The organism is Serratia sp. CY84636 (assembly GCF_052166245.1).
In the GTDB taxonomy this organism is placed as follows: domain Bacteria; phylum Pseudomonadota; class Gammaproteobacteria; order Enterobacterales; family Enterobacteriaceae; genus Serratia; species Serratia nevei.
The window spans coordinates 1,066,244-1,122,993 of the sequence record NZ_JBJNOX010000002.1 but is presented as its reverse complement, the minus strand read 5'-3'; the positions used below and the strand labels follow the sequence as shown (position 1 = coordinate 1,122,993).

General features: G+C 56.7%; 52 protein-coding genes, 2 tRNA genes and 1 other RNA gene (2 of these 55 running past the window's edge). 27 read left to right on the top strand and 28 right to left on the bottom strand.

The annotated features are described in order from the left end of the window. From ACJ8QI_RS09820 to nhaB, 3 genes are all read right to left on the bottom strand, one after another. Positions 1–707: the 5' portion of an aspartyl/asparaginyl beta-hydroxylase domain-containing protein gene (locus ACJ8QI_RS09820; RefSeq protein WP_060423885.1), read on the bottom strand. 55 nt of this gene lie to the left of the window's left edge; 707 of the gene's 762 nt are visible here — the first part of the coding sequence; it begins with the start codon at positions 705–707; its stop codon lies beyond the left edge, outside the window. Between the two features lie 657 nt (positions 708–1,364). Continuing rightward, complete coding sequence (gene dsbB / locus ACJ8QI_RS09815) at positions 1,365–1,895, bottom strand: disulfide bond formation protein DsbB (RefSeq protein ID WP_033643335.1); 531 nt, start codon at positions 1,893–1,895, stop codon at positions 1,365–1,367. 120 nt (positions 1,896–2,015) lie between these two features. Continuing rightward, positions 2,016–3,581, bottom strand: a complete 1,566-nt coding sequence (gene nhaB / locus ACJ8QI_RS09810; protein WP_442532429.1) for a sodium/proton antiporter NhaB — start codon at positions 3,579–3,581, stop codon at positions 2,016–2,018. Between the two features lie 243 nt (positions 3,582–3,824). Between nhaB and fadR the strand changes: the two genes are divergently transcribed. Continuing rightward, on the top strand, positions 3,825–4,544 hold the full coding sequence (gene fadR, locus ACJ8QI_RS09805) for a fatty acid metabolism transcriptional regulator FadR (protein WP_025303107.1): 720 nt from the start codon (positions 3,825–3,827) through the stop codon (positions 4,542–4,544). 57 nt (positions 4,545–4,601) lie between these two features. Here the strand turns inward: fadR and ACJ8QI_RS09800 are convergent, their stop codons facing one another. Next, the gene (locus tag ACJ8QI_RS09800; protein WP_004932268.1) at positions 4,602–6,137 is read right to left on the bottom strand and encodes a SpoVR family protein; all 1,536 of its coding nucleotides are present in this window, start codon (positions 6,135–6,137) and stop codon (positions 4,602–4,604) included. 311 nt (positions 6,138–6,448) lie between these two features. Here ACJ8QI_RS09800 and zinT point away from each other — a divergent pair, with 311 nt between their 5' ends. Continuing rightward, positions 6,449–7,099, top strand: coding sequence for a metal-binding protein ZinT (gene zinT / locus ACJ8QI_RS09795; RefSeq protein WP_033634825.1), 651 nt, complete (start codon positions 6,449–6,451; stop codon positions 7,097–7,099). Between the two features lie 44 nt (positions 7,100–7,143). On the opposite strand, the gene ACJ8QI_RS09790 is transcribed toward zinT, so the two are convergent. Continuing rightward, entirely contained in the window at positions 7,144–7,461 is a 318-nt protein-coding gene (locus tag ACJ8QI_RS09790; RefSeq protein WP_084827699.1) for an antibiotic biosynthesis monooxygenase family protein, read from the bottom strand. Positions 7,462–8,002: 541 nt separating this feature from the next. On the opposite strand from ACJ8QI_RS09790, the gene ACJ8QI_RS09785 reads away from it, so the two are divergent. After that, on the top strand, positions 8,003–9,307 hold the full coding sequence (locus ACJ8QI_RS09785; RefSeq protein ID WP_084827700.1) for a D-amino acid dehydrogenase: 1,305 nt from the start codon (positions 8,003–8,005) through the stop codon (positions 9,305–9,307). A 76-nt stretch (positions 9,308–9,383) separates the two neighbouring features. Continuing rightward, on the top strand, positions 9,384–10,457 hold the full coding sequence (dadX, locus tag ACJ8QI_RS09780; RefSeq protein WP_060423863.1) for a catabolic alanine racemase DadX: 1,074 nt from the start codon (positions 9,384–9,386) through the stop codon (positions 10,455–10,457). Between the two features lie 8 nt (positions 10,458–10,465). Here the strand turns inward: dadX and ACJ8QI_RS09775 are convergent, their stop codons facing one another. From ACJ8QI_RS09775 to ACJ8QI_RS09765, 3 genes are all read right to left on the bottom strand, one after another. After that, the gene (locus ACJ8QI_RS09775; protein WP_060439791.1) at positions 10,466–11,659 is read right to left on the bottom strand and encodes a multidrug effflux MFS transporter; all 1,194 of its coding nucleotides are present in this window, start codon (positions 11,657–11,659) and stop codon (positions 10,466–10,468) included. Positions 11,660–11,736: 77 nt separating this feature from the next. After that, on the bottom strand, positions 11,737–12,297 hold the full coding sequence (locus ACJ8QI_RS09770) for a 3'-5' exonuclease (protein ID WP_060423857.1): 561 nt from the start codon (positions 12,295–12,297) through the stop codon (positions 11,737–11,739). Between the two features lie 306 nt (positions 12,298–12,603). Beyond that, the gene (locus ACJ8QI_RS09765; RefSeq protein ID WP_060423854.1) at positions 12,604–13,086 is read right to left on the bottom strand and encodes a hypothetical protein; all 483 of its coding nucleotides are present in this window, start codon (positions 13,084–13,086) and stop codon (positions 12,604–12,606) included. A 225-nt stretch (positions 13,087–13,311) separates the two neighbouring features. Here ACJ8QI_RS09765 and ACJ8QI_RS09760 point away from each other — a divergent pair, with 225 nt between their 5' ends. Beyond that, on the top strand, positions 13,312–13,605 hold the full coding sequence (locus tag ACJ8QI_RS09760; protein WP_087762700.1) for a hypothetical protein: 294 nt from the start codon (positions 13,312–13,314) through the stop codon (positions 13,603–13,605). 273 nt (positions 13,606–13,878) lie between these two features. Here ACJ8QI_RS09760 and ACJ8QI_RS09755 read toward each other — a convergent pair whose 3' ends face one another. After that, a complete protein-coding gene (locus tag ACJ8QI_RS09755; protein ID WP_033634815.1) occupies positions 13,879–14,055 on the bottom strand; it encodes a GhoT/OrtT family toxin in 177 nt (58 codons plus the stop codon). A gap of 320 nt (positions 14,056–14,375) precedes the next feature. On the opposite strand from ACJ8QI_RS09755, the gene ACJ8QI_RS09750 reads away from it, so the two are divergent. Continuing rightward, on the top strand, positions 14,376–14,768 hold the full coding sequence (locus tag ACJ8QI_RS09750; RefSeq protein WP_442532428.1) for a hypothetical protein: 393 nt from the start codon (positions 14,376–14,378) through the stop codon (positions 14,766–14,768). Positions 14,769–14,873: 105 nt separating this feature from the next. Continuing rightward, complete coding sequence (locus ACJ8QI_RS09745) at positions 14,874–15,563, top strand: alpha/beta hydrolase (RefSeq protein WP_442532427.1); 690 nt, start codon at positions 14,874–14,876, stop codon at positions 15,561–15,563. A 191-nt stretch (positions 15,564–15,754) separates the two neighbouring features. Here ACJ8QI_RS09745 and ACJ8QI_RS09740 read toward each other — a convergent pair whose 3' ends face one another. The 3 genes from ACJ8QI_RS09740 to yeaG all read right to left on the bottom strand — a co-directional run bounded on the left by ACJ8QI_RS09740 (position 15,755) and on the right by yeaG (position 19,658). Next, complete coding sequence (locus ACJ8QI_RS09740) at positions 15,755–15,985, bottom strand: hypothetical protein (protein WP_060423848.1); 231 nt, start codon at positions 15,983–15,985, stop codon at positions 15,755–15,757. A 338-nt stretch (positions 15,986–16,323) separates the two neighbouring features. After that, positions 16,324–17,592, bottom strand: a complete 1,269-nt coding sequence (locus tag ACJ8QI_RS09735) for a YeaH/YhbH family protein (protein ID WP_060423846.1) — start codon at positions 17,590–17,592, stop codon at positions 16,324–16,326. A gap of 131 nt (positions 17,593–17,723) precedes the next feature. Then, positions 17,724–19,658 carry a protein kinase YeaG gene (gene yeaG, locus ACJ8QI_RS09730; protein ID WP_004932230.1) on the bottom strand — a complete coding sequence of 645 codons (1,935 nt, stop codon included), beginning with the start codon at positions 19,656–19,658 and terminating at the stop codon, positions 17,724–17,726. A gap of 426 nt (positions 19,659–20,084) precedes the next feature. On the opposite strand from yeaG, the gene ACJ8QI_RS09725 reads away from it, so the two are divergent. Then, on the top strand, positions 20,085–20,849 hold the full coding sequence (locus tag ACJ8QI_RS09725) for a MipA/OmpV family protein (RefSeq protein WP_015378103.1): 765 nt from the start codon (positions 20,085–20,087) through the stop codon (positions 20,847–20,849). Between the two features lie 94 nt (positions 20,850–20,943). On the opposite strand, the gene ACJ8QI_RS09720 is transcribed toward ACJ8QI_RS09725, so the two are convergent. Together ACJ8QI_RS09720 and gapA are read right to left on the bottom strand one after the other, a co-directional pair. Then, a complete protein-coding gene (locus ACJ8QI_RS09720) occupies positions 20,944–21,819 on the bottom strand; it encodes a D-hexose-6-phosphate mutarotase (RefSeq protein WP_442532426.1) in 876 nt (291 codons plus the stop codon). Between the two features lie 84 nt (positions 21,820–21,903). After that, positions 21,904–22,899 (bottom strand): glyceraldehyde-3-phosphate dehydrogenase, encoded by a 996-nt coding sequence (gapA, locus tag ACJ8QI_RS09715; protein WP_004932222.1) that lies wholly within the window; start codon positions 22,897–22,899, stop codon positions 21,904–21,906. A 348-nt stretch (positions 22,900–23,247) separates the two neighbouring features. On the opposite strand from gapA, the gene msrB reads away from it, so the two are divergent. Together msrB and ACJ8QI_RS09705 are read left to right on the top strand one after the other, a co-directional pair. Beyond that, the gene (msrB, locus tag ACJ8QI_RS09710; protein ID WP_004932219.1) at positions 23,248–23,661 is read left to right on the top strand and encodes a peptide-methionine (R)-S-oxide reductase MsrB; all 414 of its coding nucleotides are present in this window, start codon (positions 23,248–23,250) and stop codon (positions 23,659–23,661) included. 63 nt (positions 23,662–23,724) lie between these two features. Further along, positions 23,725–23,997, top strand: a complete 273-nt coding sequence (locus ACJ8QI_RS09705) for a YeaC family protein (protein WP_033634809.1) — start codon at positions 23,725–23,727, stop codon at positions 23,995–23,997. Positions 23,998–24,039: 42 nt separating this feature from the next. Here ACJ8QI_RS09705 and ACJ8QI_RS09700 read toward each other — a convergent pair whose 3' ends face one another. The 4 genes from ACJ8QI_RS09700 to sppA all read right to left on the bottom strand — a co-directional run bounded on the left by ACJ8QI_RS09700 (position 24,040) and on the right by sppA (position 29,171). Continuing rightward, positions 24,040–25,317, bottom strand: coding sequence for a glycoside hydrolase family 18 protein (locus ACJ8QI_RS09700; protein WP_442532425.1), 1,278 nt, complete (start codon positions 25,315–25,317; stop codon positions 24,040–24,042). Positions 25,318–25,549: 232 nt separating this feature from the next. After that, positions 25,550–26,182: a bifunctional nicotinamidase/pyrazinamidase gene (gene pncA / locus ACJ8QI_RS09695; RefSeq protein WP_087762702.1), complete on the bottom strand. Its 633-nt coding sequence runs from the start codon at positions 26,180–26,182 to the stop codon at positions 25,550–25,552. A gap of 22 nt (positions 26,183–26,204) precedes the next feature. After that, positions 26,205–27,221 (bottom strand): asparaginase, encoded by a 1,017-nt coding sequence (ansA, locus tag ACJ8QI_RS09690; RefSeq protein ID WP_047730911.1) that lies wholly within the window; start codon positions 27,219–27,221, stop codon positions 26,205–26,207. A 93-nt stretch (positions 27,222–27,314) separates the two neighbouring features. Next, positions 27,315–29,171, bottom strand: coding sequence for a signal peptide peptidase SppA (sppA, locus tag ACJ8QI_RS09685; protein ID WP_103101069.1), 1,857 nt, complete (start codon positions 29,169–29,171; stop codon positions 27,315–27,317). Between the two features lie 160 nt (positions 29,172–29,331). Here sppA and ACJ8QI_RS09680 point away from each other — a divergent pair, with 160 nt between their 5' ends. The 5 genes from ACJ8QI_RS09680 to ACJ8QI_RS09660 all read left to right on the top strand — a co-directional run bounded on the left by ACJ8QI_RS09680 (position 29,332) and on the right by ACJ8QI_RS09660 (position 34,420). Further along, the gene (locus ACJ8QI_RS09680; RefSeq protein WP_060423835.1) at positions 29,332–29,883 is read left to right on the top strand and encodes an NAD(P)H nitroreductase; all 552 of its coding nucleotides are present in this window, start codon (positions 29,332–29,334) and stop codon (positions 29,881–29,883) included. A gap of 157 nt (positions 29,884–30,040) precedes the next feature. Further along, positions 30,041–31,084, top strand: a complete 1,044-nt coding sequence (gene selD / locus ACJ8QI_RS09675; protein ID WP_060423833.1) for a selenide, water dikinase SelD — start codon at positions 30,041–30,043, stop codon at positions 31,082–31,084. An 8-nt stretch (positions 31,085–31,092) separates the two neighbouring features. Then, entirely contained in the window at positions 31,093–32,202 is a 1,110-nt protein-coding gene (mnmH, locus tag ACJ8QI_RS09670) for a tRNA 2-selenouridine(34) synthase MnmH (RefSeq protein ID WP_102985028.1), read from the top strand. Next, entirely contained in the window at positions 32,202–34,127 is a 1,926-nt protein-coding gene (locus ACJ8QI_RS09665; RefSeq protein ID WP_060423830.1) for a DNA topoisomerase III, read from the top strand. Before mnmH ends, ACJ8QI_RS09665 begins: the two co-directional genes overlap by 1 nt. Then, a complete protein-coding gene (locus tag ACJ8QI_RS09660) occupies positions 34,124–34,420 on the top strand; it encodes a YnjH family protein (RefSeq protein ID WP_049271911.1) in 297 nt (98 codons plus the stop codon). Before ACJ8QI_RS09665 ends, ACJ8QI_RS09660 begins: the two co-directional genes overlap by 4 nt. A gap of 21 nt (positions 34,421–34,441) precedes the next feature. On the opposite strand, the gene ACJ8QI_RS09655 is transcribed toward ACJ8QI_RS09660, so the two are convergent. The 8 genes from ACJ8QI_RS09655 to ACJ8QI_RS09620 form a co-directional block, all read right to left on the bottom strand. Further along, on the bottom strand, positions 34,442–34,843 hold the full coding sequence (locus tag ACJ8QI_RS09655) for a pyrimidine (deoxy)nucleoside triphosphate diphosphatase (RefSeq protein WP_060423827.1): 402 nt from the start codon (positions 34,841–34,843) through the stop codon (positions 34,442–34,444). 44 nt (positions 34,844–34,887) lie between these two features. Beyond that, positions 34,888–35,694, bottom strand: a complete 807-nt coding sequence (gene xthA, locus ACJ8QI_RS09650) for an exodeoxyribonuclease III (protein ID WP_038877231.1) — start codon at positions 35,692–35,694, stop codon at positions 34,888–34,890. A gap of 101 nt (positions 35,695–35,795) precedes the next feature. Then, complete coding sequence (locus ACJ8QI_RS09645) at positions 35,796–36,368, bottom strand: TIGR00730 family Rossman fold protein (protein WP_033647601.1); 573 nt, start codon at positions 36,366–36,368, stop codon at positions 35,796–35,798. Positions 36,369–36,564: 196 nt separating this feature from the next. Further along, positions 36,565–36,692, bottom strand: a non-coding RNA gene (locus ACJ8QI_RS09640) — RtT sRNA. Between the two features lie 47 nt (positions 36,693–36,739). Further along, a tRNA-Tyr gene (locus ACJ8QI_RS09635) sits at positions 36,740–36,824 on the bottom strand. A 96-nt stretch (positions 36,825–36,920) separates the two neighbouring features. Beyond that, a tRNA-Tyr gene (locus ACJ8QI_RS09630) sits at positions 36,921–37,005 on the bottom strand. A gap of 176 nt (positions 37,006–37,181) precedes the next feature. Then, positions 37,182–38,030, bottom strand: a complete 849-nt coding sequence (purU, locus tag ACJ8QI_RS09625; protein ID WP_047730553.1) for a formyltetrahydrofolate deformylase — start codon at positions 38,028–38,030, stop codon at positions 37,182–37,184. 68 nt (positions 38,031–38,098) lie between these two features. Next, positions 38,099–38,563: a YchJ family protein gene (locus ACJ8QI_RS09620; RefSeq protein ID WP_038877235.1), complete on the bottom strand. Its 465-nt coding sequence runs from the start codon at positions 38,561–38,563 to the stop codon at positions 38,099–38,101. 118 nt (positions 38,564–38,681) lie between these two features. Between ACJ8QI_RS09620 and rssA the strand changes: the two genes are divergently transcribed. The 5 genes from rssA (at position 38,682) to ACJ8QI_RS09595 (ending at position 44,239) form a co-directional block, all read left to right on the top strand. Then, positions 38,682–39,584 carry a patatin-like phospholipase RssA gene (gene rssA, locus ACJ8QI_RS09615; RefSeq protein ID WP_047730554.1) on the top strand — a complete coding sequence of 301 codons (903 nt, stop codon included), beginning with the start codon at positions 38,682–38,684 and terminating at the stop codon, positions 39,582–39,584. Between the two features lie 103 nt (positions 39,585–39,687). Next, positions 39,688–40,701, top strand: a complete 1,014-nt coding sequence (gene rssB / locus ACJ8QI_RS09610; protein ID WP_442532424.1) for a two-component system response regulator RssB — start codon at positions 39,688–39,690, stop codon at positions 40,699–40,701. Positions 40,702–40,914: 213 nt separating this feature from the next. Further along, on the top strand, positions 40,915–41,832 hold the full coding sequence (galU, locus tag ACJ8QI_RS09605) for a UTP--glucose-1-phosphate uridylyltransferase GalU (RefSeq protein ID WP_060423820.1): 918 nt from the start codon (positions 40,915–40,917) through the stop codon (positions 41,830–41,832). A 43-nt stretch (positions 41,833–41,875) separates the two neighbouring features. Then, positions 41,876–43,219: a UDP-glucose dehydrogenase family protein gene (locus tag ACJ8QI_RS09600; protein WP_102984570.1), complete on the top strand. Its 1,344-nt coding sequence runs from the start codon at positions 41,876–41,878 to the stop codon at positions 43,217–43,219. Positions 43,220–43,228: 9 nt separating this feature from the next. Beyond that, on the top strand, positions 43,229–44,239 hold the full coding sequence (locus ACJ8QI_RS09595) for an NAD-dependent epimerase (protein ID WP_060423814.1): 1,011 nt from the start codon (positions 43,229–43,231) through the stop codon (positions 44,237–44,239). Positions 44,240–44,422: 183 nt separating this feature from the next. Here ACJ8QI_RS09595 and hns read toward each other — a convergent pair whose 3' ends face one another. Then, a complete protein-coding gene (gene hns, locus ACJ8QI_RS09590; RefSeq protein ID WP_004932170.1) occupies positions 44,423–44,830 on the bottom strand; it encodes a histone-like nucleoid-structuring protein H-NS in 408 nt (135 codons plus the stop codon). A 703-nt stretch (positions 44,831–45,533) separates the two neighbouring features. On the opposite strand from hns, the gene ACJ8QI_RS09585 reads away from it, so the two are divergent. Then, the gene (locus ACJ8QI_RS09585; protein WP_060423810.1) at positions 45,534–46,118 is read left to right on the top strand and encodes a thymidine kinase; all 585 of its coding nucleotides are present in this window, start codon (positions 45,534–45,536) and stop codon (positions 46,116–46,118) included. Between the two features lie 119 nt (positions 46,119–46,237). Here the strand turns inward: ACJ8QI_RS09585 and adhE are convergent, their stop codons facing one another. Further along, positions 46,238–48,910: a bifunctional acetaldehyde-CoA/alcohol dehydrogenase gene (gene adhE, locus ACJ8QI_RS09580; RefSeq protein WP_060439800.1), complete on the bottom strand. Its 2,673-nt coding sequence runs from the start codon at positions 48,908–48,910 to the stop codon at positions 46,238–46,240. Between the two features lie 531 nt (positions 48,911–49,441). On the opposite strand from adhE, the gene ACJ8QI_RS09575 reads away from it, so the two are divergent. From ACJ8QI_RS09575 to ACJ8QI_RS09550, 6 genes are all read left to right on the top strand, one after another. Then, positions 49,442–50,086, top strand: coding sequence for a YchE family NAAT transporter (locus ACJ8QI_RS09575; RefSeq protein WP_015378089.1), 645 nt, complete (start codon positions 49,442–49,444; stop codon positions 50,084–50,086). A 696-nt stretch (positions 50,087–50,782) separates the two neighbouring features. Beyond that, entirely contained in the window at positions 50,783–52,420 is a 1,638-nt protein-coding gene (locus ACJ8QI_RS09570) for an ABC transporter substrate-binding protein (RefSeq protein ID WP_049269962.1), read from the top strand. Between the two features lie 148 nt (positions 52,421–52,568). After that, positions 52,569–54,206: an oligopeptide ABC transporter substrate-binding protein OppA gene (oppA, locus tag ACJ8QI_RS09565; protein WP_049199093.1), complete on the top strand. Its 1,638-nt coding sequence runs from the start codon at positions 52,569–52,571 to the stop codon at positions 54,204–54,206. A gap of 83 nt (positions 54,207–54,289) precedes the next feature. After that, positions 54,290–55,210 carry an oligopeptide ABC transporter permease OppB gene (oppB, locus tag ACJ8QI_RS09560; RefSeq protein ID WP_004932150.1) on the top strand — a complete coding sequence of 307 codons (921 nt, stop codon included), beginning with the start codon at positions 54,290–54,292 and terminating at the stop codon, positions 55,208–55,210. Positions 55,211–55,224: 14 nt separating this feature from the next. Continuing rightward, positions 55,225–56,133 (top strand): oligopeptide ABC transporter permease OppC, encoded by a 909-nt coding sequence (gene oppC, locus ACJ8QI_RS09555; RefSeq protein WP_060439802.1) that lies wholly within the window; start codon positions 55,225–55,227, stop codon positions 56,131–56,133. Between the two features lie 11 nt (positions 56,134–56,144). Beyond that, a protein-coding gene (locus tag ACJ8QI_RS09550; protein WP_033634782.1) for an ABC transporter ATP-binding protein crosses the window boundary here: on the top strand, positions 56,145–56,750 show its 5' portion. Its footprint extends 411 nt past the window's final position; only the first 606 of its 1,017 coding nucleotides appear in the window; its start codon is at positions 56,145–56,147; its stop codon lies off the right edge, out of view.

Genomic DNA, 56,750 nt, shown 5'->3' with positions numbered 1-56,750 from the left:
ACATACGGGCTGGCTTTGATCAGACTGAACAGCAGTTTATTCACCGCCGTACCCACCTTGTCCATCGGCCGGTCGATATCGAGAAACAGCACCGCACGCAGCTCGTCGGTGTCGTTGCGGACCTCGTGCTCGTAGGAATCATCAAACAGAATCACTTTGCCCTCATCCCAGTGCAGGATCTGATCGTCAACGCGGATCCACAGCTTTTCCCGATCCTTTGGCACGATCAACCCCAGGTGCGCACGCACCACGGCACGGGTCGGGCCCTTGTGGGGCACGATGTGATAGTGCGGTTTAAGAATCGAAAACATCGCGGTGCGCATGCCGGGGATCTCGCTGACCGCCTGTGCGGTGCGCGGGCAAATGGCGCAGTTATCATCAACCCGCTGCCCGTAGACAAACAGCCCGAAGGTTTTCCAGTTATCCCCTTTAGAGATGCGTTTCTGATCCGGCGATATTTGGTGGAACGCGGGAATATCTTCCGGATGCTCCAGCAGCCGATCCAACTCCTCCCGAATTGCCGGCCAATGGGCTTCCAGCGTGGCCACCCAGTTAAATTCATGATTACCGATCTGCGGCGTAGTCGAGATTAGCGAATGACGGGTCTGAAATTCGCCGTTCCAGCGCAGGAATCTTTTCCCGGCTTTAAGCAGCAGGCGGCGCAGGAGGGGGCGCTGAGATGCAGGGGGCAATGCGGTATCCGGCATAGAATCGTGTCCTTGATGTCATTGACGTTATGCAGTCAGCCAGAGACAGGGCCTGGCTCACCGAAAGAAAGGGTGAAAATCACAACGTCATTTAGCATAAGGAAAGCATCGCGAATGATTTTAATCATTAGTGCGCGAACGGTGAGCGGGCCTTGAGATAAAGGGGAAGGAAGGAAAAAAGCCCCTGCAAAGATGAGGGGCAAGACACACAACAACACCAGGGAAATCGGTAATACTCACTTTGCCGATACTATAAGGATTTTATGGGCAAACTTCACCAAAATATTGTGCTCTGAATGTGACAAAGACGCAGTGGTTCATAAGTAACGGTAATTTATTGCTGTCCTAAGGCCGAAAGGAAAGCGCTGGCGCCGCCCGTAGTTGCCCGCCAACATCGCAGAAGTTTAATGTTATGTAAATTACGCGCTTAACCGAGCCGGAATGCTTCTTTTTAAACGATAAGTTGGGTAATTTGGCCGCTCTCCCGCATGTTCGAGAGTATAACAATGAAAATGATCCGTCTGTTTGCCGTGGCTGGAGCGCTGATTGTGCTCGTTTATTTCCTTACACATACCTGAAATGGGGTTATCTCTGAATTTGACCGCAATACCCTAAAAAAACGGCGCCTTTCGGCGCCGTTTTTTGTTTGTCTGCCGATCAGCGGCCGAACAGGTCGCGGCGACGTGGGCGAACAAATTGTGCGATCAGCACAATCAGCGCCACCAGCAGATAGGCGCCGAAGATGCCGACCAGCCACTGTGGCATTTCCAGCGTCAGGAACTGCCATTGGCGCACGGAGCAGTCGCCGGAAGCGTGGAACACCGCCGGCAGCCATTTGTCCAGCGGCAGCCACGAAGGGAAGCTGACGAAGAAATCGCAGGTATTGAACGGCGAAGGGTGCAACTGGATCATGGTGTGCTTCCACGCCAGCTGTACGCCTTCCCAGGCGCTGTAGATCCACAGCAAGATCGCCACATAGCGCAGTGGGGTTTTCGGCGCGATGGCGCCCACCAGCGAGGCGCCGAGGATGCCGAACAGCGCGCAACGCTCGTAAATGCACATGACGCAGGGCTGCAGCAGCATAACGTGCTGGAAATAGAGCGCGACCAGTTCCAACACCAACGCTGTCAGGGCCATCAGCAGCCAGGCGCCGCGTCCTTGTGAACAGCGGTTAAAGAATTGCAACATATCTAGATTCTTCCATGCAGTAAGCAATTGAACCGGCAGTGTAAACCAATTCCTTCTCGCTGCCAGCCACCTGGGCCGGATTCAGCGTAAAAATAGTCGGTTCACCCTGCCGGCGCCGCCTTAGTGGCCGACGGCGTCGATGGGCGGCAGCGCCAGCCAATGCCACTGCGTCAGCAGCTCGGTCGCCGGCTCCAGCGTGAACTGGACGCACAGCAGACCGACCACCGTCAGCACCACCGTATAAGGCAGGGCCATCCACACCATGCGGCCATACGACAGACGCACCAGCGGCGCCAATGCCGACGTCAGCAGGAACAGGAACGCGGCCTGGCCGTTAGGGGTGGCGACCGAAGGCAGGTTGGTGCCGGTATTGATGGCAACCGCCAGCAGCTCAAACTGCTTCAGCGCGATGGTGCCGGTCTCCAGCGCCGTGCGCGCCTCGTTAATGTAAACCGTGCCGACGAACACGTTGTCGGAAACCGACGACAGCAGGCCGTTGAACAGGTAGAACAGCGAAAGCTGAGAGGCGGGGTCGGCGCGCAGCACAAACTGGATCACCGGGCTGAACAGGTGCTGCTCGATGATCACCGCGACCACGGTGAAAAACACCGTCAGCAGGGCGGTGAACGGCAGCGCTTCTTGGAACGCTTTGCCGATGGCGTGTTCGTCGTTCACGCCGCACAGGGAAGTGGCGAGGATGATCACCGACAGGCCGATCAGCCCAACTTCCGCCAGATGGAAGGCCAGCGCCAGCACCAGCCAAACGCCGATCAGCGCCTGCATCACCAGCTTGAGGCGTTCTTGCCTGCTGCGGCCAGCGGTGGCTTTGCGATCATACTCTTTCAGCACGTCGCGCACCGCCGGCGGCAACTGCACGCCATAGCCAAACAGGCGAAAACGCTCTACCAGCCAACAGACCAGCAGGCCGCACACCAACACCGGCAGCGTGACCGGCGCCATACGCAGGAAGAAATCGATAAAACCCCAGCCCGCGCTTTTGGCGATGATCAGGTTTTGCGGCTCGCCCACCATGGTCATGACCCCGCCGAGCGCGGTGCCGACGCCGGCGTGCATCAGCAGGCTGCGTAGAAAGGCGCGAAATTGTTCCAGCGTTTGCTTGCGCTCTTCACCGGTGAAATCGCTGTCATCGCCGATGTCGCCATCGGGGCGATTCGACGTCACGTTGTGATAGATGGAATAAAAACCGGTGGCCACGCTAATCACTACCGCCACGACCGTCAGCGCGTCGAGGAAGGCGGAAAGGAAGGCGGCGGCCAGGCAGAACGCCAGCGAGAGCAGCGTTTTTGACTGGATGTTGAGCAGCAGCTTGGTGAACACGAACAGCAGCAGCTGCTTCATAAAGTAGATGCCGGCCACCATAAAGACCAGCAGCAGCAAGACTTCCAGGTTATGTTCGATTTCCTGCGAGACCTGCGCCGGGCTGGTCATGCCGATGGCCACCGCCTCCAGCGCCAGCAGGCCGCCCGGCAGCAGCGGGTAGCATTTCAATGCCATTGCCAGGGTAAAGATGAACTCGACCACCAGCAGCCAACCCGCGACAAACGGGCTGGCGAAGAAGAACACCAAGGGGTTGATCGCCAGGAAAATGAGAATAGTCAGTTTGTACCAGTCGGGAGATTGCCCCAGAAAATTTTTGAGCAGGGCGCTGCGCAGGGTTGTTTCCATTGTCCTTTATGCATCCTTAAATCAGTCGTAGCACGTACCCTAACAATGCGGCGGGGGCGGGCGCAACCGGAGCTTGTTTTACGGCGGCAAATTTCTGCCGGCCGGTGTTTTTGCGCGTTTTTTGCCACTTTATGCACACTTTCGTTTATTGTTTTTCGCTCACGCTATGTCATGTCAGCACGATCTGGTATGATGAGCTGATTACTTTTACTGATTTTATCGTCGCAACGGAACGTCAAACACATGGTCATAAAGGCGCAGAGTCCTGCCGGTTTCGCGGAAGAGTACATTATTGAGAGTATTTGGAATAATCGCTTCCCCCCTGGCTCTATTTTGCCCGCGGAGCGTGAGCTTTCGGAGTTGATTGGCGTCACGCGCACCACGTTACGTGAAGTGTTGCAACGTCTGGCCCGCGATGGCTGGTTGACCATTCAGCATGGCAAACCGACCAAAGTGAACAATTTCTGGGAAACGTCCGGCCTCAATATCCTTGAGACCGTGGCCCGTCTCGATCACAAGAGCGTCCCGCAGCTGATCGACAACCTGCTGTCGGTGCGCACCAATATCGCGTCGATCTTTATTCGCGCCGCGGTGCGCAATCATCCGGAACAGGCCCAGGAAGTGCTGGCGAAGGCCGCCGAGGTAGAAGATCAGGCGGACGCTTTCAATCTGCTCGATTACGAGATCTTCCGCGGCCTGGCGTTCGCTTCCGGCAACCCGATCTACGGCCTGATTTTCAACGGCCTGAAAGGGCTGTACACCCGCGTGGGCCGTTACTACTTCTCCAACCCGGAAGCGCGCAAACTGGCGCTGACCTTCTACAGCAAGCTGTCCACGCTGTGCCATGAGAAGCTGTACGACCAGGTGATGGATACCGTGCGCAACTACGGTAAAGACAGCGGGGCGATTTGGCAGAGCATGCAGGGCACCATGCCGAGCGATCTGACCGAAGCGCGTCGCTAATCGCGTATTCATGAAATAAGAAAGGGCGCCATTTGGCGCCCTTTGTCGTTGTGGCGGTTACAGCGGCGTTGGCCGCGGCGGGCAACGATCGAGCAACTCCACGCTGCCATCTTCGTTTTGCTGCTCGAGGATCACGTCGAAGCCCCACAGGCGATGCAGGTGTTTCAACACGTCGCGGCGGCTCTTATCCAGCGGTGCGCGTTCCTGCGGGATGTAACGCAACGTCAGCGAGCGGTCGCCGCGCAGGTCCACGTTCCAGATCTGAATGTTCGGCTCATGGTTGCTCAGGTTGTATTGCGCCGACAGCTCCTGGCGGATCGCCCGGTAACCGGCTTCGTTATGGATCGCGGCAATCTCCAGATAGTTGTTGCGATCGTCGTCCAGCACGGTGAACAACCGGAAATCGCGCATCACTTTGGGCGACAGGAACTGACTGATAAAGCTCTCGTCCTTGAAGTCGCGCATGGCGAAGTGCAAGGTGTCCAGCCAGTCTTTGCCGGCGATGTCCGGGAACCAGTAGCGGTCTTCTTCGGTTGGCGACTGGCAAATGCGCTTGATGTCCTGGAACATGGCGAAGCCCAGCGCATATGGGTTGATGCCGTTATAGTACGGGCTGTTATACGGCGGCTGATACACCACGTTGGTGTGGCTGTGCAAAAACTCCAGCATAAACCGCTCGGTCACCCGACCCTCGTCGTACAGATGGTTGAGGATGGTGTAGTGCCAGAAAGTGGCCCAGCCCTCGTTCATCACCTGAGTCTGCTTTTGCGGGTAAAAATACTGGCTGACCTTGCGCACGATGCGCAGCACCTCACGCTGCCAGGGTTCCAACAGCGGCGCATTCTTCTCGATGAAATAGAGGATATTTTCCTGCGGCTCGCTCGGATACCGGCGCGCCTGCTCCGGCGACTCTTCGCGTTCGACGCGCGGCAGGGTCTTCCACAGTGTGTTCACCTGGCTTTGCAGATACTCTTCGCGGCTTTTCTGGCGCGCTTTCTCTTCTACCAGGGAGATTTTCTGCGGGCGTTTGTATCTGTCGACGCCGTAGTTCATCAGCGCGTGGCAGGAGTCCAGCAACCGCTCCACTTCATCGACGCCGTAGCGCTCTTCGCATTGGCTGATGTAGTGGCGGGCGAACAGCAGATAATCGACGATGGAGCTGGCGTCGGTCCAGCTGCGGAACAGATAGTTATTCTTGAAGAACGAGTTGTGGCCATAGCAGGCGTGCGCCATCACCAGCGCCTGCATGGTGATGGTGTTCTCCTCCATCAGGTAGGCGATGCAGGGATTGGAGTTGATGACGATTTCATAGGCCAGCCCTTGCTGGCCCTGTTTGTAGCGCTGTTCGGTTTCGATGAACTTCTTGCCGAAGGACCAATGGGTATAGTTGATCGGCATGCCGACGCTCGAATAAGCGTCCATCATCTGCTCGGAGGTGATCACCTCGATCTGATGGGGGTAGGTGTCGAGCCGGTAATGCTTGGCGACGCGGTCGATCTGCTCCAAATACACCTGCAGCAGCTCGAACGTCCAGTCCGGTCCATCGCTCAGACGTTTATCATCCTTAACCTTTTCATGTGTTGAAGTAGTCATCAGCGCACCCTCATTATTCACGGGTCTTGCTCAAACGGCAGGCCCTGTAACAAGCATAGTTCAAGTCATAATTAACCGTTGCAAATCAGTGAAATAAAAATGTCGGTACGCAGGGGAGCGAACGGCAGTCAATCCAGCGCCCGCCGGCGCCGCGTCCGTCCCGGCAGAAGGCGGCGCAGCGCCGCGCTTCCTCTTCGAGTATAACCCTGCGGCTGGGGGGCGCAATACATTGCTGCTGCGCGATAGGGATTGAAAATTGTTATGTTATATTGTAACTTTTCATTTTCTCAATGACGGACAAGGAGCATCTTTTGGCGAGGCATTTTGGCAAACTGGCGGTGGCGCTGGCAGCGTTGTTTATCGGTGGGCAGGCGCTTGCCCACGGGCATCATTCACATGGCAAGCCGCTGACGGAAGTGGAAAAAAAGGCGGAAGCGGGCATATTCGACGATAAAGACGTCAAAGATCGCGACCTGGCGGATTGGGAGGGCGTGTGGCAATCCGTGTATCCTTATCTGCTCAATGGGGATCTCGATCCGGTGTTCAAGAAGAAGGCGGAGCAGGATAAGAGCAAGACCTTCGAAGAAGTGAAGGCCTATTACCGCAAAGGGTACGCCACCGATGTGGATACCATCGGCATTGAGAACGGCGTCATGGAGTTTCATCGCGGCGACCAATCCAGCGCCTGTCAGTATAAGTACGCCGGGCATAAGATCCTGACGTATGTCTCTGGTAAAAAGGGCGTGCGTTATCTGTTCGAATGCCAGGATGCCGGCAGCCTGGCGCCGAAATTCGTGCAGTTCAGCGATCACATTATCGGCCCGCGCAAATCGGCGCATTTCCATATCTTTATGGGTAATACGTCGCAGGAGGCGTTGCTGAAAGAGATGGACAACTGGCCGACCTATTATCCCTTCCAGCTGCAGACTAAAGAAGTCGTGGACGAGATGCTGCATCATTGATGCCGCTCCCCCGCAACCACAAGCCCGCTTGCGTGGGCTTGTGCTCAGCCAAACGGTCTGATTTGCAGGTAATCGTCCGTCACTGCCATTTCAAATAACGTTTCATCCGCCAATAACGTCGCGCGCATTCGTTCCCGGGCGTGACGATAGCGCTCATCCAACTGAATATCACCGGCGCTTTCCCATGCAGCGCGGCTTGGCCACTGCGCGTAGCCAATAAACTGCCCGCCCATATCACGGTGCAGGCGGGAGCCGAGGCTGCCGCGCTGCAGATAAATGCCTTGGGTTAATTCAAGCCAAGCCTGGCGAAAGGCTTGTTCGTGTCCGGGTTTGACTGAGAAGCGGTAGAGGGCGATGAACATAAGGGATTCTCCGGAAGAGCGACAATATGAACTTTAGGAGCTGCTTCTGGCTTTAACGTTCATATCGTGCTGCAGCACTCAACCTAAACGGGCGGGGCTGAGGTAATCGGTCGTTTTATTCCGGTAGTAAAATAAGGTTAATTTTTCGCTGAAATTTTACGCGATTTTTCTGCTGCGAGGAGAAACGCCTCTCTTTGTCTGTTGTTTTGGTTTTTTTAATTTTATTGGTTTTTTATTCTGATTATGTGATGAGTGGTATTTTTATATTCTGTTAAATCATTGTTACTTATCACGCCTTTTTTTCTTGCTATCATTGCTAGCATTGCTATCGAATCAGCGGTGCTTTGACGCCGTATCCCCCCTTAAACCGCATCTTATCGCTATTTTCAGGTGGCTATTGCAAATGCAGAACCCATCGACGATAAATTAATTGTGAATATTGTCACGTTTGATGATGAAGTTGTTGGACGGATTTTTTCACTGAGTTAATTTCCTGTGAGCAGAAGATTATGCTTTGTGAAGCCTTGAGCTGGAGTCAGCGATGCGAGTGGTAATTTTAGGTAGTGGAGTGGTGGGCGTAGCCAGTGCCTGGTATTTGGCGAAGGCGGGGCATGAGGTGACGGTGATCGATCGTCAGCCAGGTCCTGCACTGGAAACCAGCGCGGCGAACGCCGGGCAGATTTCACCGGGCTATGCCGCTCCCTGGGCGGCGCCGGGCGTGCCGTTGAAGGCCATCAAGTGGATGTTCCAACGCCATGCGCCGTTGGCGATCCGTCTCGACGGCAGCAGCTTCCAGCTCAACTGGATGTGGCAGATGCTGAAAAACTGCAACACCGAACACTACATGACCAACAAAGGCCGCATGGTGCGCCTGGCAGAATATAGCCGCGACTGTATCAAGGCGCTGCGGCAGGAAACCGGCATCCAGTACGAAGGCCGCCAGGGCGGCACGCTGCAGCTGTTCCGCACCCAACAACAGTTCGAAAACGCAGCGAAAGACATTGCGGTATTGGAAGATGCCGGGGTGCCTTACAAGCTGCTGGAGGCCAGCCAGCTCGCCAGCGTTGAGCCGGCGCTGGCCCAGGTGGCGCACAAGCTGACCGGTGGTCTGCAGCTGCCGAACGACGAGACCGGCGATTGCCAGCTGTTTACGCAACAGCTGGCGAAGATGGCAGAGCAGGCGGGCGTGACTTTTCTGTTCAACCGCAGCGTCGATCGTCTGCTGGTGGAGGGCGACAAGATCGCCGGCGTGCAGTGTGGCGAGGAAGTGTTCAAGGCCGATAGCTACGTGGTGGCGTTCGGCTCCTACTCCACGGCGCTGCTGCGCGGCCTGGTGTCGATACCGGTTTACCCGCTGAAGGGCTATTCGTTGACCATTCCTATCACCGACGAAGCGGCGGCGCCGTTCTCTACGGTATTGGATGAGACGTATAAAATCGCCATCACGCGCTTCGACCAGCGTATTCGCGTTGGCGGCATGGCGGAGATCGTCGGTTTCAACACGCAGCTGGAGCAAAAACGGCGCGAAACGCTGGAGATGGTGGTACGCGATCTCTACCCGAACGGCGGCAGAGTGGAGGACGCGACGTTCTGGACCGGCCTGCGGCCGATGACGCCGGACGGCACGCCAATTGTCGGCCGCACTTCGCTGAAGAACCTGTATCTCAATACCGGGCATGGCACGTTGGGCTGGACGATGGCCTGCGGTTCCGGGCAGCTGTTGTCCGACCTGATGTCCGGTATTACGCCGGCGATCCCTTCCGATGATCTGGCGGTGGCGCGTTACAGCGCCGGGTTTCGCCAGCAACACGCGATTCCGCTGAACGACGTGCATCCCGCACGTTAATCGTCGACGCTGTCATAGACTTTCCCGGCCACGCGCAGGCGCGCGTGGCCGCTGTATGCTGCCCCAAGGAGAACCGATGCCCCGTCCCATAACCGCCACGATGCATCTCGGCGCGATTGAAAATAACCTGCAGGTGGTGCGCCGTTTCGCCCCCGGCGCCAAAGTGTGGGCGGTGGTCAAAGCCAACGCCTATGGCCACGGTATCAAACACGTTTGGCGCAGCATGGCGCAAACCGACGGCTTCGCCATGCTGGATCTGGCCGAAGCGGTGCTGTTGCGCGAATCGGGTTGGCAAGGGCCGATTCTACTGCTGGAAGGTTTCTTCCAGCCGCAGGATCTGGCGTTGCTCGATCGTTATCGCCTGACGACGGCGGTGCACAGCGACTGGCAGCTGGCGGCGATCGCCGACGCCACGCTGAGCGCGCCGCTCAATGTTTATCTGAAAGTGAACAGCGGCATGAATCGGTTGGGGTTTGCACCTGAGCGGCTGCGCGAGGTGTGGCAAAGGGCGCAGGCGGTTGCCAATATCGCCGAACTGACGCTGATGAGCCATTTCGCTACCGCCGACGGCCCGGAAGGCGTAACCCAGCAGATGGCCACTATCGAGACGGCGGCTACCGATATACCGCTGCCGCGCTGCCTGGCCAACTCGGCCGCTACGCTGTGGCACCCTTCGACCCATGGCAGCTGGGTCCGCCCTGGGATCATTCTGTATGGCGCTTCGCCGAGCGGTTGCTGGAATGATGTTGCGGCGACGGGGCTGCAGCCGGCGATGACGCTGAGCAGCGAGATCATCGGCATTCAACAGCTGAAGTCTGGCGATCGCGTGGGGTACGGCGGCCGTTACAGCGCCGCCGGCGCGCAGCGTATCGGCGTGGTGGCCTGCGGCTATGCCGACGGCTATCCGCGCCATGCGCCGACCGGTACGCCGGTATGGGTGGATGGTGTGCTGACGCGCACGCTGGGAACGGTATCGATGGACATGCTGGCGGTGGATCTGACGCCCTGTCCGCAAGTCGAACTGGGCGCCGAAGTGGAGCTGTGGGGGAAACGCCTGCCGGTGGACGAGGTGGCCACGGCGGCAGGGACGTTAGGCTATGAGCTGCTGTCGGCCTTAGCGGCGCGGGTGCCGGTCGTCACCGAAGCCTGAGCCGCGGCTCAGGCGACTTTTCTAATCTGCCCTTTAATCTGCTTGCTGAGCCGCCGCGCATGCAGCGCCAGCAGGCAGCCTGCCAGCATCACCAGCGCCAGCGAGAGCTTGGGTTGCAGCGGCAACGCCATCGCCACCAAACCCAGCGCGGCGCCGCCCGCCATCTGCACGAAACCGACCAGCGCGGACGCGACGCCGGCCTCATTGGAATACGGCTCCAGCGCGTAGCTGGTGGCCGGGCCCATCACGAACGCCAACCCAGCGCAGGCGCTGGCGACCGGCAGCATATACGCCAGCCAGTGCGCTTGTGCCGTTGCAGGCAACAGCATGACGCCCAGCAGCAGGCCCAGACAGCCCAGCCCCATCAACATGCCGCCGGTCGCCAGACAAACCGGGCGGCCGACCTTGTGGATGATGCGGTTGGCGAAGAAGCTCACCAGCATGATCCAGAAACCGTTGGCGCCGAACACCAGCGAGAATTGCAGCGGGGTCAGGCCGGCGGTACCCATCAGCACGTTCGGTGCCAGAGAAACGTAGGTCAGCGCCATGCCCATCGCCCCGGAGTTCACCACCGCAAAGGAGAGGAAGCGGCGTTCGCTGAGGATACGCGCGTATTGGCGCACCGGCAGCCCTTTGACCGGCACGGTATCAGCGGGGCGGGTTTCCGGCAAGCGCAGCGCGATGAGCGCCAACACCAGCAGCGCATAGCCGACCAGGAACCAGAAAGGCGCGCGCCAGCCGAAGGCTTCGGCGAGCAGGCCACCGAGCAGCGGCGCCAGCGCTGGGATGATGTTCAGCGTGCCGTTGAGAAAACCGAAAGCGCGGGCGGCGGCGTCGCCATTCAGGCGATCGCGCACGCCGCTGAAGGCGACGACGGCGGTGCAGCAAACCGCCACCCCTTGCAGCAGACGCGAAGCGATGAAAACCGTCGGGTTGGTGGCCAGCGCCGCCATCGCGGCGCCGATCATGTAGAGGATAATGCCGGCCAGCGCCACCGGCTTGCGTCCATAGTTATCGACCAGCGGGCCGGCGATGACCTGGCCGAGGCCGAGCACCAGTATAAACAGCGATATGGTGGATTGGATCAGCGCTTCACTGCTGCCGAGGCCGACGGCAATGGCGGGAATGGTCGGCAGGTAAAGATCGATGCCTAATGGGCCGAGCAGCACCAGGCTGAGAAGCATAAACAGAAACTTTTGCATAACAGGAAAGGCACGTCCGAGTGACAAAGAGGGCTAGAGTAGAGACTCTGGCGGCAAATGAAAAGGGGCAAAGCGGGTCAGCGCTGCGCCCCCTGGCGGTAATAGAGCGCCGAGACGGTATCGGCCACATAGCGGGCCTGGTGGCGAGCATCATCCAGCGCGCGATGCGGCATGCCCTCGAACGGGCGGGTCTTTTTCGGGTTAAAGCCGTGCAGTTCCGCCAGCGTGATCACCGTGCGTACGTCCTGAGTATCCCAGAATTTCCACGGGCAGGGCATTTCCAGCTGCTGGAAGGCGTGCTCGAGGATCGCGCAGTCGAACTCTTTGCCGTTGCCCCAGACTTTCACCGTATCGGTGCTGTTCATATGGATGAAGCGGCTAAGGCTGCTCAGCACGCGCTTCAGGCTCTCGGTGCCGCCGAAGGCCTGCTTGCGCGCTTCATCGGACTGTTTCGCCCACCAGGCGACCGTATCCAGGCTGATGGTACGGCCCGGTTGGTCTTTCTGGCTGCTGACGGCGGCTTCGAATTCGGCGCCCAGCTCCCCGGTTCGGGGATCGAAAAACACCGCCGCAACCACCAGGATGACGGCGCTGGGTTTTATATCCAGGGTTTCAATATCTAACATCAGATGGTGCATCGGCGTTTCCGGTGGTTGGCGTGGTAGCTTAATGTTACTACAGAACGTGCGCCGATGCGGCCGGTGCGCACATGAAATCCTTTTAAAGCGCCGCGTTCAGGTTATGATGCTTGGGATACTCTTGTCTGGTTGGTCGCTATCGGTGAGAACGCTTATCTTTATTCTGTGCATGGTTGGCTACTTGCTGCTGCTGGGCTACCTTAGCGTGTTTGTCACGGACAAGATCTGTGAGAAGGCGGGCAACTACACCAAAATATGCCGCATCGTAGACATTTCCGAGCCCCATATACCCAAATAGCGCCGTGTTTACCCCAGGTAGTCAGTGGTAATCAACGGGGTCAAGATGGCCGCCAGCGCCGTGAGCGCGCCCCATTGCCGCCAACCCAGCCGCGCCAGCCAGTCATGCCGCTGCGGGGGCGTGGCCAGTTGCCCGACGGCCACGGCACCGGTAAGCAGCAGCGTCAGAATCAGCAGCACCAGGCCGCGGCTCACCAGCGTGAATTCAACATGCAGCACATTGGCGTAATACAGGCGCATCAGGATAAAATAACTCAGCAAGATCCAAGCGAAAACGACGTTCTTCTTGAGCACCTGCTGCAGCATCAGCGCGAGGAACAGGCTGTGAAACAGCGACAGCAGGGGCGCCTCAAGCGGATGCCGAACGCAGACGTTGTAGACCGCCATGTAAATGTTGAAAACCAGCAGGATATAGATCACGTAAATATACCAGCCGTAGATTACTTTGAGCTTTTTCGGGCTCGGCGGCAGGGCGAGTGCGTCCGGTTTCATTAATGCCTCCTGATGATGCCCGGCAAACGCTGCGGTTGAAGACGGCGCGGCGGCATCGTAATTTAAAATTCACAGGGTATATATCACCCGCGCGCTAAATGACGATTAAACACAGGATCGGCTTTATTTCCGCGCTGGCCTGGAACTCTTTTTCTCTCGCGGGGTCGGCTGGCGTGCGACTATTTGGCGGTTTCTGCACCATGGTGAAAGACGCAATATATTGATATGAAAGATTATAAAAACACTTCGGGCACTAAGATTCTGCTGCTGTTCAGCCTGGCGTTTTACACGCTGTTGCCGCCGCTGTTGACGGCGGCCGTGTTCAACCGTTTCAATCTTAACCCCTTCGCGATCGTCAAATTTTTGCACTTCAACCCGTTTTTGGCCGACCGGGGCATACCCGGTTATCAAACTTTCTTCTACTTGCTGATGCTCTGGTTGGGGATGAATATTTTTCTGTGGCTGCTGGTGTGGGGGACGGGGCGGTTGTATCGGTGCTGGCGAGCGCCGCGCGGCTGATATTTTCCCAAAGGGAAAACGTTGCGCAGGGAAATGACTTTACAATCAATAATGAGACGTATTATCATTTTTTCGCCGGTGAGGGGAAAGGGTTGTCTCCTTCTGTGCCCCCCGAGCCGGCACGACATTGCTCACATTGCTTCCAGTTTTCATGCCAGCCTTGCGCTGGCGTTTTTTTATCCCACGCCAAAAATCCGCGACGCTGGCGGCCTTTCCTTTTTCATTAGCATGGCTGTTTAAAAAACCAAGCCCGCCGCGAGGTCTGTTGGGGGATTAGAACAGCGAAAACAGCAACACGACCGGCAGGCTCAACGGCCAAGTTAACCCGATGGTCAGTGCGCTGATACAGCGTATTTTGACGGTGTCCCGGCTAACCAGGTAGGTGAAAATCATAGAAACTAACAGACCAATAAAATAACAGTATTGCGTTGCAACCCACAGCGACGACATGAAACCCGATCCCAGTTGTATTTTTACGCGCGAATTCTAGGAGCTTGGCGGGTGATAATCAATGACCAAAGGCCGTTTATTCATACCTTTATCCATAAGAATGCATAATTTATTTCTATAAAGAACGTAGGGTTATTAACGGCTTTCCGGTTATTACAAAAAGAAATCAACAACATAGTTACCGGTAACATTTTGCGTCTGGCAAGCCCTCTGTTTGGGGGGCTACGCCAGGTCAGAAAAAAGTCGACGAGGGACGCAGAAAGGGGATAGGACTGTTATCCGTAAATATTATTGATGTATCTGTGGGCGGAAAGGTTAAGGTGGGATGGCGTCAGGTTTTGCTTTCGTGGGCACTTTGGGGGGCGGTTTTAGCGCATCGTCCCGATGCGCTGCTTGCCAGCCAGGGAGGGGGATTTAGTGCCGCCGCAGGTTTAATGAATGTTAAGACCGTAGACGAACAGCCACGAAAACAGCAGCGCCAGCAGGCATGCCATAAAAACGATGGAGATCATTTCCTTCACAACTTCATTCCTTTTCCCGGTGAGCTAAATTTACTTCTCTTTGTTTTTGCGCGAAATTTTAGATCGGTATGGGTAAAAATCCTAGTTTTAATCCCGTTTTTTGCTTTGCACGCTGCGTGGATAGGCCATGGCGATGCCGGGAAATCGCGTGCGTTAACCCGTCGTAGCTATTGCCGAACGCCGCGAGCCTGACTATATAAAAATGAGGACTGCGTGACGTCGCCGGTAGCAAGGCGCGCCCCTTAAGGGCTGCAGTTTATCTGTCTATAGAGCTTCCCTAAGATGAAGGAGTCGGCAATGAGCACAAAACCCACTATCGTGCTGGTACACGGATTCTGGGGCGGCGCCGCGCACTGGAGTAAGGTCATCCTCGAGTTGTCGCGTAGGGGATATTCGGCGATGCATGCGGTGGAAATGCCGCTGACCTCGTTGGCTGAGGATGCGGAACGCACGCGCAAGATGGTCGCGCAGCAAGCGGGGCCGGTATTGTTGGTGGGGCACTCTTACGGTGGTGCCGTGATCACGGCAATGGGCAACCTGCCTAACGTGGTCGGCCTGGTCTACATCGCCGCCTTTGCGCCGGACGCCGGAGAAAGCCCCGGCGGTATTACGCAAGCGCATCCTCCTGCGGCGGTGGCGAATCTGGCCCCGGACAGCGACGGCTATCTGTGGATCAAAGCCGACAAGTTTCACGAGAGCTTTTGCCAGGATCTGATTGCCGACGAAGCGCTGGTGATGGCGGTGGCGCAGAAGGCTCCGCTGGCCGATACCTTCGGTAACACCATCGGCGAACCGGCATGGAAACATAAACCGTCATGGTATCAGCTCTCCAGCGACGATCGCATGATAGCGCCGGAGAATCAGCGGCACATGGCGCAGCGGCTGCGGGCCAAGAAAGTTATGGTGCTGGATGCCAGTCATGCTTCGCTGGTTTCCCATGCCGCAGAGGTGGCGGGATTGATTGACGAAGCGGCCGGTTATGAATAAAGCCAGGGCAGAAAGGTAATCAAGGTGACAGCCCGCAACAGACTGTCTATTACGTCGGGCTAAAGAGCCGGCGTAATAGGCGCTTATTAAGGATAAGGGTTGATATCGCTATCAAGGGTAATGATGAACATCATCATTAACACCACGAGGGTGGCAATAATGGCGTAGATTTCCGCCTTGCGCATATCGCCTTAACGCCCGTTGACGCCGATCATTTCTATTGCTGCACGATGCAGTCTCTGAAAATAATCATCGGGTTGTTTTTCCACCTCCTGGATAAGGCAGGCGAGCAGATTCTGTTTGGTTATCGGCTTGTTGGCGGTCAGCACCAGCAGCACGCTTTTGCCGAGCAGGCAGCATATTTGCTTATGGTATTCATCAACATCTTGCTTGTTGAGGCCATAGAGAGTGTAGTCGATCATGATGTCTAACCTGCTGACAGGTAAATGCCCGCCGTGGAGGGCTGAGAAGCCATGGAAAAATAAAATGAGGCAAATTTCGCTTAGTAAAGGACTTAAGCGATGAGGTAACGATAACTGAATGGGAATATTCCTATCAAGCCGTGCGGGCCAGGAGGCGAATGTTTAGGAATAACCTCAGAAGCGCAAATAATAGGGAGGGCCGTTCTGGGCAATGTGGCTTATTATTGATATTGGGTTTGTTTAAAAATTAAACATAGATATTCTGAATATATAATGGTGAAAAAGAAACAGCCGGAAAATGTCATTCTCCGGCTGTGGTGACGTTCGCGCGGTGCTATTCACACGGTTTGCTTGCGAAACAGTTCGCGGAATACCGGATAAATATCGTCCGGCTCGCGGATATGCTGCATGGCGAAGTTGTCGAATTTCGCCTGCAGATCCTCATATTCGCGCCACAGCGTCTGATGAGCGCGACGAGTGATTTCTATATAGCTGTAATAACGCACCATCGGCAGGAGCTTCTTCGCCAACAGCTCATGACACAGCGGTGAATCGTCGGCCCAGTTGTCACCGTCCGACGCCTGCGCGGCGTAGATATTCCATTGCGCCGGGTCGTAGCGCTCTTCGACGACGTCGTTCATCAGCTTCAGCGCGCTGGAGACGATGGTACCGCCGGTTTCTTGCGAATAGAAGAACTCCTGTTCGTCCACCTCTTTCGCCTGGGTGTGGTGGCGAATATAGACCACCTCGACGTTTTTGTAGGTACGGCTCAGGAACAGATAAAGCAGAATGTAAAAACGTTTGGCCATATCTTTGGTCGCCTGATCCATCGAGCCGGACACGTCCATCAGGCAGAACATCACCGCCTGGCTGGAGGGTTCCGGCCGGCGCTCATAGTTTTTGTAGCGCAGATCGAAGGTGTCGATGAACGGCACGCTTTCGATTTTCTTGCGCAGTTCGGCAATCTCCTTGCGCAACCGCTCCTCTTCCAGCAACTGCACCGGTTCAGTGTTTTCCAGCTGGTTCAACTCGTCTTCCAGTTCGTGCAACGCGCGCCTTTTCCCGGCGGTCATGGCGGTACGCCGCGCCAGCGAGTTTTGCAGCGATCGCACGACGCTGATGTTGGCCGGCACACCGTTGGCGGTATAGCCTGCGCGGTGGGTTTTGAACTCGGTCAACTGCTTGTACTGGTTCTTTTTCAGGTTTGGCAGGGCAAGATCTTCGAACAAAAGATCGAGATACTCGTCTTTGGAAATCTGGAAGACGAACTCATCCTGGCCTTCACCGTCCTGGCTGGCGTTGCCCTGGCCGCCGCCACCGCCTGATCCGCCCTGAGGCCGCTCAACGCGATCGTTCTGCACGAAGTGGTCGTTGCCCGGATGCACCCGATGGCGCGTGCCGCCGCGCCCCTGATGAAACATCGGTTCGTTGATATCGTCAGTGGGGATGGAGACCGATTCCCCGCTGTCTACGTCGGTGACCGAACGCTTGTTGATGGCTTCGGCAATCGACTGTTTGATTTGCGACTTGTAACGACGCAAGAAGCGCTGGCGGTTCACCATGCTCTTGTTTTTGCCGTTCAGCCGTCGGTCAATGAAATAGGCCATACTTCCCCCAAACGACGTTGCCAACTCTTCATGTCCCGGTCGCTGCAGCGCAATGTGCCGCCCCTCCGTGGGCTGCGCTGCAACGTCCATGACGGTGGACATGGCCCTGATAATGCCGCTTACCTGAGGCGTTATGAGGATTTTCTGACCCGCAGATACCATTCACACAGCAGGCGCACCTGCTTACGGGTATAGCCTTTCTCCATCATACGGTCGACGAAGTCGTCGTGTTTTTTCTGCTCGTCCGTCGAGGTTTTGGCGTTGAACGAAATCACCGGCAACAGTTCTTCGGTATTGGAGAACATTTTCTTCTCGATCACGGTGCGCAGCTTCTCGTAGCTGGTCCAGTTCGGGTTACGGCCGTTGTTATTGGCGCGGGCACGCAGCACGAAGTTCACGATTTCGTTACGGAAATCTTTCGGATTGCTGATCCCGGCCGGCTTTTCAATTTTCTCCAGCTCGGCGTTCAGGGACTCACGATCGAACAGCTGACCGGTATCGGGATCGCGATACTCCTGATCCTGAATCCAGAAGTCCGCGTAGGTCACGTAGCGATCGAAAATGTTCTGTCCGTATTCCGAGTAGGATTCCAGATAGGCGGTCTGGATCTCCTTGCCGATAAACTCGGCGTATTTCGGGATCAGGTAGCCTTTCAGGTGCTCCAGGTATTTCTCGGCCAAATCCTGCGGGAACTGTTCGCGTTCGATCTGCTGTTCCAACACATAGAACAGGTGCACCGGGTTAGCCGCCACCTCGGCGTGATCGAAGTTAAACACTCGCGAGAGGATTTTAAAGGCGAAACGGGTGGAGAGGCCGTTCATGCCTTCGTCAACCCCGGCGTAGTCGCGGTACTCCTGATAGGACTTGGCCTTCGGATCGGTATCCTTGAGGCTTTCGCCGTCGTACACGCGCATTTTCGAGTAAATGCTCGAGTTTTCCGGCTCTTTCAGCCGCGACAGCACGCTAAACCGCGCCAGCGTCTCCAGGGTGCCCGGCGCGCAGGGCGCGTGGGTCAGCTCGCTGTGGTCCAGCAATTTGTCGTAAATCTTGATCTCTTCCGACACGCGCAGGCAGTAAGGTACCTTGACGATGTACACGCGGTCGAGGAACGCTTCGTTGTTCTTGTTGTTACGGAAGGTCACCCATTCGGATTCGTTGGAGTGCGCCAGAATAATGCCGTTGAACGGCAGGGCGGAGATGCCCTCGGTGCCGTTGTAGTTACCTTCCTGGGTCGCCGTCAGCAGCGGGTGCAGCACCTTGATCGGTGCTTTGAACATCTCGACGAATTCCATTATCCCCTGGTTGGCGCGGCACAGGGCACCGGAGTACCCGTAGGCGTCCGGATCGTTCTGCGCGTGGTTCTCCAGTTTACGGATATCCACTTTACCGACCAGCGCAGAGATGTCCTGGTTGTTCTCGTCGCCCGGTTCGGTTTTGGCGATGGCGATCTGTTCCAGAATGGAAGGGCGCACTTTCACGACTTTAAACTTGGTGATGTCGCCGCCGAACTCATGCAGGCGCTTGGCCGCCCACGGCGACATGATGGTGCCGAGATAGCGACTGGGGATGTTGAACTCTTTTTCCAGGATCGAGGCATCTTCCTGTGGATTGAACAGGCACAGCGGATGATCGTTGACCGGGCTGCGTTCGCCGTTGGCGCTGAGGGTATAGATGGGCACGCGCTGCATCAGCGCCTTCAGGCGTTCCGCCAGCGAGGATTTACCGCCGCCCACCGGGCCGAGCAGGTACAGGATCTGTTTCTTCTCTTCCAGGCCCTGGGCGGCATGTTTCAGGTAAGAGACGATCTGTTCGATGGCCTCTTCCATGCCGTAGAATTCTTCGAAGGCCGGATAGCGTGCGATCACGCGGTTGGAGAACAGGCGCGACAGGCGTGATTCTAGCGCAGTGTCGACCATCACAGGTTCACCGATAGCCATCAGCAGACGTTCGGCCGCGTTGGCATAGGCACTGCGATCTTGCCGGCAAATGGTAAGAAATTCCTGCAGTGTGAACTCTTCGTCCTTGGCAGCTTCGTAGCGCTGGCGATAGTGGTCAAATATGTTCATGATGCCCGTCCTTTCGTTATTAGCACAGGTTAAAGAGAGCGTGTGATAGTGTTCTGGCTCCCGAAAGATGAGAATACGCCTGAGTACAGCAACCCGTATGCCAACTTGGTGCGCTTATTATCGCGAGTTGCGCTGTATGCCACTGGGCCCAGGATAAATTCACCTTCTGATTTAAGCTTAGTTTGCTTGCCGGAAAATTTCCTGCCGCAGAAAAAGCTTTTTTTAAGTCATATCAATGACTCAGTTATTACCGTGTGAGCCAAATGCCTTGTCTGGCGCGGCCTGCGGCTTGAATCGTCATCGTTCCGCCATGATTAATTCATAATTCCGCTATAAGTTATTCGATCTTGGTCGTTTTCTATTGTAAAGATTAGGCGCGTAACTAAATTTTCACATAAACTGTTGCAGCTATTAACCCTGTAATTTATGGAAAAAGAACCAGTGAAGATTTCAAAACTCAAAACGCTAGCAATTATCGCTTCCGCAATGGTTTGTGCGCAAAGTGCTCAGGCGGGAACCTGGTCACTCGGCGCTGCCGCGCTGGTTAGCCCGGACGCGTACCGTGGTTATCAGGACCGCGTTTATCCGGTGCCCGTTATCGACTATGAAGGTGACGACTTCTACTTCCGTACTCTGACCGCCGGTTACTACCTGTGGAAGGATCAAGAAAACCAGCTGAGCATCATGGGTTACTACACGCCATGGGGCTACCGTCCGGGCGACAGCGACGACGATCGCATGAAGCGTCTCGACAAGCGCCGCGGCACGCTGATGGCCGGCCTGGCCTACTCGCACAACGCCGAGTGGGGCACCCTCCGCACCACCTTCACCGGCGACACGCTGAACAACAGCAACGGTCTGGTGGGCGATGTGGCTTACCTGTACAAGTTTGATCTGGACGCGCTGACGCTGGTCCCAGGCGTGGGCGTGATGTGGAACAGCAAGAACCAGAACAAATATTACTATGGCGTCAGCGCCAATGAATCGCGCCGCAGCGGCCTTGACAGCTACACCCCAGGCGATAGCTGGGCGCCGTATCTCGAGCTGAGCGCCAATTACCAGATCAACAAAAGCTGGAATGCCTTCTTCGTCGGCCGCTATGTGAAGTTGTCTGATGAAGTGAAAGACAGTCCGATGGTGGATAAATCCTACACCGGTTTGCTGATGACGGGTGTGAGCTACACCTTCTAATCACGCATTGCACGATCATCGTGCATGGCGTGCATCAAAAAGGGGCGCTGGTGCCCCTTTTGCACATCTGTGGTGCGCTGCCGCGCACGGCTTTTCAGGCTTTCTTACGGCTGCGGAAGGTCACACCCAAACGGGCCGGTTGTTCGCCGGCGGCGACCAGCGGTTTACTGACGCGCCCGGTCTCTACGCAGACCATGGTCTTGTAACCGTCGTTCGGCATATCCCCCATGCTGCAGGAGAGCTCTACGCCCGGGTTCCAGGCGATAACGTCACTCATATGATGGTGGTGAACCTCGATGGTGCGCGCGAGCGCCGGATCGCGGATCTGGCTGAAGGCCTCCGGGCGGGTGTAGACGCGGTCGGTTTGGCCGACGAAGGTCACTTCGCCCGCCTGGCGCGCCTCAGCGCCGCCCGCCACCTTGTCGATATAAGGCTCGCCCAGGCCCGCCACGCTGACCCGATCGATGTCGCCGACCTGGAAGTAGCTGTGCAGCGCCGCCGTAGCCTGATAATCGCCGTGCGATTCCAGCTCGATCTCGCACTCCACACCCAGCTTGAAGCGGGCAATCAGCGTGAAGGCGTGCGGCCACAGTTTGCGGGTCTGCTCATTGTCTTTCAGGGTAAAGGTCAGGATGACGCCGTTGTCATCTTCATCGTGCGCCGTCAGGCTCCAGGGCTGATTGCGGGCAAAACCGTGGGAGGGGTGTGCTACCGGGCCGAACCACGGCCAGCAGATCGGCACGCCGCCGCGGATGGCCTTGCCTTTGGCGAAGGGGGTATTGCTGCTGAGCCAAATCACCGGCTGCTCACCGCTGGGCTGCCAGGCCAGCAAATGGGCGCCTTGCAGCGCGACGGCCGCGCGCACTTTCGGGTGCGACACCACAACCACGCCCAGCTCATCGAGTTGACGCTGGCTGATGTAAGGCGAAATCTGTTCGGAAACGGGCAGGGTGAAAATTTTCTCGTTCATTTCATTACCTTAATGTTTGCCGGAGAGACAAATAAAAAAGGGCGACAAAAATGTCGCCCTCATTATCAGCTTAACATCATGCCATTACTTGGAGATGTGAGCGATCAGGTCCAGAACCTTGTTGGAATAACCGGTTTCGTTGTCGTACCAGGAAACCAGTTTCACGAAGTTGTCGTTCAGTGCGATACCGGCTTTGGCATCGAACACGGAAGTCAGCACTTCGCCGTTGAAATCGGTGGAAACCACGTCGTCTTCAACGTAGCCCAGAACGCCTTTCATAGAACCTTCAGCGGCATCTTTGATGGCTTTCTTGATTTCTTCGTAGGTAGCCGCTTTTTCCAGACGCACGGTCAGGTCAACAACGGATACGTTAGGCGTCGGTACGCGGAACGCCATACCGGTCAGTTTGCCTTTCAGTTCTGGCAGAACAACGCCAACCGCTTTCGCTGCGCCGGTAGAAGAAGGGATGATGTTCTGGGATGCGCCGCGGCCGCCGCGCCAGTCTTTGTGGGACGGGCCATCAACGGTTTTCTGAGTGGCGGTGGTCGCGTGAACGGTGGTCATCAGGCCTTCAACGATACCGAAGTTGTCGTTGATGACTTTAGCCAGTGGCGCCAGGCAGTTGGTGGTGCAAGAGGCGTTGGACACGATGTCCTGGCCGGCATATTTGTCAAAGTTGGCGCCACGCACGAACATTGGGGTCGCATCTTTGGATGGGCCAGTCAGAACGACTTTTTTAGCGCCAGCGGTGATGTGTTTACGTGCGGTTTCGTCGGTCAGGAAGATACCGGTCGCTTCAGCAACCACGTCAACACCCACTTCGTTCCACTTCAGGTTAGCCGGGTCTTTCTCTGCGGTAACACGGATGGTTTTGCCGTTAACAACCAGGTGGCCGTCTTTAACTTCTACCGTACCGTTGAAACGGCCGTGAGTAGAGTCATACTTCAGCATGTAAGCCATGTACTCTGCGTCCAACAGGTCGTTGATTGCAACGATCTCGATGTCAGAACGCTCTTGAGCAGCACGGAAAACAATGCGACCGATACGGCCAAAACCGTTGATACCTACTTTGATAGTCATATATTCCACCAGCTATTTGTTAGTGAATAAAAGGTTGGTTGTAAAATTACAAAAACCTTACCCAGCGTCAAGCGGAATCGTGTCAATTCTTGCGGCAAGTCAAACCGGAAGGGTGGTTTTGCACGCTTATTGCACAGTCCATTTGCGCTCGGCCTCATCCGTTATATGGGGACAAGCCGCCAAGTATAAAGTCAGCATACGCAAGATGTGTGATCGCTATCACATATCATCGTGACGTGGCCTTTATGGGCTACAGTTTAGGCCAAAAACCCCTGCAGCGGTGTTAATTTTTTGTTATTATTAATCATTGTTTTCGTTGACATTATCCACATTCAGAGATAAGCACAAATGGCTAAAGAGACAACCCCCGGTCATCCGGTCACGGAACTGAATGAAATCCAACGTTATGTGACGCAACAGCGCGGCACCGAAGCGCCGTTCAGCGGCAAATTGCTGCACAACAAGCGCGAGGGCGTGTACCATTGCCTGTGCTGTAACCAGCCGCTGTTCTATTCCGAAACCAAATACGATTCCGGCTGCGGCTGGCCGAGCTTTTATGAGCCGGTTTCCGCCGATGCAATCCGTTATCTTGATGATAATTCACATAATATGCACCGTGTTGAAATCCGCTGCGGTCATTGCGACGCGCACCTGGGGCACGTTTTCCCCGATGGCCCGCAGCCGACCGGCGACCGCTATTGCGTCAACTCCGCCTCGCTGAGTTTCACCGATGGCGAAAATGGCGACCAAACGGCCGGCTAAGTGGTAATTCAACTAACAAAATCGATTCAGCAAATTATTCATCCGTAAGCGAGAAGGGCTCTGATGGACGTGAAAGATCTGATTGCGGCGATGACGCCCGAGATATACCAGCGCCTGGTACAGGCGGTTGAGCTGGGCAAATGGCCGGACGGCGTGGCGCTGACGCCGGAGCAAAAAGAAAACAGCCTGCAGGCGGTGATGCTGTGGCAGTCGATGAACAACGTCGATCCGCAGCACATGAGCATCGGCACTGACGGGCAGATCGTGATGAAGAGCAAGCAAGAGCTGAAACAGCAGTTCGTTGCCGAGCCGCTGGCCAAACTCAAACCGCAGTAAGGTTGCCCTAAAGCGGGGCGATGACGCCATCGCCCCGTCGGTTCACTGTTTTTCGCCCTTGATACCCAGCGATTCCGCCAGCTGCTGCGCCAGCCGGTTGTTATCGTCCGCGCCGTACTCCCAGAACATCGCCCCTCCCAATCCATGGCTTTTGATGTACTCGGCCTTGATGGCCACCGAACGCGGGTTCTCGTAGGAGATGGCGAACAGCGGTTTGCCTGCGGCGGATTGCAGCGTCAGGTAAGGTACCTTGGCGTCGTCATCCCAGTGCTCGTGAAAACGATGCTGCGGATCGTTGAGCAATTTGCTGACGATATCGTGGTATTTAAAGTAGGTGTCTTTGCCGAGATCCAGCCCCAGCGCGTTGAACAGGGCGGTTTCGCGCGTGCTGAAGTATGGCTGCGTCACCGGATGTTTGGCGGCGTCCGGCTTGTCCCAGTCGATGCCCGCCTCGGTCGCCCGCTTCGGTACCCGGCCGTAGAAACCGATGCCCAGGTTCATCTGTGCCGGTTTCAGTCCGGCAGCCAGATAATTCTTTACCACGAAATCGGCGCTGTAACGGTCGGCGGCCGCCACGGTTGGCCAACGCTTTGAATCGTACAGGTTGGCATTGAAATACTGCGTGCCGTAAGCCATGTCGTAGGTCATCAGATTGATGTAGTCGAGGTAAGGGGCAATGCTTTTCACATCGACCCATTCCTGCGGGCTTTTGACGTTGGCCCCGACGGCGATGGTTAACAGCTTGCCTTTACCCAGCGCCTGGTGAAGCTCTTTCAGCAGCAGGGTGAAGTTGTCGCGGTCTGCCGGTTGGCTTTCCACCAGCCCCCATGCGCCGTTCACCGGATATTCCCAGTCCAGATCGATACCATCCAGCTGATACTGTGCGATCACCTGCAGCGCGGAGCGGATGAATATCGCCCGGTTTTCCGCAGTCGCCGCAGCGGCGGAGAAGCCCCGTGCGCCCCAGCCGCCGACCGACAGCAGCACTTTCAGCTCGGGGTTCTGTTTGCGCAGCACCGGCAGCCGTTGCAGATCGGCCGTTACCTTCGGCGACAGGTAGATCTGGTGGCGGCGAGCGGGGTCTTTCAGCGCCGCATTGGCTTCGTCTTTCTCGCCGTTGTAGATCAGGCCGAACGAATAGTTGAGGTGGGTGATTTGCGTGACGTCCAGCTTGTCGATGTCGCCACCGGGGCCGGCGGTGACGTCGCCGCCGCCGTTGAAGTAGCCGACGGAGAGATAAGCGGCCTGAGCCGTGCCTGCGCCGGCCATAGCCAACTGCACCGCCGCCAGTAAAGGCAGCAGTTTTCGGGTTATTTTCATGTCTTTCTCCTTGGGTCGGCAAGGCCGACCGTACCGCCAGAGGCGGTCACAATAAAGCCGGGCTCAGCGGGCCCCGGATGCGTATAACCGATTGACGCCAAAAGCGTCGCAGCCATAACAGCAAAAGCACCTGCCGGTCACAAGCCGTTGGGGAAGAAGAAGGGCGGTATTGTGAGCGGCGTCGATATTTTCGCCGCCGCGCAGAGAGGGCGCCGGTGGCACCCGAGAGGATTTAGTTGGCGAGGAATTGTGACAGGGTAACCAGTTGTGCACCGGCGCGCGCCATGTCCTGCAGCGCCCGCTCGCTGTCGTCCGGCTGCAGATTCACGCCGCGGCAGCCGTCGACGATCACCTGCGTTGGATAGCCGGCAGCCAGCGCATCCAGCACGCTGAACTTGACGCAGTAGTCGGTCGCCAGGCCCATGATTGCCAGCCGCTGGACGCCCTGCGATTGCAACCAGCCGTGCAGTTCGGTCTGTGCACGGTGGCCGTTATCGAAGAAGGCGCTGTAGCTGTCGATGTCCGTCTCCTGCCCTTTGCGAAAAACGGCATTGATATGTTGCCGCTGCAACCGGGGGTGAAAATCGGCACCGTGGCTCCCTTGCACGCAGTGCACCGGCCACCACACCTGCGGCAGGCCCTCCAGCTCGCCAAGGGTGCCGACCTGTGCATGGGAATTCACCGCAAAGCTGCGGTGATTGGCGGGGTGCCAGTCCTGGCTGGCCACGACCGGCTCGCCACGCGCCAAACAGGCGGCGATCGCCTGATTGGCAACCGGGATGACGGTATCGCCCGCCGTGACCGCCAGCGCGCCGCCGGGGCAGAAATCGTTTTGCAGATCGATCAACAACAGGGCCGTTTTCATCGCCGCTCCAAAGATCAGTAGGTTAACCGTTGATGCTCAGTTCGCCGCGCAGGTCTTGCTGCATCAGGGCGCGGATTTGTTCCGGCGTCAGCGGCTGGCTCAGCAGGTAGTGCAGCTTGGTCAAGGCGGCTTCCACCGTCATGTCGAAACCGCTGATCACCCCGGCGTGCGCCAGCGCGTTACCGGTGGCGTAGCCTTCCATATTGACGCGCCCGGAGATGCACTGCGTCAGGTTGACCACCACGATGCCGCGTTCGGAGGCCGCACGCAACTCGTCGATCAGCTCGGCCTTTTGCGGCGCGTTACCGACGCCGTAGGAGCGCAGGATCAGCGCCTTGACCGGTTGCAACAGGAAGTTGCGCACCACCGCGCCGGAAATGCCCGGATAGATGGTGACCACGCCGATCGGCTGCGGCGTGATGTCGTGTACCCGCAGCGCGCCGTTGCAAGCCGGGCTGTCGATGCCGTGCTGGCGACGAATGTGAATGCCGGCTTCCAGCAGCGGCGGCAGATTCGGGGAGGCGAAGGCGTCAAAGCCGTCGGCGTGCGCTTTGGTGGTGCGGTTGCCGCGGAACAGCTTATTGTTGAAGAACAGGCTGACTTCGTTCACCGGATGGTTAGCCGCCAGATACAGCGCGTTGAGCAGGTTGGTCTGGCCATCGGAGCGCAGCTCCGCCAGCGGAATCTGCGAACCGGTGACGATCACCGGTTTAGCCAGGTTTTCCAGCATGAAGGAGAGCGCCGATGCGGTGAACGCCATGGTGTCGGTACCGTGCAGGATCACGAAGCCGTCGTAGCGATCGTAGTTCTGTTTGATGTCGTCGGCGATGTGCTGCCAATCTTCCGGCGTCATGTCCGAAGAGTCGATCAATGGCGCATATTCATGAATGGTGAAATCCGGCATTTCCGGGCGATGGAACTCGGGCATTAGCGCCAGCTGGCGCTGCAGGTGGCCGGAAACCGGGATATAGCCGTGATCGGAACGCTGCATGCCGATGGTGCCGCCAGTGTAGGCGACGTAAATGGATTTCTTTTGCATGGTCATGATTTTAACAAAGATAAGATGGGCTGAATTATAGGGGCATGGCGGCAGAAAAAAAGCCCGGCGATGGCCGGGCTGCAGAATTATTTGTTAGCGGACTTCTCCGCAGGTCAGACAGATCGCATAACGGTTTTGCGGATCGTTCAGGTTATTGAACAAGCCCGGCTGTTCTTTCACCGCGTTGGCGACCGAGGCCAGCGGGGCGGGCAGCATGGCCTGAATCGCCGCCGGCAGCATGGCGTGAATGGAAACGCCGAACTGGCTGAGCACCATATCGCTCAGGCTTGGGGTGTCGACGAACCAGTCGAGCTGCCACTGTTGCAGTTTCGCCAGCTCGGCGGCTTTCTTCACCGCGTCGTCGAAATCACCTAACTGATCGACCAGGCCGTTGGCCTTGGCGTCGCTGCCGAGCCACACGTGGCCTTGCGCGATTTGGTCAACCTGTTGCGGGGTCATCTTGCGCGATTTGGCGACCAGATCGAGGAAGTTCTTATACCCGTTTTCGATGTTCAGCTGCATCATCTGCGAGAACTCCTGCGGCAGCGCCTTGGTGACCGCGATGTCGGCCAGCGGCGAGGTCGCCACGCCGTCGGTGTGCACGCCCAGCGTATCCAGGGTTTTCTCGTAGGTGTTGATGATGCCGAAAATGCCGATGGAGCCGGTCAGGGTGCTCGGGCTGGCGATGATGTAGTCGGCCGGCGTCGAGACCCAGTAGCCGCCCGATGCGGCCATGCCGCCCATGGAAACTACCACCGGCTTGCCGGCGGCGCGCACGGCGGCCAGCTCGGAGCGGATCACTTCGGACGCGCTGACGCTGCCGCCAGGGCTGTTGACGCGGAACACCACGGCCTTGATGGCCGGATCCAGGCGCGCCTGACGCAGTTCGGCGGCGGTGGTGTCGCCACCGACGTTGCCCGGCGTCTGCGGGCCGTCCATGATGGCGCCGTTGGCGAACACCACGGCGATCTTGCCGCCCTGGTTGGCATCCGGTTTCGGCTGGTAATCATAGATGCTGATGGCGTTGAAATCATTCGCCTGTTTGTCCCAGCCAAAGGTTTTGACCAGCTGATTTTCAATCGCGGTGCGCGACGCCAGCTCATCCACCAGCTTATTGTCCAGCGCATAGCGGGCGGTATCGCCACCGGCAGCCTGCAGGCCGCTCAACACGCCGGCCGCGCCCGGGAACAGCTGCTGCGGCGTCAGCTGGCGGTTGGCTGCCACGGTCTCCAGGTAATTCTGCCACAGGCCGCCAATCCAACGGCTGTCCGCTTCACGCGCCGCCGGCGACATATCGTCGCGGATCAGCGGTTCTACCGCCGATTTATAGGTGCCGACGCGGAAGATATTGGTGGTGACCTTAAGCATGTCCAGCAACGACTTGTAGTACAGGTTGTTGGTGGCAAAGCCGTGCAGATCGACCGCGCCCTGCGGCGACAGGTAGACCTTGTTGGCGTAGCTGGCCAGGTAGTACTGCGTCTGGTTGTAGCTGTCGCCGATGGCGAAGATCGGCTTGCCGCTGTCGCGGAACTCGCGCAGCGCCTTGCCGATATAACGCAGCGACGGCTGATCGGCTCCGGCGAAGTCATTCAGCTGCAACACCATGCCGGTAATGTTTTTGTCGTCTTTGGCCTTGCGGATGCTGTCCACCACGTCGAACAGCGAATTCTCCTGCAGACGGCTGCTGGAGGCGCCCAAGAGTTCGCGGCCCCATTGCCGTACCCGGTTGTTGACCGAAGGCTGATCGACCACTACGCCGCTTAAATCGACCAGCAGTGCGCCGCGCGCAGGGGCCGTCGAGGTGGAAGAACTTTGGAAGGACAGATAGATGCCGACCCCAACCAGGATCAGCAATACCAGGAACAGGTTAAGGATCAGTTCCCTGATAAAATTCAGCAGACGCCATGTCCACCGGAAAATGCCGGCAATAATTTGCCACAATGTGCGCATGTGCTCTCCAACAAGAGTCGAGAATGTTCCGCTATCCTAATGAGCGGCCGGGTAAATGTCAGCTTTAAATCGTGGCACACGGACGCTATCGCCGAGGCTGTAACTCGTCGTTTAGCTATGTTAACGTGGCCGGAATGAAAATTGTTATCAGGAGTTTACGATGGATGCTCTGGATCTTTTATTGAATCGCCGCTCGGCTTCGCGCCTGGCGGAACCGGCGCCGGCGGGGGAAGTGCGTCAAAATATCATCAACGCGGGCCTGCGTGCGCCCGATCACGGCGCGCTGCAGCCGTGGCGTTTCGTGATGATCGAAAATCAGGGCCTGGAGCGCTTCAGCCAGCTGCTGCAGGCGGCGGCGAAGCAGGATCAACTGGACGAAGCGGCGATCGAAAAGGCCACCAAGGCGCCGTTCCGCGCACCGCTGATCATCACCGTCATCGCCCACTGTACTGAAGAGACCAAGGTGCCGCGCTGGGAGCAGGTGGTTTCCGCCGGTTGCGCGGTGCAGGCGATGCAGATGGCGGCGTTGGCGCAGGGCTTTAACGGCATCTGGCGCACCGGCGCCTGGACCGAGCATGCGCTGGTGCGCGAAGCCTTCGGCTGCCGCGAGCAGGATGAGATCGTCGGTTTCCTCTATCTGGGCACGCCACAGCTGAAGGCCGCCACCAAGGTGACGCCGCCGGACAGCGCGCCTTTCGTCAGCTATTTCTGAGTTTTCTCCCGCGGGGCGCGGCGAAAATGCGCCAAACCCCGCAAAATTGCATGGTTTCTGAGCAGGCCGTTCGCATATCGGCGGCCCGCTCTTATCAATCCCCTCGGCAAGCGCTACCCTATGATATCTTGAGTGCCGTTACCGAAGGGAGTGGACTATGACATCGCCAGCGATCCGTTTAACCCAGTACAGCCATGGCGCTGGCTGCGGCTGCAAAATCTCACCGAAAGTTCTCGAAACCATCTTGCACAGCGAGCGGGAAAAGTTTGTCGATCCGCGCCTGCTGGTCGGCAATGAAACCCGCGACGACGCGGCGGTGTACGACATCGGCAACGGCGTCGGCATCATCAGCACCACCGATTTCTTCATGCCGATCGTCGACGATCCGTTCGATTTCGGCCGCATTGCGGCCGCAAACGCCATCAGCGACGTGTACGCCATGGGCGGCAAACCGATCATGGCGATCGCCATTCTTGGCTGGCCGATCGCCAAACTGCCACCGGAGGTGGCGCAGCAGGTGATCGACGGCGGGCGTTTCGCCTGCCAGCAGGCGGGCATCGCGCTGGCCGGTGGCCATTCCATCGATGCGCCGGAACCAATTTTCGGCCTGGCGGTGACCGGCGTGGTCAATACCGAGCGGGTGAAGAAAAACAGCGCCGCACAGGCCGGTGCGAAACTCTATCTGACCAAGCCGCTGGGCATCGGCGTGCTGACGACCGCCGAGAAGCAAAGCAAGCTGCGCCCAGAGCATCAGGGCCTGGCGACGGAAGTGATGTGCCGCCTGAACAAGCCGGGCGCCGACTTTGCCGAGGTGGCGGGCGTTACGGCGATGACCGATATCACCGGCTTTGGCCTGCTGGGTCACCTGAGCGAGGTGTGCCAGGGCTCCGGTCTGCAGGCGACGGTCTGGTTCGATCGGGTGCCGAAGCTGCCGGACGTCGAGGCGTATATTGCCGAAGGCTGCGTGCCGGGTGGCACTGGGCGCAACTTCGACAGCTATGGCCATCTGGTGGGCGAGATGAGCGATTTGCAGCGCCAGCTGCTGTGCGATCCGCAAACCTCCGGCGGCTTGCTGTTGGCGGTATTGCCTGAGTCGGAGGCGCAGGTGCTGGCAATTGCCGAGCAGCACGGTATCACGCTTAACGCTATCGGCGAATTGCATGCCGCACAGACCGGGCAGCCGCTGATCGAGGTCGCGTAGTGTCCAACATGCAAGGAAGGCCGGACAGCGACGATTACCCACGCATTTTCCTGCAGGACGTGCCGCTGATTGACGTGCGCGCGCCGATCGAGTTTCAGCAGGGCGCCTTCGCCCAGGCGGTGAATTTACCGCTGATGATCGACAGCGAGCGCCAGGCGGTCGGTACTTGCTATAAGCAGCATGGGCAACAAGCGGCGATCGCGCTTGGCCACAGCCTGGTGAACGGCAAACTGCGCGAACAGCGCACCGCCGCCTGGCTGGCGGCCTGCGCAGAGCGGCCCGCAGGCTATATTTACTGCTTCCGCGGCGGGCTGCGCTCGCAGCTGGTGCAGCAATGGCTGCATGAGGCCGGCGTGGATTATCCGCGTATCACTGGCGGTTATAAGGCACTGCGCAATTATCTGCTCGGTGTACTGACGCAAAGCGCGGCATTGCCGATGGCCCTGGTGGGCGGCAATACCGGCAGCGGCAAGACGCTGCTGGTCAACGAACTGGCCGACGGCGTCGATCTGGAAGGCGCGGCGCGCCATCGCGGTTCATCTTTTGGCCGAACGCTGGCGGGACAGAGCTCGCAGATAGATTTTGAGAATCGTCTGGCTGTGTTATTGCTGAAAAAACAGCATGGTGGCAGCCGCCGTTGGGTGCTGGAAGACGAAGGGCGGATCATCGGCAGCAACAATCTGCCGTTGCCGTTGTTCAACGGCATGCAGCAGGCACCGGTGGCGGTGATCGACGATCCGTTCGACATTCGCCTGGCGCGCCTGCAGGCGGAATATATCGACGGTATGCGCGAACAGTTCGAACAGGCCTATGGCGTGGAAGAAGGTTGGCGGCAGTACGACGACTATTTGCATCACGGCCTGTTCGCCATCCGCCGCCGTTTGGGCCTGGAGCGCTTCCAGCAGCTGACGCAGCGGTTGGAGGCGGCGCTGCGGGCTCAGCGCCTCAGCGGCCAGGGCGACGCGCACCGCGAATGGTTGGCGCCTCTGTTGCAGCAGTACTACGATCCGATGTATTGCTATCAGTTGGAAAAGAAAGCCCAGCGGATCGTCTTCCGTGGGAACTATGCAGAAGTAAGAGAATTCTTGATGACGTTCAGCCAGAAAAACGGTGATTAATGCGACTGTTCATAGCCGAGAAACCGAGTTTGGCGCGCGCCATTGCCGACGTCTTGCCCAAGCCGCATCGCCGCGGCGACGGCTATATCGCCTGTGGCAACAACGACGTGGTGACATGGTGCGTCGGCCACCTGCTGGAGCAGGCTCAGCCTGACGCCTATGACAGCCGCTATGCGCGCTGGTCGTTGGCGGATCTGCCGATCATCCCCGAAAAATGGCGCTTGCAGCCGCGGCCTTCGGTCAGCAAACAGCTCAACGCGATTAAAAAGCTGCTGCTCGAAGCCGATGAAGTGGTTCACGCCGGTGACCCGGATCGCGAAGGGCAACTGCTGGTGGATGAGGTGCTGGACTACCTGGATTTGACGGCGGAGAAGCGCCAGAACGTGCGCCGCTGTCTGATCAACGATCTCAACCCGCAGGCGGTGGAGCGTGCGGTCGAGCGCCTGCGCGACAACCGAGACTTTATCCCGCTGTGCGTGTCCGCGCTGGCGCGTTCGCGCGCCGACTGGCTGTACGGCATCAATATGACCCGCGCCTATACGCTGTTGGGCCGCAACGCCGGTTACGACGGCGTGCTGTCGGTGGGCAGGGTGCAGACGCCGGTGCTCGGATTGGTGGTGCGTCGCGACGAAGAGATCGAAAACTTCGTGCCAAAAGACTTCTTTGAGGTTAAGGCGCACATCGTCACGCCGAAAGAAGAACGCTTTGTGGCGCTGTGGCAACCCAGCGACTCCTGTGAACCTTATCAGGATGAAGAAGGGCGTTTGCTGCACCGGCCGTTGGCGGAACACGTGGTCAAGCGCATCGAGGGCCAGCCGGCCCTGGTCACGGCCTATAATGATAAACGGGAATCAGATACCGCACCGCTGCCGTTCTCGCTTTCCACGCTGCAAATCGAGGCGGCCCGGCGCTACAACCTCAGCGCGCAACAGGTGCTGGACGTTTGCCAGCGGCTGTACGAAACCCACAAATTGATCACCTATCCGCGTTCCGACTGCCGCTATCTGCCGGAAGAGCATTTTGCCGGCCGCCACGCGGTGCTGAACGCCATCAGCGTGCACCAACCCGAGCTGTATCCGCAGCCGGTGATCGACAGCGATCGCCGCAACCGCTGCTGGGACGATAAAAAGGTCGATGCGCACCATGCCATCATTCCCACCGCCCGCGCCGGCAAGGTCAATTTGACGCAGGATGAACGGAACGTGTATGGGCTGGTGGCGCGCCAGTACCTGATGCAGTTTTGTCCGGATGCGGTGTTCCGCAAATGCGTGATCGAGATGGATATCGCCGGCGGCAAATTTATCGCCAAGGCGCGTTTCCTGGCGGAAGCCGGCTGGCGCACGCTGCTGGGCAGCAAGGAGCGCGACGAGGAAAACGAAGGTGCACCGCTGCCGGTGGTGGACAAAGGCGATGAGCTGCTGTGCGAGCGCGGTGAAGTGGTGGAGCGCCAGACGCAGCCGCCGCGGCCGTTTACCGACGCCAGCCTGCTGTCGGCAATGACCGGCATCGCGCGATTCGTACAAGATAAAGCGTTAAAGAAAATCCTGCGGGCGACCGATGGTTTAGGAACGGAAGCGACGCGAGCGGGGATCATCGAATTGCTGTTCAAGCGGGCGTTTCTGTACAAGAAGGGACGCTATATTCACTCCAGCGAAACCGGGCGCGCGTTGATTCACTCGCTGCCGGATCTTGCTGCGCGCCCTGATATGACGGCCAACTGGGAAGCCACGCTGACGCAAATCAGCGAGAAATCCTGCCGCTATCAGGACTTTATGCAGCCGTTGGTCGGCACGCTGCAAGAGCTGATTTATCAGGCTAAGCAGAGCCGGGCGAGCATGGCGTTTCGTGGATTGCCGCCGCCGCCCTCCAGCGGAGGCAAAAAACGCAGGAAAAGCGCCGGCAAGGCGCAGGAGAAGAGTGAATGAAGCGTGGACTCAGTGGGGGATTGGCTGCCGCTGCCCTGATGTTTTCCGGCCTGGCAGTCGCCAATCGCGGCGATGTGGACGTGGTGTTACCGGTTTCGCCGGAGATTTGGGGCACGGCCAAAAGCGGCGTCAACCCACCGCCGGCACAGCCCTGCAACCGCTGTTGCGTCTACCAGAATCAAAACTATTCCGAGGGCGCGGTGCTTAAAGTGGAAGGGGAAGTGCTGCAGTGCGTGCGTGAGCCTAACACCATCGGCACCAACCCCTTGATTTGGGTGCGATTGAAGAAGTGACGATGTAACCTGTCGCCGCGCTCAGCGTGCACCGCTTTGCGCGGCGATATAGTCCGCCAGCAGTGGAACGTCGGCGGGCGCCAGGGCGTATTCCTGCGCCTGCTGCGGCGTAACCCAGACCAACGCCGAGTGGCAGCGCTGTTGCAGTTCACCGGAGAACGCCGTGACTTGCCAGGCGTGCAGGCGGATGATGCGTTCGCCTTGCTGCCACTGATTGCTGCCCACATAGTCGCCGATACGGGCGCAAATTCCCAATTCTTCATCCAGCTCGCGCGCCAGCGCTTCTGGCTGGCTTTCGCCCGTTTCAACCTTGCCGCCGGGAAACTCCCACAGACCGGCCTGATCGCTGCCTGTGCCGCGCTGGGCCAGTAAAATGTGGCCGTTCTGTTCCAGAATAGCGGCTACCACGTCGATAATTTTCATTGGCTTCACAGAGTAAAACCCCGGCGAGCGCCGGGGTGATGGGGTTACAGCGTAAACTCCGCCCAGACCGGCGCATGGTCGGAAGGTTTTTCCATGCTGCGGGTTTGATAATCGATGCCGGTGGCGATGCAGCGCGAAGCCAGCGGGGTACTGGCCAGCAGCAGATCGATACGCAGGCCGCGGTTGTCGTCGAACCCTTTGGAACGGTAGTCGAACCACGAGAATTCGTCGTTGCGCCCCGGGTTGGCGTGGCGATAGGTGTCTACCAGGCCCCAGTTCAGCAGGCGGTCCATCCATTCGCGCTCTTCCGGCAGGAAGGAACACTTGCCGGTGCGCAGCCAGCGTTTACGGCTGTCTTCGCCGATGCCAATGTCATAATCGCTCGGGCTGATGTTCATGTCACCCATGATCAACACCGGGGATTCCGCCGACAGCTGCTGCTCCAGGTAGTTTTGCAAATCCTGATAAAAGCGTGTTTTAGCCGGGAATTTGATCGGGTGGTCACGGCTTTCACCTTGCGGGAAGTAGCCGTTGATCACCGTCAGCGTGCCCTGCGGCGTCGCCAGATCGGCCATGATGATGCGACGCTGCGCATCTTCTTCATCGGTCGGGAAACCGCGGCGCACGGCCAGAGGCTCCGCTTTGGTCAGCAGCGCTACGCCGTAATGGCCTTTTTGCCCGTGATAGAACACGTGATAGCCGTGCTGGCTGACTTCTTCCAGCGGGAACATGTCGTCGTGAACTTTCGTTTCTTGCAGGCCGATCACGTCGGGCTGGTGCTGTTCGATAATTGCCGCCAGCTGATGCGGACGCGCGCGCAGTCCATTGATATTAAAAGAGACAAACTTCATGAGCGGTGCCGTTTTCACGAGAAAAATGTGCTGTGATAGTAGCAGAGTTTGGCGGGAAATGTAACGCAGACAGCGGTAGGGCCGCTGGCTGCGCAGCGGGTTTATTTCGCCCAGCGGTCGTAATTTTTGGGTTGATAATCGTCAAACTGTTGCAGCAGCGTTTGCGCCGATTCACTGATGTGCAGGGTACCGAGATAGTCGTGGCGCATAAAGCCCTGATCGGCGACGTGTTCGAGGAATTGGCTCAGCGGGCGGTAGAAGCCGTTAACGTTCAGCAGGCCGACCGGCTTGTTGTGATAGCCGATTTGTCCCCAGGTCCAGATTTCAAACAACTCTTCCAACGTGCCGATGCCGCCGGGCAGGGCGATAAAACCGTCCGCCAGCGCGGCCATACGGGCTTTGCGCGTATGCATATCAGGCACCACTTCCAGTTCGGTCAGGCCGCGATGCGCGGTTTCCGCTTCAACCAGGCGCTCGGGGATAATGCCGACAGCTTCACCGCCCGCCGCCAACACGGCATCTGCCACGATCCCCATCAATCCTTTCTTGCCGCCGCCGTAGATTAAACGGCGCCCCTGTGCGGCCAGCAGCTGCCCCAGTTGACGAGCCTGCTCGGCATAAGCGGGATTGACGCCTTCACTGGCGCCACAAAAAACGCAAATATTGTTTCGCATCCACCTGTTCCTTACTGCACTAAAGAAGCCAGTGGTATAGCGAATTGTCGGCCGGAGTTCAAGTTACGGCTGGGAGTGAGGAAATAAAACATCGAGGTGAACGCGGGGAATAAGGGGGGGGGTAATTGAGTTTTATTGATACGAGAGCATTGGGGGCGATGTGCTTTAAGTCGATTTGGGAATGTTCTGCAAGAGATGGTGGTGGGGGAAGGATGATTCGTCGCTGTGCGACTCACCCTGCGGGCCGCGCTAAAGCGCGTTGTCTCACTGCGTGAGACTCGAACCTTGGTCGAAGCTTCTCATCCTTCCCCGGAGCGGAGCATTATGGATGCGATGCGTTTTAACTTGGTTCAGGGATTTTTTTTAAGGGATGGTGGTGGGGGAAGGATTCGAACCTTCGAAGTCTGTGACGGCAGATTTACAGTCTGCTCCCTTTGGCCGCTCGGGAACCCCACCATGATATTCATGGATTTACTAATTGTTACTCCGGTTTTATCCGGAAGAAACCTGGCCGGCTTCTTTACTGCTTCTTCGCTCCTGGCGGAGAAAAGATGGTGGTGGGGGAAGGATTCGAACCTTCGAAGTCAGTGACGGCAGATTTACAGTCTGCTCCCTTTGGCCGCTCGGGAACCCCACCATATCACATGGCTATTTAACTGGCCTTGCTTGCGAGAGCGCTGTCTCGGTAAGCGGGGCGCATCATATCAAATGAAGCGGATGTGTAAAGCATTGAAATGCAGAAAATGAATCGTTTGCCGCTTTTTTATTCTTGACGGTGCATCCCTGAACGAAATGCACCGATTTATTGAACGATTACAGAATAACGGTGCGGTTGCCGTAGACGAAGACGCGCTGTGCCAACACCTGATACAGCGCGCGGCTGAGCACATTTTTCTCTACGTCGCGCCCGGCGCGCATCATATCCTCGGCGGAATAGGTGTGATCGACGTGGATCACGTCCTGCATGATGATCGGGCCTTCGTCGAGATTGTCGTTAACGTAGTGGGCGGTGGCGCCGATGATTTTTACCCCGCGCTCATAGGCCTGGTGGTAAGGGCGCGCGCCGATAAACGCCGGCAGGAACGAATGGTGAATGTTGATCACCTGATTTGGATAATGCTGCACGAAGGCCGGGGTCAGCACGCGCATATATTTGGCCAGCACCACGTAATCCGGCTGATATTGATCGATCTGGGCCGTCATTTCGCGGTCGTGCTGTTCACGCGTCAAGCCTTCGTGGCTCACCAGATGGAAAGGAATATCGAAACGTTCCACGAGCGATTGCAGCGTGTCGTGGTTGCCGATCACGGCGGCGATTTCAACGTCGAGGCCGCCATAGGCGCTTTTCATCAACAGATCGCCCAGGCAGTGGGCCTCTTTGGTGACCAGCACCACGATGCGACGGCGCCCGGTGCTGTGCAGCTCGCGCAGCGAACCTTCCGGCAGCGCGCTGTCCAGATCGGCCAGCAGCGTGTTGTCGTTGAAAATGCCTTCCAGCTCGGTACGCATGAAGAAACGCCCGGTGCGGTGATCGACGAACTCATTATTCTGAACGATATTGAGTTCGTGCTTGTAACAGATGTTGGTGATCTTGGCGATCAGCCCTTTGGCGTCCGGGCAGATGGTGCGTAACACTTTCCGTTGTACATTTTGGTGTGGCATGGGTTTGAGGATCCTGTCTGATACTGAACGGCCTGTCTGCGCAGGCGTAAACGTGAAGCGCCGGCCGGCTAGCGCCCGCAGCACTTCTTGTATTTTTTCCCTGAGCCACAGGGACAAATCGCATTTCTGCCGGGCTGGGGCTTGGTGCCGTCGATATAATACCAACGTTGATCGCGACGAAGGAAGCGCGAGCGCTCATGCATCGCCTGCGGTTCGCCGCTTTCGCCATCGGTAAAACGGGCGATGAATTCGACGAAGCCTTCGTCCGGCTCATGGCCGGCTTTCTCTTCCACGATCGTCAGGCCCAGCCATTCGGTATTTTTAAAGCTGTCGACGATCGCATTGCGCCAGGCTTCGGCGCCGCAGTCGGGGTGCCAGGTAGCGATCAGATAATCGACGTTATGATTCACGTAGGCGGTGAAGCGTGAACGCATCAGCTGGCCGGGTGTCGGCGCCGGTTGGTTGCCGCTGATAAAAGGGGCACAGCATGCGTTATACGCCAGTCCGCTGCCGCATGGGCATGATTCGGGCAAAATAACTCCTGATAAGACGAGGCAGAAAATGAATTTAGCGCATATGTTACCTAACAATATTCGTCAGTGACAATCTACCCTGAAAGCAGATACCCCCTGTTACCGAGAGGATGGCGCTATGCGGCAAATCAAGATCGGACTGGCGCTGGGAGCTGGCTCGGCTAAAGGCTGGGCGCACATCGGCGTGATCAATGCGTTAAAGAAACTGGGAATTGAGGTCGATATCGTTGCCGGCTGCTCTGTCGGTGCGTTAGTGGGCGCGGCGTTCGCCAGCCATCGCCTGCCGGCGATGGAGCAGTGGGTGCGGTCGTTCAGCTATTGGGACGTGATTCGTCTGATGGACTTTTCCTGGCAGCGTGGTGGCCTGTTGCGCGGCGATCGGGTGTTTAACGCCGTCGGACAGCTGTTGAAGATCAACGATATTGCCGAATGCGCGCTGAAGTTCGGCGCCGTGACAACCAATCTCAGCACCGGCCGCGAACTGTGGCTGACAGAAGGCGATATTCATCAGGCGGTGCGCGCTTCCTGCAGCATGCCTGGCCTGTTGGCGCCGGTGTGGGCCGATGGCTATTGGCTGGTGGACGGCGCGGTGGTCAATCCGGTGCCGGTGTCCCTTTGCCGGGCGCTGGGTGCCGATATCGTCATCGCGGTCGATCTGCAGCATGACGCGCACCTGATGCAGCAGGATTTGTTCTCGGTACGCATTGAGGACGAAAGTTCGGACGATGCGCCTGCCGATACTTGGCGCGGGCGTCTGAGAGAGCGCGTCGGCAGAATGCGGCAGCGTAAACCGACGACGGCGCCGACGGCGATGGAGATTATGGGCACCTCGATTCAGATGCTGGAAAATCGCCTGAAGCGTAACCGGATGGCGAGCGATCCGCCGGACGTGCTGATCCAACCTTTTTGCCCGCAAATCTCGACGCTGGATTTCCACCGCGCCGATGAAGCGATCGAGGCAGGGTTACTGGCGGTGGAAAAACAACTGGATCGGTTGTTGCCGTTGATAAAAAATAGATAATTCTCGGTTCTTGGTTGGCAATGCGCGGTCGGTCTGATTCAGACGAGCATAAGTGACCTTTTTGAGCCACTATTACACTATGGAAAGGGACGAGGCTCGGCTGATGGCATTACCACTCACTCACAAACGCATCTTGATCGTTGAGGACGAACAGGTTTTTCGTTCCGTGCTGGTCGGTTATTTGACCTCGCTGGGCGCTGAAACCGGCGAGGCGACCAACGGTTTGCAGGCGCTGAGTGCCGTCGATGACTTCAAGCCCGATCTGATTCTGTGCGATCTCGCGATGCCGGAAATGGGCGGTATCGAATTCGTTGAGCACCTGCGTTTGCAGGGGGGGCAGATCCCGGTGCTGGTGATCTCGGCCACCGACAAGATGGCCGACATTGCCAAGGTGTTACGCTTGGGCGTACAGGATGTCCTGCTGAAGCCCCTGACCGATCTCAATCGCCTGCGTGAAGCGGTGCTGGCGTGTTTATACCCCAATATGTTCACCTCTCAGGCGATGGAAGAGGTTGAGCTGTTTCAGGATTGGGATGCGCTGAGCAAAAACCCTTCCGAAGCCGTCAAACTGCTTAAACAACTGCAACCGCCGGTACAGCAGACCATTGCACATTGCCGGATCAACTATCGGCAGTTAACCACGGGCGAAAATCCCGGTCTGGTGCTGGATATTGCCGCGTTGTCAGAAAAAGACCTGGCATTCTATTGCCTGGACGTCACGCGCGCCGGCGATAATGGCGTATTGGCGGCATTGCTGCTGCGCGCATTATTTAATGGGTTGCTGCAAGACCATCTGGCTAATCAACAGCATCGCCTGCCGCAAATGTCGGCATTGTTAAAGCAGGTTAATCAATTATTGCGACAGGGGAAATTAGATGGCCAATTCCCACTGTTGCTGGGATATTACCACGCCGAAAATAAGAACCTGATTCTGGTGTCCGCCGGGCTGCATGCCAACGTCAATACCGGGGATAATCAAATTCAGCTGAGCAACGGCGTACCGCTGGGGACGCTGGGGGCTACCTATATGAACCAGATCAGTCAACGTTGCACCGCCTGGCAATGTCAGGTGTGGGGCAGCGGGGGCCGATTGCGGCTGATGCTGAGCGCTGAATAACGGGCGCCGAGCGGCGAGATCTTAAGCTATTCACTTATCGGTAATTAAACCGTTTATTTATTCTCCCGATTATCAGAACGGGTAATAGTCCTAAATGTTTTCGATTTGTGTTCTGGCTAATGCTCGGCGCGCATAAGCTGGTATACTCCGGAGGTTTTTTTATATCGAGCCCAAGCTCATAAAATGAGCGCTTTAGCTTTAAGAGAGGAAATAATGCCTGCTGTAAATCGCAAAGTCAGAAAAGCCGTGATCCCGGTTGCAGGCTTGGGTACGCGGATGTTACCGGCCACCAAAGCCATTCCAAAAGAAATGCTGCCGCTGGTTGATAAACCGCTGATCCAATACGTCGTCAATGAGTGTATTGCGGCAGGGATTAACGAGATTGTGCTGGTCACCCACTCCTCCAAAAACTCGATCGAAAACCATTTTGATACCAGTTTCGAACTGGAAGCGATGCTGGAAAAACGCGTCAAGCGCCAATTGCTGGATGAAGTGCAATCGATCTGCCCGAAAGGCGTTACCGTGATGCAAGTCCGTCAGGGGAATGCCAAAGGTTTGGGGCACGCTATCATGTGCGCCTATCCGATGGTGGGTGATGAGCCGGTTGCGGTGGTGCTTCCGGACGTGATCCTCGACGAATATAGCGCCGATCCGAAAAAAGATAACCTGCGCGAAATGTTGCAGCGCTTCGAAACCACCGGCGTCAGCCAGATCATGGTTGAGCCCGTGCCGCATAAAGATGTCGGAAACTACGGCGTAGCCGATTGTAAAGGTGTCAAGCTGCAACCGGGTGAAAGCGCGCCGATGGTCAGCGTGGTCGAGAAGCCGTCGCCGGATAAAGCGCCTTCCAACCTGGCGATTGTCGGTCGTTACGTGCTGTCCGCCGATATTTGGCCGCTGTTGGCGAAAACGCCTCCAGGCGCCGGCGACGAAATTCAGCTGACTGACAGCATCGAAATGTTGATGCAGCAGGAAACGGTGGAAGCGTATCACCTGAAAGGCGTGAGCCATGATTGTGGCAACAAACTGGGTTACATGCAGGCATTTGTGGAATACGGCATGCGCCATGCCAGCCTCGGTAAAGAATTTTCTCAGTGGCTGCAACAGGTTGTTGCCGCTGACAAGAAATAATTGCGTGATGTTTCGTCTTAATTTGAAAAACTAGGATTTTCACATGAAAGTAACAGTTTTTGGTATTGGTTATGTGGGTCTGGTGCAGGCCGCCGTGCTGGCTGAAGTTGGCCATGACGTTATGTGCATTGACGTCGATGAGCGAAAAGTCGAAAACCTGAAAAAAGGCAATATCCCGATTTTTGAACCGGGCCTGACGCCGCTGGTGCAGCAAAACTATGAGGCCGGCCGTCTGCATTTCACTACCGATGCCAAAGCGGGCGTGGCGCACGGGAATATCCAGTTCATCGCCGTCGGTACGCCGCCGGATGAAGACGGTTCCGCTGACCTGAAATATGTCACTGCGGTTGCTCGCACCATCGCTGAGCACATGACCGATCGCAAAGTGGTGATCGACAAATCCACCGTTCCGGTCGGCACGGCGGACAAGGTGCGTCAGGTGATGGCGGATACGCTGGCGAAGCGCGGCAGCAACGTGCCGTTCGACGTGGTGTCTAACCCGGAATTCCTGAAAGAAGGCGCGGCGGTGGCAGACTGCATGCGCCCTGAGCGCATCGTGATCGGCACCGATAATCTAGAGGTGATCGAACCTATTCGCGAGCTGTACGAGCCGTTTAACCGCAATCACGATCGTATGATCATGATGGATATCCGCAGCGCAGAGCTGACCAAATATGCCGCCAACTGTATGCTGGCGACCAAGATCAGCTTTATGAACGAAATGTCCAACCTAGCGGAAATGCTGGGTGCGGACATTGAGAAAGTGCGTCAGGGCATCGGTTCTGACTCACGCATCGGTTATCACTTCATATACCCTGGCTGCGGCTACGGTGGTTCTTGCTTCCCGAAAGATGTCCAGGCGTTGATCCGCACGGCGGAGCAGATCGGTTACCAACCGAAGCTGCTGCAGGCGGTAGAGCAGGTCAACTACCAACAGAAAGACAAGCTGAACAGCTTTATCAAAGACTACTTCGGCAGCGATCTGAAGGGTAAAACCTTCGCGCTGTGGGGCCTGGCGTTCAAGCCGAATACCGATGACATGCGTGAGGCGTCCAGCCGCGTGCTGATGGAGAAGTTGTGGGCTGCCGGCGCCACCGTTCAAGCCTACGATCCGGAAGCGATGAACGAAGTTCAACGCATCTATGGTCAGCGCGACGATTTGAAGCTGATGGGAACCAAAGAAGCTGCGTTGCACGGCGCCGATGCTTTGGTGATCTGCACTGAATGGCAGAACTTCCGCGCACCGGACTTCGATGTGATCAAGAGTGCACTGAAGCAGCCGGTGATCTTTGATGGGCGTAACCTGTACGATCCTGAGCGTTTGGAAAATCGCGGCTTTACCTACTACGCGATTGGCCGCGGAGCCTCGATTAAACCAGTTATTTAAGGAGTGGGTATGAAATTCCTGGTTACAGGCGCCGCAGGGTTTATTGGTTATCACGTTGCAGAGCGTTTATTGGCCGCCGGCCATCAGGTTGTCGGCATCGATAACCTGAACGACTATTATGACGTGGGCCTGAAAATGGCTCGTCTGGACAGACTGACGGATAAGCCGGGATTCCGCTTTATCAAGCTGGATTTGGCTGACCGTGAAGGTATGGCGGCATTGTTTGCCGAGCAGCAGTTCCAGCGAGTCATTCATTTGGGTGCTCAAGCCGGCGTACGTTACTCGCTGGTCAACCCGTTGGCTTATGCGGATGCCAACCTGATTGGCCATTTAAACGTTCTGGAAGGCTGCCGTCACAATAAGGTCGAGCATTTACTTTATGCTTCCTCCAGCTCGGTATATGGCCTGAATCGCAAGTTGCCTTTTGCCACGGAAGACAGTGTCGATCATCCGGTGTCATTGTATGCGGCAACCAAAAAAGCCAATGAGCTGATGTCGCACAGTTATTCCCACTTATACGGTCTCCCGACGACCGGACTGCGGTTCTTTACCGTATATGGCCCTTGGGGGCGTCCGGACATGGCGCTGTTCAAATTCACCAAAGCCATATTGGCGGGGGAGAGCATCGACGTATATAACCATGGCGAAATGCATCGCGATTTTACTTACATCGATGATATCGCTGAGGCGATAGTGCGCTTGCAGGCGGTTATTCCGCAGGCAAATCCATCCTGGACCGTTGAACAGGGATCGCCGGCGACCAGTTCTGCTCCGTACCATGTTTATAATATCGGCAATAGCGCTCCCGTAAAACTGATGGAATATATCAGCGCGCTGGAGCAGGCATTGGGGGTCACCGCCCGTAAGAATATGCTGCCGATGCAACCAGGCGATGTGATGGATACCAGTGCGGATACGGAAGAGCTTTATCGTGACATTGGTTTCAAACCGGAAACCGGCGTTGAAGAGGGTGTGAAGCGCTTTGTTGACTGGTATAAGGCATTCTATCAGGTTCAATAATTGGACGAGATTTAATGCGATACAGGGGCCTTAGGGTCCCTTTTTTTTCACTGAAATTTCATGATCGAAGGAAAAGCGAATTAGGATATTTACTAAAAGGATAGGAGGGCGGGTACAGAACGATAAGATTTAAAATGAAAAGGCCCCCCGCAGGGAGCCTTTCAGATACGGACTGAATCGCTATTACAGCAGGAAATCGTCCAGAGATTTACCTTGCTCTTCGATAGCTTTCTTAATCACCGCAGGAGTACGGCCTTGGCCGGTCCAGGTTTTCAGCTCGCCGTTTTCGTCTTTATATTGGTATTTAGCAGGACGTGCTGCACGTTTTGCTTTACCGGCAGCCTTGTTGGCAGCCATGGTTTGCAGCAGTTCATTCGGGTCGATACCGTCAGCAATCAGCATTTCGCGGTATTGCTGCAGCTTACGAGTGCGTTCTTCGATTTCTGCTTGAGCCTGGCTGTCTTCTTCGCGACGTTCGTTCACAACAACTTCCAGTTTCTCGAGCATTTCTTCCAGCGTTTCCAGCGTGCATTCTCTTGCCTGGGCGCGCAGGGTGCGGATGTTGTTCAAAATCTTTAATGCTTCGCTCATTGTCCTAGTCTCAAATTATATTGGTGGGGGGCGTCTCGATAATAATAGAGTGCTCTTTTCTTTTCTGCAATAGCCAAATTGACTTGAATACTCAAATTTACCTTTAAAAAAACCGTTAATCGGATCAGTCCGACAAATAATAGGAAGGCCTGTTAACTATTACCTTCATCGAGCTTAAGTCAAAATTTCAGCAGGCAGGCTTTAAAGGGCGCGTGTCGCAAGGCTTTCATCGATAAGTTATCGCCGTAATTTATATCAATATTACAATGGGTTCTGTGGGCTTAATCACGCCATGGCAAGGCAGACATTGTAAACAATAGGGGTATATAGGTAAAGATTGCGTCAGGTAACGTCGGGGCGTCGGCGAAGGCGATTAAATGCCCGTTATTGGCCTCACGTATAAATAGACAGGCGTTCCGCCGCAGCTACAGCGCCTGCAGAGGGGAAAGGGCGGCTATGCATTAATGGGCAAATGCCTGTGGCTAACCATTAGCAAGAATTAATAGTGATGACAGGCATACATTATCCTGTAAATAGCTGTAAAAAGAACATGCCGACAGAACGATATGTTTCGCTTGAAAGCGCATTATTACGGCGAACGCAATATTCGTTCGCTTTGGGCTGAGCCGGGGGTCGGGTTATGGTACACTCACCGTCCTAATCAACATTTGAATATTTCTTATACCATCGGAGTGGCGGGGCCATGGCTCAACTTTATTTTTATTACTCTGCGATGAATGCCGGCAAGTCTACCGCGCTGCTACAGTCTTCATATAACTATCAAGAGCGTGGTATGCGCACGCTGGTGTTCACCGCGGAGATCGATCACCGCTATGGCGTAGGCAAAGTCAGCTCGCGCATCGGGTTATCTTCACAGGCCCAGCTCTATAACAACGACTCAATGCTCTTCGCCATGATTCAGCAAGAGCATCAACAGCAGCAGGTGCATTGTGTGCTGCTCGATGAAAGCCAGTTCCTGACCAAAGCGCAGGTTGAGCAATTGTGCGATGTGGTGGACCAACTGGACATTCCCGTATTGTGTTACGGCCTGCGCACCGATTTTCTCGGTGAGTTGTTTACCGGCAGCCACTATTTGCTGGCCTGGGCCGATAAGCTGGTGGAATTGAAAACCATCTGTCACTGCGGGCGCAAAGCCAATATGGTGCTGCGACTGGACGAGAATGGCAAAGCGATGCATGCCGGTGAACAGGTGGTGATTGGCGGTAACGAGAGCTATGTCTCCGTCTGCCGCAAGCATTATAAAGAGGCGATTCACTCCCTGGACTAAGGGTGAAAATGCCGCCAGAGCCCGCTGAAGCGTTTTGGCGGCGTGAATCGAAATGCAGCGCCTCAGGCGCAATAAAAAACCCGCCGTTTGGCGGGTTTTTTTATCGGTTCACGGAACCGTTATTTCTTGGGCTTCTTTACCGCGGCTTTGGCGGCAGCCGGAGCGGCCGCTTCCTCTTCTACCGCTTCGCTGAATTCGCGGCCGTAGAAGGTATCCAGCATGATTTGCTTCAGCTCGGCAATCAGCGGATAGCGTGGGTTGGCGCCGGTACATTGGTCGTCGAATGCATCTTCCGACAGCTTGTCGACTTTCGCCAGGAAGTCCGCTTCCTGCACACCCGCTTCACGGATGGAGGTTGGGATGCCCAACTCGGTTTTCAGCTCGTCCAGCCAGGCCAGCAGTTTCTCAATCTTCTGCGCAGTGCGGTCGCCCGGTGCGCTCAGGCCGAGGTGGTCGGCGATTTCAGCGTAGCGGCGGCGCGCCTGAGGGCGGTCGTACTGGCTGAAGGCCGTCTGCTTGGTCGGGTTGTCGTTCGCGTTGTAGCGAATGACGTTGGAAATCAGCATCGCGTTGGCCAGGCCGTGCGGAATGTGGAACTCCGAACCCAGCTTGTGCGCCATGGAGTGACAGACCCCGAGGAAGGCGTTGGCGAAGGCGATACCGGCGATGGTGGCGGCGTTGTGCACGCGTTCACGGGCAACCGGATTTTTCGCGCCTTCTTTATAGCTGGCCGGCAGATACTCTTTCAACAGTTTCAGCGCTTGCAACGCCTGGCCGTCGGAGTATTCGTTCGCCAGCACCGAAACGTAGGCTTCCAGCGCGTGGGTGACCGCATCCAGACCGCCGAAGGCGCACAGGGATTTCGGCATGTTCATCACCAGGTTGGCATCGACAATTGCCATGTCCGGGGTCAGCGCATAGTCGGCCAACGGGTATTTCTGTCCGGTGGTGTCGTCGGTTACGACGGCAAACGGCGTGACTTCCGAACCGGTGCCTGACGTGGTGGTGATGGCGATCATTTTCGCTTTCACGCCCATTTTCGGGAACTTGTAGATACGCTTACGGATGTCCATGAAGCGCAGCGCCAGATCCTCGAAGTGGGTTTCAGGATGTTCGTACAGCACCCACATGATTTTCGCGGCGTCCATCGGCGAACCGCCGCCCAGCGCGATGATGACGTCCGGTTTGAAGGAGTTCATCTGCTCTGCGCCCTTGCGCACGATGCTCAGCGTCGGATCGGCTTCCACTTCGAAGAACACTTCGGTTTCGATGCCGTGAGACTTCAGAACCTTGGTGATCTGGTCGGCATAGCCGTTGTTGAACAGGAAACGGTCGGTCACGATGAAGGCGCGTTTTGCCCCGTCGGTCGCCACTTCTTCCAGCGCGATAGGCAGCGAGCCCCGGCGGAAGTAGATCGATTTCGGAAGTTTATGCCACAACATGTTTTCTGCTCGCTTCGCTACAGTTTTCTTGTTGATCAGGTGTTTAGGTCCGACGTTCTCAGAGATGGAGTTACCACCCCAGGAGCCGCAACCCAGCGTCAGCGAAGGCGCGAGTTTGAAGTTATACAGGTCGCCGATACCGCCCTGAGAAGCCGGGGTGTTGATCAGGATACGAGCCGTTTTCATTTTATCGCCGAAGTAGGCGATGCGAGCCGTTTGGTTATCCTGGTCGGTGTACAGGCAGGAGGTGTGGCCGATACCGCCCATGGCGACCAGTTTCTCAGCTTTGGCGACGGCGTCTTCGAAATCTTTGGCCCGGTACATCGCCAGGGTAGGCGACAGTTTTTCATGGGCGAAAGGCTCGGACTCGTCGACCAGCTTCACTTCGCCGATCAGCACTTTGGTGTTGGCCGGCACTTTGATGCCCGCCATCTCGGCGATTTTCGGTGCGGATTGCCCCACGATGGCCGCGTTCAGACCGCCGTTTTTCAGGATGATGTCCTGAACCGCTTTCAGTTCTTTACCCTGCAGCAGATAGCCGCCGTGGGAAGCGAAACGTTCGCGTACCGCATCATAAATAGCGTCGACGACGATGACCGACTGTTCGGAAGCGCAGATAACGCCGCTGTCGAAGGTTTTGGACATCAGGATAGAGGCGACCACGCGCTTGATGTCTGCGGTTTCGTCTACCACGACCGGGGTATTACCGGCACCGACGCCGATGGCAGGCTTGCCGGAGCTGTAGGCGGCCTTCACCATGCCCGGGCCACCGGTGGCCAGGATCAGGTTGATGTCCGGGTGGTGCATCAGCTGGTTGGACAGCTCGACGGTCGGTTGATCGATCCAACCGATGATGTCTTTTGGCGCGCCGGCGGCGATAGCGGCCTGCAGCACGATATCGGCGGCTTTATTGGTGGCATTCTTCGCACGCGGGTGCGGCGAGAAGATGATGCCGTTACGGGTTTTCAGGCTGATCAGCGCTTTGAAGATCGCGGTAGAAGTTGGGTTGGTGGTAGGAACGATACCGCAAATCAGGCCGATAGGTTCGGCGATGGTGATGGTACCGAAGGTGTCATCTTCAGACAGGATGCCACAGGTTTTTTCGTCTTTATAGGCGTTGTAGATGTACTCGGAAGCGAAGTGGTTTTTGATCACTTTGTCTTCGACGATACCCATTCCGGATTCTTCCACGGCCATTTTGGCCAACGGGATACGGGCATCAGCAGCGGCGAGGGCGGCAGCGCGGAAGATTTTATCCACTTGCTCTTGAGTGAAGTTGGCATATTCGCGCTGGGCTTTTTTGACACGTGCGACAAGCTCGTTCAGTTCAGCGACATTCGTTACAGCCATAATGCTCTCCTGATAATGTTAAACTCTTTCAGTAAATAAGCCGTGCGAGCCACTAGTATAGTCCTAACGGGAATAAACGGTGATGAGAATACCGGGGCTTTCCCGCGTTATTTCTTCGCATGCTGCTGATTTGCTTAAAGAGCTTTACCCTACGCCAGCCGGAGGGGCAGACCGTGAGGAGAACAGAATCGGCGATGTGGCCACCCACTTTGTTCTACTCCCTGCCTACGACTAAGAGCTTACCCACTGTTGGGTAGTTGATTTGTGATCTAAATCATGAAAACTGCAAGCTGACACCTTTCAGCTTGCGGGTGTTGGGAATCATTCTTGATAACTGTGAGCAATGACTCTTTTTTCAACATAAAAAATCAAAAGGCCATACATCACTTTAACAAAGGGCATTTGTTTCGCTGCATAACTTGCTGACAGTCAAAAATGCTGCTCTGGCCGGATGGATTACCCGCGGCAATTCCATTACATTAGCGCGCATAGGCAGCACACCTTTTTATAGTACTTAACGCGGAGCCATCTGTGGGCCAATCTCTGTTGGATCTTTCCGGCTTTATCAAGTTCTTTGTCGGTCTGTTTGCACTGGTCAACCCGGTGGGCATTTTGCCGGTGTTCATCAGCATGACCAGTTACCAGGCGGAAGCGGGGCGCAATAAAACCAACCTGACCGCCAACCTGTCGGTCGCCATCATTCTGTGGACCTCGCTGTTCCTGGGGGAAGGGATCCTGCGGATGTTCGGCATCTCTATCGATTCGTTCCGCATCGCCGGCGGTATTCTGGTGGTGACCATCGCCATGTCGATGATCAGCGGCAAGCTGGGGGAAGACAAACAGAACAAACAGGAGAAGTCGGAGAGCGCGATCCGCGAAAGCATCGGCGTGGTGCCGTTAGCGCTGCCGCTGATGGCGGGGCCGGGGGCGATCAGTTCTACCATCGTGTGGAGCTCCCGTTATCACAACTGGCAAAGCCTGCTCGGTTTTACGGTCGCTATCGCCTTGTTCGCCTTTTGCTGCTGGCTGTTGTTCCGCGCCGCGCCGCTGTTGGTGCGTTTGCTGGGGCAGACCGGCATCAACGTGATCACCCGTATCATGGGTCTGCTGCTGATGGCGCTCGGCATCGAGTTTATCGTTACCGGCATTAAGGCGATATTCCCCGGCTTGTTGTAATACGCCTTGTTTAGCCGCGCACCTTTCGCGTTAGCGCGGCTAAAATTAATTTTAAAGTTTAAATTATTTATTGGCTCGCATTATTATAGTGCACAGGATGAATAAAATTTATGCGGTTGCACTCTTATGTTGCATAAATCTCATGTTGTTGCTCAAAAAAAACGCTAAGCGTTATTTCTATCACTTTTCCTCCCCCATTTCTGCCCATTTCGCCCCCGCTAAACGGTCACGCTGTTGTTAAATTAGTCACATCATTCTGTGGGGCTTGTCTCACTTTCATCCAGGTGTTATTAGTGATTAACCGCACATAGGCAGGTGTTTGTTCTTTGAATGGTTAGATTGTTAACTGAATGTTTCTTTTTGCAGCGGTGAGATCGTGCTGATGGTTTCAATTGAAATGAATGTGGTTTTTTTGTCTTTAAAATCATGCTGATGATCTCGATTCTTCCTGCCTTCTATCTTGGGGGCCGGATTGGGCTTCGTGCGATAAAAGAGAATTGCTTAACATTTTCGTAAAATTTATTGGCTATGGAATTTGGCTTCTGCTAATTTCCGAGCAACTTTCCCGTGGTCAATTAACTGAAATGCGCCACAAAAACGGGAATGATTTTTGCTGGTATCCGTTTATTTAGAATTCTTATAAACACTTCACAAACTTCGATAAGCGATGCTTGTCGGTGAAAAGGAGCCTCGATTATGCAGCAAACCCTGAAGCGTACTTCTTTGACCTTGTTGATTAGCGGCGCGCTGGGCGCCGGCGCCGTAAATAGCAGTTTGGCGGCAGAGGTTCCGGCCGGCGTCCAATTGGCGCAGCAGCAGAATATTGTGATCAACAACGGTAGCGAAGTGGCTTCATTGGATCCGCATAAGGTCGAGGGCGTCCCGGAAAGCAATATCATTCTTAACCTGCTGGAAGGGCTGGTGAGCACCGACGCCAACGGGCATGTGGTGCCGGCGGCGGCGACAAGCTGGGAAAACCAGAATTATCAGCAGTGGACCTTCCACCTGCGCCCCGGCGCGGTGTGGAGCGACGGCAGCCCGGTGACCGCGCAAGACTTCGTCTACAGCTGGCAGCGTCTGGCCGATCCGAAAATCGCTTCGCCCTATGCCAGCTACCTGCAATACACCAAAGTCGAGAATATCGACGACATCCTGACCGGGAAGAAGAGCCCGCAGACCCTCGGCGTTAAGGCGCTGGACGACCAGACGCTGCAGGTGACCCTGAGCGAACCGGTGCCGTATTTCATCAGCATGCTGAGCCACACGTCGCTCAAACCGGTGAAACAGGCGGTGGTGGAGAAATTCGGCGATAAATGGACGCTGCCCGCCAACTATGTCGGCAACGGCGCTTACCGCCTGAAAGAGTGGGTGGTGAACGAGCGCATTGTGCTGGAGCGCAGCCCGAGCTACTGGAACAACAAGCAAACGGTGATCAATCAGGCGACCTTCCTGCCGATTACCTCGGAAGTCAGTGACGTCAACCGCTTCCGCAGCGGCGAGATCGACATCACCAACAGCGCCATTCCGCCGTACCTGTACGTCAAGATGAAACGCGAAATGCCCGAGCAGCTGCACGTTAACCCTTATCTGTGCACCTTCTATTACGAGCTCAATAACAAGCGGGCGCCGTTCACCGATCCGCGCGTGCGTACGGCGGTGAAGATGACGCTGGATCGCGACATTATCGCCAACAAGATCATGGGCCAGGGGCAAATCCCGGCCTACAGCTTCACGCCAACCTTCACGGAAGGCGCCAGCTTCACTCAGCCTGCGTGGGCCGGCTGGAGTCAGGAGCAACGCAACGCCGAAGCCAGGAAACTGCTGGCGGAAGCGGGCTACAGTGACGCCAAGCCGCTGAAGTTCTCGCTGCTGTACAACACCTCCGATCAAAACAAACAACAGGCGATCGCTGCCGCGTCGATGTGGAAGAAGAACCTGGGCGCCGAGGTCACGCTGCGCAACCAGGAATGGAAAACGTCGCTGGAGAGCCGCCATCAGGGGCAATACGACGTGGCGCGCGCCACCTGGTGCGGGGATTACAACGAACCCAGCGCGTTCCTGAACCTGGTTCTGTCCAACAGCAGCATCAATACCGTGTTCTACAAGAGCCCGGCGTTCGACGCCATCATGGCCGCCACGCTGAAGGCGCCGGATGAGGCCGCGCGCGCCGCGCTCTATCAGCAGGCGGAAGCGCAGCTGGACAAAGACTCCGCGTTGGTCCCGGTTTATTACCGCGTCAGCGCGCGTTTGATCAAGCCGACGGTGGGTGGGTTCACCGGCAAAGACCCGCTGGACTATACCGACGTTAAAAATCTTTACATTATCAAGCAGTAAAGGGGTATTCCTCACGCCGAGGGGCAGGGGAATATAGGGAAGGCCGGCCGCCGCATTCGTTCCGCGGCGGCGGGAAAACAAAGTCCGCTTACGGGCAACGCGGGTTCCACGAAGAGCCTGTGATAATAAAAAACTGGAGTCGATAAGTATGACCAACATCACGAAGAAAACGCTCATTGCCGCCGGCGTCATCGCCGCGCTGGGTATCACAGCAACCACCAGCGCTTTCGCCGCTGACGTCCCGGCGGGCGTGCAGCTGGCCGACAAGCAAGAAATCGTCAAAAACAACGGTTCCGAAGTGCAGTCGCTGGATCCGCACAAGATCGAGGGCGTGCCGGAAAACAACGTCACGCGCGACCTGATGGAAGGCCTGGCGAACAACAGCCCGGACGGTTCCATCGTGCCGGGCGTCGCGGAAAGCTGGGATAACAAGGATTTCAAAGTCTGGACCTTCCACCTGCGTAAAGACGCAAAATGGTCCAACGGCAAGCCGGTGACGGCGCAAGATTTCGTCTACAGCTGGCAGCGCGTGGTGGATCCGAAAACCGCGTCGCCTTACGCCAGCTACCTGCAGTACGCCCATGTGGAAAACGTCGATGACATCATCGCCGGTAAAAAAGACAAGTCGACGCTGGGCGTGAAGGCCATCGACGACCACACCTTCCAGGTGACCCTGAGCGAGCCGGTGCCTTATCTGGTTGAAATGACCCCGCACTACGCCATGAAGCCGGTTTACAAAGACGCGGTAGAGAAGTTTGGCGAGAAGTGGACGCTGCCGGCCAACTACGTCAGCAACGGCGCTTACAAACTGAAAGACTGGATTGTCAACGAACGCATCGTACTGGAACGCAACCCGGAATATTGGGATAACGCCAAAACCATCATCAATAAAGTGACGTTCCTGCCTATTTCGTCGGAAGTGACCGACGTTAACCGCTACCGCACCGGTGAAATCGACATGACCTACAACAACATGCCGATCGAACTGTTCCAGAAGCTGAAGAAAGAGATCCCGAAAGAGGTGCATGTCGATCCTTACCTGTGCACCTATTACTACGAAATCAACAACCAGAAGGCGCCGTTCACCGATGCGCGCGTGCGTGAAGCGCTGAAGCTGGGCATGGACCGCGACATCATCGTCAACAAGGTGAAAAACCAGGGCGACCTGCCGGCCTATAGCTTTACGCCGCCATACACCGACGGCGCCAAGCTGACCGCACCGGAGTGGTTCGGCTGGACGCAGGAAAAACGCAACGAAGTGGCGAAGAAACTGCTGGCCGACGCCGGCTACGGCCCGGGCAAACCGCTGACCTTCTCCCTGTTGTACAACACCTCCGATCTGCACAAGAAGCTGGCGATCGCCGCCGCCTCCATCTGGAAGAAAAACCTGGGCGTGGACGTGAAGCTGGTGAACCAGGAGTGGAAAACCTTCCTGGATACCCGTCATCAGGGCACCTATGACGTGGCGCGCGCCGGCTGGTGTGCCGACTACAACGAGCCGAGCTCGTTCCTGAACATGATGCTGTCCGACAGCAGCAGTAATACCCCGCACTACAAGAGCGCCGAGTTCGACAAGCTGATGGCCAACGTGTTGACCGCGAAGACCAAAGACGAGCGCGCCGAGCTGTATCAGAAAGCGGAAGTTCAGCTGGACAAAGATTCCGCCATCGTTCCGCTGTATTACTATGTGAACGCCCGTTTGGTGAAACCTTACGTCGGTGGTTACACCGGCAAAGACCCGCTTGATAACGTGTACGACAAAAACCTGTACATCATCAAGCATTGATACGGTAAGAGCCGGCGGCGCAGGCCGCCGGCCCATGTTGAGAATAATAAGCCGTCATCAGGCTGTCGCACAGGGTTAGGGCAATGCTTAAATTTATACTTCGTCGCTTGTTGGAAGCGATCCCGACACTATTTATCCTTATCACCATCTCATTCTTCATGATGCGCCTGGCACCCGGCAGTCCATTTACCGGGGAACGCGCATTGCCGCCGGAAGTTATGGCGAACATCGAAGCCAAATATCATTTGAACGACCCGATCTGGAAACAGTACGGTCATTATCTGGCGCAGCTTGCGCAGGGAGACTTCGGCCCGTCCTTTAAATACAAGGACTATTCGGTGAACGATCTGGTCGCCAGCTCTTTCCCGGTGTCCGCCAAACTCGGCCTGGCCGCGTTTCTGCTGGCGGTGGTGCTGGGGGTGAGCGCAGGCGTGATTGCCGCGCTGAATCAGAACACCAAATGGGACTACACGGTGATGGGGTTCGCCATGACCGGGGTGGTGATACCCAGTTTCGTGGTGGCGCCGCTGCTGGTGCTGATCTTCGCCATCACGCTGAAATGGCTGCCGGGCGGTGGCTGGAACGGCGGCGCGCCTAAATTCATCATCCTGCCGATGGTGGCGCTGTCGCTGGCCTATATCGCCAGCATCGCCCGTATCACGCGTGGCTCGATGATTGAAGTGCTGCACTCCAACTTCATCCGTACCGCGCGCGCCAAAGGCTTGCCGATGCGTCGCATTATTTTCCGCCACGCGCTGAAGCCGGCGCTGCTGCCGGTGCTGTCCTACATGGGGCCGGCGTTCGTCGGTATCATCACCGGATCGATGGTGATCGAAACCATCTACGGTCTGCCGGGGATCGGCCAGCTGTTCGTTAACGGCGCGCTGAACCGTGACTACTCCCTGGTGCTGAGCCTGACCATTCTGGTGGGCGCCCTGACCATTCTGTTCAACGCGATCGTCGATGTGCTGTATGCGGTCATCGATCCGAAAATCCGTTATTAATCTGGAGCACGCGAATGATGTTGACTAAAAAGAACAGCGAAGCTCTGGAAAACTTCAGCGAGAAGCTGGAAGTGGAAGGGCGCAGCCTGTGGCAAGACGCGCGTCGGCGCTTTATGCACAACCGCGCGGCGGTCAGCAGCCTGTTTATTCTGGTGCTGATCACGCTGTTTGTGGCGCTGGCGCCGATGCTGTCGCAGTTTGCCTACGACGACACCGACTGGGCGATGATGTCCGCCGCCCCAAGCCTGGAATCGGGGCACTATTTCGGCACTGACTCCTCCGGGCGCGATCTGCTGGTGCGCGTGGCGATCGGCGGGCGCATCTCGCTGATGGTCGGCGTGGCGGCGGCGCTGGTGGCGGTGGTGGTGGGCACGCTGTACGGCGCAATGTCCGGCTATCTGGGCGGCAAGGTCGACTCGGTGATGATGCGCCTGCTGGAGATCCTCAACTCCTTCCCGTTCATGTTCTTCGTGATCCTGCTGGTGACCTTCTTCGGCCAGAATATCCTGCTCATCTTCGTGGCGATCGGCATGGTGTCGTGGCTGGATATGGCGCGTATCGTGCGCGGCCAAACCCTCGGCCTGAAGCGTAAGGAATTCATCGAAGCGGCGCTGGTGTGCGGCGTCTCCACGCGCAATATCGTGCTGCGCCATATCGTGCCGAACGTGCTCGGCGTGGTGGTGGTGTATGCGTCGCTGCTGGTGCCGAGCATGATCCTGTTCGAATCCTTCCTCAGTTTCCTGGGGCTGGGCACGCAGGAGCCGCTCAGCAGCTGGGGCGCATTGCTCAGCGACGGCGCCAACTCAATGGAAGTTTCACCGTGGTTGCTGCTGTTCCCGGCGGGTTTCCTGGTTGTCACTCTGTTCTGTTTCAACTTTATCGGCGATGGCCTGCGTGACGCCCTCGACCCGAAAGATCGTTAAGGAGTGCAATCATGAGCACCATTGAACATCCTCAACTGCAAACCGGCGCCGGGGTCAAAACGTCGCCGCTGCTGGACGTGAAAGACCTGCGCGTTACGTTCTCCACCCCGGACGGCGACGTGACGGCGGTGAACGATCTGAACTTCGACCTGCGCGCCGGGGAAACGCTGGGCATCGTCGGTGAGTCCGGCTCCGGTAAATCGCAGACAGCATTCGCTCTGATGGGCCTGCTGGCCAGCAATGGCCGCATCGGCGGTTCGGCCAAATTCAACGGCCGTGAAATCCTCAACCTGCCGGAAAATCAGCTCAACAAGCTGCGGGCGGAAGAGATCTCGATGATCTTCCAGGACCCGATGACCTCGCTCAACCCTTATATGCGCGTTGGCGAACAGCTGATGGAAGTGCTGATGCTGCATAAGAAAATGAGCAAAAGCGAAGCCTTTGAAGAGTCGGTACGCATGCTCGACGCGGTGAAAATGCCGGAAGCGCGCAAGCGCATGCGCATGTATCCGCATGAGTTTTCCGGCGGCATGCGCCAGCGCGTGATGATCGCCATGGCGCTGCTGTGTCGACCAAAGCTGCTGATCGCCGACGAACCGACCACCGCGCTGGACGTG

Bases quoted from the DNA above. Each gene is read 5' to 3' on its own strand.
- ACJ8QI_RS09680 (WP_060423835.1), top strand. From the start codon at position 29,332: ATGGATGCTCTGGATCTTTTATTGAATCGCCGCTCGGCTTCGCGCCTG.
- dsbB (WP_033643335.1), bottom strand. From the start codon at position 1,895: ATGTTGCAATTCTTTAACCGCTGTTCACAAGGACGCGGCGCCTGGCTG.
- ACJ8QI_RS09720 (WP_442532426.1), bottom strand. From the start codon at position 21,819: ATGAACGAGAAAATTTTCACCCTGCCCGTTTCCGAACAGATTTCGCCT.
- ACJ8QI_RS09735 (WP_060423846.1), bottom strand. From the start codon at position 17,592: ATGGCCTATTTCATTGACCGACGGCTGAACGGCAAAAACAAGAGCATG.
- rssB (WP_442532424.1), top strand. From the start codon at position 39,688: ATGGCATTACCACTCACTCACAAACGCATCTTGATCGTTGAGGACGAA.
- purU (WP_047730553.1), bottom strand. From the start codon at position 38,030: ATGCCACACCAAAATGTACAACGGAAAGTGTTACGCACCATCTGCCCG.
- ACJ8QI_RS09790 (WP_084827699.1), bottom strand. From the start codon at position 7,461: ATGTTCATCGCCCTCTACCGCTTCTCAGTCAAACCCGGACACGAACAA.
- xthA (WP_038877231.1), bottom strand. From the start codon at position 35,694: ATGAAGTTTGTCTCTTTTAATATCAATGGACTGCGCGCGCGTCCGCAT.
- ACJ8QI_RS09595 (WP_060423814.1), top strand. From the start codon at position 43,229: ATGAAATTCCTGGTTACAGGCGCCGCAGGGTTTATTGGTTATCACGTT.
- ACJ8QI_RS09740 (WP_060423848.1), bottom strand. From the start codon at position 15,985: ATGATCGACTACACTCTCTATGGCCTCAACAAGCAAGATGTTGATGAA.
- ACJ8QI_RS09665 (WP_060423830.1), top strand. From the start codon at position 32,202: ATGCGACTGTTCATAGCCGAGAAACCGAGTTTGGCGCGCGCCATTGCC.
- ACJ8QI_RS09645 (WP_033647601.1), bottom strand. From the start codon at position 36,368: ATGCGAAACAATATTTGCGTTTTTTGTGGCGCCAGTGAAGGCGTCAAT.
- fadR (WP_025303107.1), top strand. From the start codon at position 3,825: ATGGTCATAAAGGCGCAGAGTCCTGCCGGTTTCGCGGAAGAGTACATT.
- ACJ8QI_RS09745 (WP_442532427.1), top strand. From the start codon at position 14,874: ATGAGCACAAAACCCACTATCGTGCTGGTACACGGATTCTGGGGCGGC.
- galU (WP_060423820.1), top strand. From the start codon at position 40,915: ATGCCTGCTGTAAATCGCAAAGTCAGAAAAGCCGTGATCCCGGTTGCA.
- ACJ8QI_RS09705 (WP_033634809.1), top strand. From the start codon at position 23,725: ATGGACGTGAAAGATCTGATTGCGGCGATGACGCCCGAGATATACCAG.
- oppC (WP_060439802.1), top strand. From the start codon at position 55,225: ATGATGTTGACTAAAAAGAACAGCGAAGCTCTGGAAAACTTCAGCGAG.
- yeaG (WP_004932230.1), bottom strand. From the start codon at position 19,658: ATGAACATATTTGACCACTATCGCCAGCGCTACGAAGCTGCCAAGGAC.
- ACJ8QI_RS09775 (WP_060439791.1), bottom strand. From the start codon at position 11,659: ATGCAAAAGTTTCTGTTTATGCTTCTCAGCCTGGTGCTGCTCGGCCCA.
- ACJ8QI_RS09765 (WP_060423854.1), bottom strand. From the start codon at position 13,086: ATGAAACCGGACGCACTCGCCCTGCCGCCGAGCCCGAAAAAGCTCAAA.
- ACJ8QI_RS09570 (WP_049269962.1), top strand. From the start codon at position 50,783: ATGCAGCAAACCCTGAAGCGTACTTCTTTGACCTTGTTGATTAGCGGC.
- gapA (WP_004932222.1), bottom strand. From the start codon at position 22,899: ATGACTATCAAAGTAGGTATCAACGGTTTTGGCCGTATCGGTCGCATT.
- dadX (WP_060423863.1), top strand. From the start codon at position 9,384: ATGCCCCGTCCCATAACCGCCACGATGCATCTCGGCGCGATTGAAAAT.
- ACJ8QI_RS09760 (WP_087762700.1), top strand. From the start codon at position 13,312: ATGAAAGATTATAAAAACACTTCGGGCACTAAGATTCTGCTGCTGTTC.
- sppA (WP_103101069.1), bottom strand. From the start codon at position 29,171: ATGCGCACATTGTGGCAAATTATTGCCGGCATTTTCCGGTGGACATGG.
- ansA (WP_047730911.1), bottom strand. From the start codon at position 27,221: ATGCAAAAGAAATCCATTTACGTCGCCTACACTGGCGGCACCATCGGC.
- mnmH (WP_102985028.1), top strand. From the start codon at position 31,093: ATGCAAGGAAGGCCGGACAGCGACGATTACCCACGCATTTTCCTGCAG.
- ACJ8QI_RS09800 (WP_004932268.1), bottom strand. From the start codon at position 6,137: ATGACTACTTCAACACATGAAAAGGTTAAGGATGATAAACGTCTGAGC.
- hns (WP_004932170.1), bottom strand. From the start codon at position 44,830: ATGAGCGAAGCATTAAAGATTTTGAACAACATCCGCACCCTGCGCGCC.
- selD (WP_060423833.1), top strand. From the start codon at position 30,041: ATGACATCGCCAGCGATCCGTTTAACCCAGTACAGCCATGGCGCTGGC.
- msrB (WP_004932219.1), top strand. From the start codon at position 23,248: ATGGCTAAAGAGACAACCCCCGGTCATCCGGTCACGGAACTGAATGAA.
- ACJ8QI_RS09770 (WP_060423857.1), bottom strand. From the start codon at position 12,297: ATGCACCATCTGATGTTAGATATTGAAACCCTGGATATAAAACCCAGC.
- pncA (WP_087762702.1), bottom strand. From the start codon at position 26,182: ATGAAAACGGCCCTGTTGTTGATCGATCTGCAAAACGATTTCTGCCCC.
- ACJ8QI_RS09655 (WP_060423827.1), bottom strand. From the start codon at position 34,843: ATGAAAATTATCGACGTGGTAGCCGCTATTCTGGAACAGAACGGCCAC.
- ACJ8QI_RS09725 (WP_015378103.1), top strand. From the start codon at position 20,085: ATGGAAAAAGAACCAGTGAAGATTTCAAAACTCAAAACGCTAGCAATT.
- ACJ8QI_RS09755 (WP_033634815.1), bottom strand. From the start codon at position 14,055: ATGTCGTCGCTGTGGGTTGCAACGCAATACTGTTATTTTATTGGTCTG.
- oppA (WP_049199093.1), top strand. From the start codon at position 52,569: ATGACCAACATCACGAAGAAAACGCTCATTGCCGCCGGCGTCATCGCC.
- ACJ8QI_RS09785 (WP_084827700.1), top strand. From the start codon at position 8,003: ATGCGAGTGGTAATTTTAGGTAGTGGAGTGGTGGGCGTAGCCAGTGCC.
- ACJ8QI_RS09700 (WP_442532425.1), bottom strand. From the start codon at position 25,317: ATGAAAATAACCCGAAAACTGCTGCCTTTACTGGCGGCGGTGCAGTTG.
- nhaB (WP_442532429.1), bottom strand. From the start codon at position 3,581: ATGGAAACAACCCTGCGCAGCGCCCTGCTCAAAAATTTTCTGGGGCAA.
- oppB (WP_004932150.1), top strand. From the start codon at position 54,290: ATGCTTAAATTTATACTTCGTCGCTTGTTGGAAGCGATCCCGACACTA.
- ACJ8QI_RS09660 (WP_049271911.1), top strand. From the start codon at position 34,124: ATGAAGCGTGGACTCAGTGGGGGATTGGCTGCCGCTGCCCTGATGTTT.
- ACJ8QI_RS09585 (WP_060423810.1), top strand. From the start codon at position 45,534: ATGGCTCAACTTTATTTTTATTACTCTGCGATGAATGCCGGCAAGTCT.
- rssA (WP_047730554.1), top strand. From the start codon at position 38,682: ATGCGGCAAATCAAGATCGGACTGGCGCTGGGAGCTGGCTCGGCTAAA.
- ACJ8QI_RS09600 (WP_102984570.1), top strand. From the start codon at position 41,876: ATGAAAGTAACAGTTTTTGGTATTGGTTATGTGGGTCTGGTGCAGGCC.
- adhE (WP_060439800.1), bottom strand. From the start codon at position 48,910: ATGGCTGTAACGAATGTCGCTGAACTGAACGAGCTTGTCGCACGTGTC.